This is a genomic window from Achromobacter anxifer (assembly GCF_903652925.1).
In the GTDB taxonomy this organism is placed as follows: Bacteria; Pseudomonadota; Gammaproteobacteria; order Burkholderiales; family Burkholderiaceae_B; genus Achromobacter; species Achromobacter anxifer.
Window position 1 is genome coordinate 230687 of sequence record NZ_CAHLAR010000009.1, and the last position, 53251, is coordinate 283937.

At 67.5% G+C, this 53251-nt stretch carries 64 protein-coding genes (2 of these 64 cut by a window edge); 28 read left to right on the forward strand and 36 right to left on the reverse strand.

Translation table 11 applies throughout. The annotated features are described in order from the left end of the window. Nucleotides 1-92 carry the end of an ABC transporter ATP-binding protein gene (locus HWY37_RS25555; RefSeq protein WP_176090141.1) on the forward strand. The gene continues 673 nt to the left of window position 1, outside the view, so the window shows 92 of its 765 coding nt (coding positions 674-765); the start codon falls outside the window, past its left edge; its stop codon occupies nt 90-92. Nucleotides 93-94: 2 nt separating this feature from the next. Beyond that, nucleotides 95-805: an ABC transporter ATP-binding protein gene (locus HWY37_RS25560; RefSeq protein ID WP_176090169.1), complete on the forward strand. Its 711-nt coding sequence runs from the start codon at nt 95-97 to the stop codon at nt 803-805. A gap of 53 nt (nt 806-858) precedes the next feature. Here HWY37_RS25560 and HWY37_RS25565 read toward each other — a convergent pair whose 3' ends face one another. The 7 genes from HWY37_RS25565 to HWY37_RS25595 all read right to left on the reverse strand — a co-directional run bounded on the left by HWY37_RS25565 (nt 859) and on the right by HWY37_RS25595 (nt 8085). Then, on the reverse strand, nt 859-2418 hold the full coding sequence (locus HWY37_RS25565) for an acetolactate synthase large subunit (RefSeq protein ID WP_175206622.1): 1560 nt from the start codon (nt 2416-2418) through the stop codon (nt 859-861). 161 nt (nt 2419-2579) lie between these two features. Next, nucleotides 2580-3332, reverse strand: a complete 753-nt coding sequence (locus HWY37_RS25570) for an amino acid ABC transporter ATP-binding protein (RefSeq protein WP_175206623.1) — start codon at nt 3330-3332, stop codon at nt 2580-2582. Between the two features lie 4 nt (nt 3333-3336). After that, nucleotides 3337-4029 carry an amino acid ABC transporter permease gene (locus HWY37_RS25575; RefSeq protein WP_175206624.1) on the reverse strand — a complete coding sequence of 231 codons (693 nt, stop codon included), beginning with the start codon at nt 4027-4029 and terminating at the stop codon, nt 3337-3339. A 30-nt stretch (nt 4030-4059) separates the two neighbouring features. After that, nucleotides 4060-4848: an ABC transporter substrate-binding protein gene (locus tag HWY37_RS25580; protein WP_176090142.1), complete on the reverse strand. Its 789-nt coding sequence runs from the start codon at nt 4846-4848 to the stop codon at nt 4060-4062. A gap of 42 nt (nt 4849-4890) precedes the next feature. Continuing rightward, a complete protein-coding gene (locus HWY37_RS25585; RefSeq protein WP_176090170.1) occupies nt 4891-5799 on the reverse strand; it encodes an arginase family protein in 909 nt (302 codons plus the stop codon). A gap of 279 nt (nt 5800-6078) precedes the next feature. Further along, complete coding sequence (locus tag HWY37_RS25590; RefSeq protein WP_175206626.1) at nt 6079-6942, reverse strand: IclR family transcriptional regulator; 864 nt, start codon at nt 6940-6942, stop codon at nt 6079-6081. Nucleotides 6943-7062: 120 nt separating this feature from the next. After that, the gene (locus HWY37_RS25595; RefSeq protein WP_175206627.1) at nt 7063-8085 is read right to left on the reverse strand and encodes an amino acid ABC transporter substrate-binding protein; all 1023 of its coding nucleotides are present in this window, start codon (nt 8083-8085) and stop codon (nt 7063-7065) included. 332 nt (nt 8086-8417) lie between these two features. Here HWY37_RS25595 and HWY37_RS25600 point away from each other — a divergent pair, with 332 nt between their 5' ends. The 4 genes from HWY37_RS25600 to HWY37_RS25615 are packed head-to-tail and all read left to right on the forward strand — an operon-like array spanning nt 8418 to nt 11607. Beyond that, complete coding sequence (locus tag HWY37_RS25600; RefSeq protein WP_175206628.1) at nt 8418-9416, forward strand: Bug family tripartite tricarboxylate transporter substrate binding protein; 999 nt, start codon at nt 8418-8420, stop codon at nt 9414-9416. Between the two features lie 14 nt (nt 9417-9430). Further along, entirely contained in the window at nt 9431-10111 is a 681-nt protein-coding gene (locus HWY37_RS25605; RefSeq protein WP_175206629.1) for a 3-oxoacid CoA-transferase subunit A, read from the forward strand. Between the two features lie 27 nt (nt 10112-10138). Then, on the forward strand, nt 10139-10780 hold the full coding sequence (locus tag HWY37_RS25610; protein ID WP_175206630.1) for a 3-oxoacid CoA-transferase subunit B: 642 nt from the start codon (nt 10139-10141) through the stop codon (nt 10778-10780). Beyond that, on the forward strand, nt 10780-11607 hold the full coding sequence (locus HWY37_RS25615; RefSeq protein WP_175206631.1) for an IclR family transcriptional regulator domain-containing protein: 828 nt from the start codon (nt 10780-10782) through the stop codon (nt 11605-11607). Before HWY37_RS25610 ends, HWY37_RS25615 begins: the two co-directional genes overlap by 1 nt. 175 nt (nt 11608-11782) lie before the next feature. On the opposite strand, the gene HWY37_RS25620 is transcribed toward HWY37_RS25615, so the two are convergent. The 6 genes from HWY37_RS25620 to HWY37_RS25645 form a co-directional block, all read right to left on the reverse strand. Further along, nucleotides 11783-12835, reverse strand: coding sequence for an L-threonylcarbamoyladenylate synthase (locus HWY37_RS25620; protein WP_176090143.1), 1053 nt, complete (start codon nt 12833-12835; stop codon nt 11783-11785). A gap of 15 nt (nt 12836-12850) precedes the next feature. Then, entirely contained in the window at nt 12851-14041 is a 1191-nt protein-coding gene (locus HWY37_RS25625) for a 5-(carboxyamino)imidazole ribonucleotide synthase (protein WP_176090144.1), read from the reverse strand. Between the two features lie 5 nt (nt 14042-14046). Continuing rightward, nucleotides 14047-14568 carry a 5-(carboxyamino)imidazole ribonucleotide mutase gene (gene purE, locus HWY37_RS25630; RefSeq protein WP_176090145.1) on the reverse strand — a complete coding sequence of 174 codons (522 nt, stop codon included), beginning with the start codon at nt 14566-14568 and terminating at the stop codon, nt 14047-14049. 106 nt (nt 14569-14674) lie between these two features. Next, nucleotides 14675-15247: a disulfide bond formation protein B gene (locus HWY37_RS25635; protein ID WP_176090146.1), complete on the reverse strand. Its 573-nt coding sequence runs from the start codon at nt 15245-15247 to the stop codon at nt 14675-14677. 10 nt (nt 15248-15257) lie between these two features. After that, nucleotides 15258-15416, reverse strand: coding sequence for a DUF5993 family protein (locus HWY37_RS25640; protein ID WP_013395673.1), 159 nt, complete (start codon nt 15414-15416; stop codon nt 15258-15260). Between the two features lie 815 nt (nt 15417-16231). After that, nucleotides 16232-17113, reverse strand: coding sequence for a phosphoribosylaminoimidazolesuccinocarboxamide synthase (locus HWY37_RS25645; RefSeq protein ID WP_049075485.1), 882 nt, complete (start codon nt 17111-17113; stop codon nt 16232-16234). Nucleotides 17114-17380: 267 nt separating this feature from the next. On the opposite strand from HWY37_RS25645, the gene HWY37_RS25650 reads away from it, so the two are divergent. Beyond that, nucleotides 17381-17836, forward strand: coding sequence for a GFA family protein (locus HWY37_RS25650; protein WP_175206637.1), 456 nt, complete (start codon nt 17381-17383; stop codon nt 17834-17836). 101 nt (nt 17837-17937) lie between these two features. On the opposite strand, the gene fba is transcribed toward HWY37_RS25650, so the two are convergent. Together fba and HWY37_RS25660 are read right to left on the reverse strand one after the other, a co-directional pair. Beyond that, complete coding sequence (gene fba / locus HWY37_RS25655) at nt 17938-19002, reverse strand: class II fructose-bisphosphate aldolase (RefSeq protein WP_088142262.1); 1065 nt, start codon at nt 19000-19002, stop codon at nt 17938-17940. Nucleotides 19003-19218: 216 nt separating this feature from the next. Next, nucleotides 19219-20118 (reverse strand): SMP-30/gluconolactonase/LRE family protein, encoded by a 900-nt coding sequence (locus tag HWY37_RS25660; RefSeq protein WP_176090147.1) that lies wholly within the window; start codon nt 20116-20118, stop codon nt 19219-19221. Between the two features lie 365 nt (nt 20119-20483). On the opposite strand from HWY37_RS25660, the gene HWY37_RS25665 reads away from it, so the two are divergent. Both HWY37_RS25665 and HWY37_RS25670 read left to right on the forward strand, forming a co-directional pair. After that, on the forward strand, nt 20484-21782 hold the full coding sequence (locus HWY37_RS25665) for a dicarboxylate/amino acid:cation symporter (RefSeq protein WP_217706410.1): 1299 nt from the start codon (nt 20484-20486) through the stop codon (nt 21780-21782). A 147-nt stretch (nt 21783-21929) separates the two neighbouring features. Then, a complete protein-coding gene (locus HWY37_RS25670; protein ID WP_246302404.1) occupies nt 21930-22307 on the forward strand; it encodes a hypothetical protein in 378 nt (125 codons plus the stop codon). 3 nt (nt 22308-22310) lie between these two features. Here the strand turns inward: HWY37_RS25670 and HWY37_RS25675 are convergent, their stop codons facing one another. From HWY37_RS25675 to phnG, 9 genes are all read right to left on the reverse strand, one after another. Next, nucleotides 22311-22745, reverse strand: coding sequence for a hypothetical protein (locus HWY37_RS25675; protein ID WP_175206641.1), 435 nt, complete (start codon nt 22743-22745; stop codon nt 22311-22313). A gap of 137 nt (nt 22746-22882) precedes the next feature. Next, nucleotides 22883-23425 carry an MOSC domain-containing protein gene (locus HWY37_RS25680; RefSeq protein WP_176090150.1) on the reverse strand — a complete coding sequence of 181 codons (543 nt, stop codon included), beginning with the start codon at nt 23423-23425 and terminating at the stop codon, nt 22883-22885. Nucleotides 23426-23446: 21 nt separating this feature from the next. After that, nucleotides 23447-24646 carry an alpha-D-ribose 1-methylphosphonate 5-triphosphate diphosphatase gene (locus tag HWY37_RS25685; protein WP_176090171.1) on the reverse strand — a complete coding sequence of 400 codons (1200 nt, stop codon included), beginning with the start codon at nt 24644-24646 and terminating at the stop codon, nt 23447-23449. Then, on the reverse strand, nt 24646-25368 hold the full coding sequence (gene phnL, locus HWY37_RS25690) for a phosphonate C-P lyase system protein PhnL (protein WP_176090151.1): 723 nt from the start codon (nt 25366-25368) through the stop codon (nt 24646-24648). The genes HWY37_RS25685 and phnL overlap by 1 nt, the downstream gene beginning before the upstream one ends. Nucleotides 25369-25370: 2 nt before the next feature. After that, complete coding sequence (phnK, locus tag HWY37_RS25695; protein ID WP_176090172.1) at nt 25371-26147, reverse strand: phosphonate C-P lyase system protein PhnK; 777 nt, start codon at nt 26145-26147, stop codon at nt 25371-25373. Then, nucleotides 26147-27040, reverse strand: coding sequence for an alpha-D-ribose 1-methylphosphonate 5-phosphate C-P-lyase PhnJ (locus tag HWY37_RS25700; RefSeq protein WP_175206644.1), 894 nt, complete (start codon nt 27038-27040; stop codon nt 26147-26149). The genes phnK and HWY37_RS25700 overlap by 1 nt, the downstream gene beginning before the upstream one ends. After that, nucleotides 27037-28152 (reverse strand): carbon-phosphorus lyase complex subunit, encoded by a 1116-nt coding sequence (locus tag HWY37_RS25705; RefSeq protein WP_175206645.1) that lies wholly within the window; start codon nt 28150-28152, stop codon nt 27037-27039. The genes HWY37_RS25700 and HWY37_RS25705 overlap by 4 nt, the downstream gene beginning before the upstream one ends. 1 nt (nt 28153) lies before the next feature. After that, complete coding sequence (phnH, locus tag HWY37_RS25710) at nt 28154-28771, reverse strand: phosphonate C-P lyase system protein PhnH (protein ID WP_175206646.1); 618 nt, start codon at nt 28769-28771, stop codon at nt 28154-28156. Between the two features lies 1 nt (nt 28772). Then, nucleotides 28773-29243, reverse strand: coding sequence for a phosphonate C-P lyase system protein PhnG (gene phnG, locus HWY37_RS25715; protein ID WP_175206647.1), 471 nt, complete (start codon nt 29241-29243; stop codon nt 28773-28775). 184 nt (nt 29244-29427) lie between these two features. Between phnG and phnF the strand changes: the two genes are divergently transcribed. The 4 genes from phnF (at nt 29428) to phnN (ending at nt 32782) form a co-directional block, all read left to right on the forward strand. Next, a complete protein-coding gene (phnF, locus tag HWY37_RS25720; RefSeq protein ID WP_176090152.1) occupies nt 29428-30150 on the forward strand; it encodes a phosphonate metabolism transcriptional regulator PhnF in 723 nt (240 codons plus the stop codon). Between the two features lie 111 nt (nt 30151-30261). Continuing rightward, on the forward strand, nt 30262-31461 hold the full coding sequence (locus HWY37_RS25725) for an alpha-D-ribose 1-methylphosphonate 5-triphosphate diphosphatase (protein WP_175206649.1): 1200 nt from the start codon (nt 30262-30264) through the stop codon (nt 31459-31461). Nucleotides 31462-31463: 2 nt separating this feature from the next. Next, complete coding sequence (locus HWY37_RS25730) at nt 31464-32207, forward strand: DUF1045 domain-containing protein (protein ID WP_176090153.1); 744 nt, start codon at nt 31464-31466, stop codon at nt 32205-32207. Continuing rightward, nucleotides 32204-32782, forward strand: coding sequence for a phosphonate metabolism protein/1,5-bisphosphokinase (PRPP-forming) PhnN (gene phnN / locus HWY37_RS25735; protein ID WP_176090154.1), 579 nt, complete (start codon nt 32204-32206; stop codon nt 32780-32782). The genes HWY37_RS25730 and phnN overlap by 4 nt, the downstream gene beginning before the upstream one ends. A 7-nt stretch (nt 32783-32789) precedes the next feature. On the opposite strand, the gene HWY37_RS25740 is transcribed toward phnN, so the two are convergent. Then, entirely contained in the window at nt 32790-33752 is a 963-nt protein-coding gene (locus HWY37_RS25740) for a LysR family transcriptional regulator (protein WP_176090155.1), read from the reverse strand. A gap of 105 nt (nt 33753-33857) precedes the next feature. Between HWY37_RS25740 and HWY37_RS25745 the strand changes: the two genes are divergently transcribed. Genes HWY37_RS25745 through HWY37_RS25755 form a run of 3 tightly spaced genes read left to right on the forward strand, consistent with a single transcriptional unit; the run spans nt 33858 to nt 37235 of the window. Further along, on the forward strand, nt 33858-35693 hold the full coding sequence (locus HWY37_RS25745) for a gamma-glutamyltransferase family protein (protein ID WP_176090156.1): 1836 nt from the start codon (nt 33858-33860) through the stop codon (nt 35691-35693). Nucleotides 35694-35748: 55 nt separating this feature from the next. Next, nucleotides 35749-36723, forward strand: a complete 975-nt coding sequence (locus HWY37_RS25750; RefSeq protein ID WP_175206654.1) for a Bug family tripartite tricarboxylate transporter substrate binding protein — start codon at nt 35749-35751, stop codon at nt 36721-36723. Next, nucleotides 36720-37235 carry a GAF domain-containing protein gene (locus HWY37_RS25755; RefSeq protein ID WP_175206655.1) on the forward strand — a complete coding sequence of 172 codons (516 nt, stop codon included), beginning with the start codon at nt 36720-36722 and terminating at the stop codon, nt 37233-37235. Before HWY37_RS25750 ends, HWY37_RS25755 begins: the two co-directional genes overlap by 4 nt. A gap of 30 nt (nt 37236-37265) precedes the next feature. Here the strand turns inward: HWY37_RS25755 and phnE are convergent, their stop codons facing one another. The 3 genes from phnE to phnC form a co-directional block, all read right to left on the reverse strand. Next, nucleotides 37266-38060 carry a phosphonate ABC transporter, permease protein PhnE gene (gene phnE, locus HWY37_RS25760; RefSeq protein ID WP_176090157.1) on the reverse strand — a complete coding sequence of 265 codons (795 nt, stop codon included), beginning with the start codon at nt 38058-38060 and terminating at the stop codon, nt 37266-37268. Nucleotides 38061-38145: 85 nt separating this feature from the next. Continuing rightward, the gene (phnD, locus tag HWY37_RS25765) at nt 38146-39126 is read right to left on the reverse strand and encodes a phosphonate ABC transporter substrate-binding protein (protein WP_176090158.1); all 981 of its coding nucleotides are present in this window, start codon (nt 39124-39126) and stop codon (nt 38146-38148) included. Between the two features lie 32 nt (nt 39127-39158). Beyond that, complete coding sequence (gene phnC, locus HWY37_RS25770; RefSeq protein WP_176090159.1) at nt 39159-39995, reverse strand: phosphonate ABC transporter ATP-binding protein; 837 nt, start codon at nt 39993-39995, stop codon at nt 39159-39161. Nucleotides 39996-40191: 196 nt separating this feature from the next. Here phnC and HWY37_RS25775 point away from each other — a divergent pair, with 196 nt between their 5' ends. From HWY37_RS25775 to HWY37_RS25795, 5 genes are all read left to right on the forward strand, one after another. Beyond that, nucleotides 40192-40623 carry a GFA family protein gene (locus HWY37_RS25775; RefSeq protein ID WP_175206659.1) on the forward strand — a complete coding sequence of 144 codons (432 nt, stop codon included), beginning with the start codon at nt 40192-40194 and terminating at the stop codon, nt 40621-40623. A gap of 53 nt (nt 40624-40676) precedes the next feature. Next, nucleotides 40677-41042, forward strand: a complete 366-nt coding sequence (locus tag HWY37_RS25780) for an ArsR/SmtB family transcription factor (RefSeq protein ID WP_175206660.1) — start codon at nt 40677-40679, stop codon at nt 41040-41042. Continuing rightward, entirely contained in the window at nt 41035-41574 is a 540-nt protein-coding gene (locus HWY37_RS25785) for an SRPBCC family protein (protein WP_175206661.1), read from the forward strand. Before HWY37_RS25780 ends, HWY37_RS25785 begins: the two co-directional genes overlap by 8 nt. Before the next feature lie 500 nt (nt 41575-42074). Next, nucleotides 42075-42338 carry a translation initiation factor IF-1 gene (gene infA / locus HWY37_RS25790; protein WP_042794781.1) on the forward strand — a complete coding sequence of 88 codons (264 nt, stop codon included), beginning with the start codon at nt 42075-42077 and terminating at the stop codon, nt 42336-42338. A 154-nt stretch (nt 42339-42492) separates the two neighbouring features. Further along, nucleotides 42493-42780, forward strand: a complete 288-nt coding sequence (locus HWY37_RS25795; RefSeq protein ID WP_175206662.1) for a hypothetical protein — start codon at nt 42493-42495, stop codon at nt 42778-42780. Between the two features lie 51 nt (nt 42781-42831). Here HWY37_RS25795 and HWY37_RS25800 read toward each other — a convergent pair whose 3' ends face one another. The 3 genes from HWY37_RS25800 to mog all read right to left on the reverse strand — a co-directional run bounded on the left by HWY37_RS25800 (nt 42832) and on the right by mog (nt 44737). Continuing rightward, on the reverse strand, nt 42832-43698 hold the full coding sequence (locus tag HWY37_RS25800; RefSeq protein ID WP_175206663.1) for a peptidoglycan DD-metalloendopeptidase family protein: 867 nt from the start codon (nt 43696-43698) through the stop codon (nt 42832-42834). A 5-nt stretch (nt 43699-43703) separates the two neighbouring features. Next, on the reverse strand, nt 43704-44042 hold the full coding sequence (locus HWY37_RS25805; RefSeq protein WP_175206664.1) for a hypothetical protein: 339 nt from the start codon (nt 44040-44042) through the stop codon (nt 43704-43706). Between the two features lie 62 nt (nt 44043-44104). After that, nucleotides 44105-44737 (reverse strand): molybdopterin adenylyltransferase, encoded by a 633-nt coding sequence (gene mog / locus HWY37_RS25810; RefSeq protein WP_176090160.1) that lies wholly within the window; start codon nt 44735-44737, stop codon nt 44105-44107. A gap of 289 nt (nt 44738-45026) precedes the next feature. On the opposite strand from mog, the gene HWY37_RS25815 reads away from it, so the two are divergent. The 4 genes from HWY37_RS25815 to HWY37_RS25825 all read left to right on the forward strand — a co-directional run bounded on the left by HWY37_RS25815 (nt 45027) and on the right by HWY37_RS25825 (nt 48636). Next, nucleotides 45027-46151: a D-alanyl-lipoteichoic acid biosynthesis protein DltD gene (locus HWY37_RS25815; protein WP_175206666.1), complete on the forward strand. Its 1125-nt coding sequence runs from the start codon at nt 45027-45029 to the stop codon at nt 46149-46151. A 13-nt stretch (nt 46152-46164) separates the two neighbouring features. After that, on the forward strand, nt 46165-46290 hold the full coding sequence (locus tag HWY37_RS34800) for a hypothetical protein (RefSeq protein ID WP_258130347.1): 126 nt from the start codon (nt 46165-46167) through the stop codon (nt 46288-46290). Between the two features lie 118 nt (nt 46291-46408). Then, the gene (locus tag HWY37_RS25820) at nt 46409-47884 is read left to right on the forward strand and encodes an inorganic phosphate transporter (RefSeq protein ID WP_175206667.1); all 1476 of its coding nucleotides are present in this window, start codon (nt 46409-46411) and stop codon (nt 47882-47884) included. 98 nt (nt 47885-47982) lie between these two features. Further along, nucleotides 47983-48636, forward strand: coding sequence for a DsbA family protein (locus HWY37_RS25825; RefSeq protein WP_176090161.1), 654 nt, complete (start codon nt 47983-47985; stop codon nt 48634-48636). Between the two features lie 16 nt (nt 48637-48652). Here HWY37_RS25825 and HWY37_RS25830 read toward each other — a convergent pair whose 3' ends face one another. The 5 genes from HWY37_RS25830 to HWY37_RS25850 are packed head-to-tail and all read right to left on the reverse strand — an operon-like array spanning nt 48653 to nt 51692. Then, nucleotides 48653-49267: a glutathione S-transferase family protein gene (locus HWY37_RS25830; protein ID WP_176090162.1), complete on the reverse strand. Its 615-nt coding sequence runs from the start codon at nt 49265-49267 to the stop codon at nt 48653-48655. A 43-nt stretch (nt 49268-49310) separates the two neighbouring features. Continuing rightward, complete coding sequence (locus HWY37_RS25835) at nt 49311-49658, reverse strand: AzlD domain-containing protein (protein WP_175206670.1); 348 nt, start codon at nt 49656-49658, stop codon at nt 49311-49313. Then, complete coding sequence (locus tag HWY37_RS25840) at nt 49655-50368, reverse strand: AzlC family ABC transporter permease (RefSeq protein WP_176090163.1); 714 nt, start codon at nt 50366-50368, stop codon at nt 49655-49657. The genes HWY37_RS25835 and HWY37_RS25840 overlap by 4 nt, the downstream gene beginning before the upstream one ends. Before the next feature lie 56 nt (nt 50369-50424). Continuing rightward, nucleotides 50425-50742, reverse strand: coding sequence for a chaperone modulator CbpM (locus tag HWY37_RS25845; RefSeq protein ID WP_175206672.1), 318 nt, complete (start codon nt 50740-50742; stop codon nt 50425-50427). Nucleotides 50743-50744: 2 nt separating this feature from the next. Further along, nucleotides 50745-51692 (reverse strand): DnaJ C-terminal domain-containing protein, encoded by a 948-nt coding sequence (locus HWY37_RS25850; RefSeq protein ID WP_175206673.1) that lies wholly within the window; start codon nt 51690-51692, stop codon nt 50745-50747. Between the two features lie 187 nt (nt 51693-51879). On the opposite strand from HWY37_RS25850, the gene HWY37_RS25855 reads away from it, so the two are divergent. From HWY37_RS25855 to yfcF, 3 genes are all read left to right on the forward strand, one after another. Further along, the gene (locus HWY37_RS25855) at nt 51880-52371 is read left to right on the forward strand and encodes a GNAT family N-acetyltransferase (protein ID WP_175206695.1); all 492 of its coding nucleotides are present in this window, start codon (nt 51880-51882) and stop codon (nt 52369-52371) included. A gap of 54 nt (nt 52372-52425) precedes the next feature. Continuing rightward, entirely contained in the window at nt 52426-52755 is a 330-nt protein-coding gene (locus HWY37_RS25860) for a DHCW motif cupin fold protein (RefSeq protein WP_175206674.1), read from the forward strand. 115 nt (nt 52756-52870) lie between these two features. Then, nucleotides 52871-53251, forward strand: partial view of a glutathione transferase gene (yfcF, locus tag HWY37_RS25865; protein WP_175206675.1) — the 5' portion only. 255 nt of this gene lie beyond the right edge of the window; the window shows 381 of its 636 coding nt (coding positions 1-381); it begins with the start codon at nt 52871-52873; its stop codon lies off the right edge, out of view.

Below are 53251 nucleotides of genomic sequence, written 5' to 3' on the forward strand. Positions count from 1 at the left end.
CCATCGCCAGCGGCACGCCTGCCGCCATTCGCGCCAACCCCGAGGTGCGCACCGCCTACCTGGGCGATGACGCGCATGGAGCCGCCGCATGACCATGAACGCCTTGATCGAAGCGGGCGGACTGCACGTCTATTACGGCGCCAGCCATGTGCTGCGCGGCATCGACATGCATATCGCGCCCGGAGAATCCGTCGGCCTGGTCGGCCGCAACGGCATGGGCAAGACCACGCTGATCCGCAGCCTGATGGGCCACGTCAAGAGCGCCCAGGGCAGCGTGCGCGTGGACGGGCGCGACTGCACCCGCGCCCAGCCCCATGCCATCGCCCGCATGGGCGTGGCCTACGTGCCCGAGGGACGCGGCATCTTTCCCAACCTGAATGTGCGCGAAAACCTGCAGGTAGCCGCACGCGCCGGCCGCGACGGCCGCCAGGACTGGACCTACGCGCGCGTGCTGGAAGCCTTTCCGCGCCTGCAGGAACGCCTGGGGCATGGCGGCCAGCAACTGTCGGGCGGCGAGCAGCAGATGCTGGCCATCGGCCGCGCGCTCATGACCAATCCCGAGCTGCTGATCCTGGACGAGGCCACCGAAGGCCTGGCGCCGCTGATCGTGGCCGAGATCTGGAAGATCATCCGGCAGATCCGCGCCAGCGGCATGTCCACCTTGATCGTGGACCGCAACTACCGCGCGGTGCTGGAGCACACCGACCGCTGCCTGGTGATGGAGAAAGGCCGGATCGTGCAGGACGGCGACAGCGCGTCGCTGGCCCGGCAACCGGAGCAGCTGACGCGCTACCTGGGGGTTTAGGACCCGCTCGCCCTAAAAAGGCTTGCACCGGCCCTGGGGCCGGCAAGCCGGTCTCAGATCACCGCTTCGATCAGGAACGGTCCGCGGCGCTTCAGGCCTTCCTGCAGCGCCCGCGCAAATCCTTCCACCGTATCCACGCTGACCGCCTCCACGCCCATGCCGCGCGCCAGGTGGGTCCATTCCAGGTGCGGCTCCTGCAGGTCCAGCATGCGGCGGGCGTTGCGCCCGGGATTCTGCACGCCCACGTTTTTCATTTCACCGTGCAGCGTGGCATAGGAGCGGTTGGCCAGGATCACCGTCAGGCAGTCCAGGTTCTCGCGCGCCTGCGTCCACAGCGCCTGCAAGGTGTACATGCCGCTGCCGTCGGCCTGCAGGGTGACGACCTTGCGGTCCGGGCAGGCGACAGCGGCGCCGGTCGCCAGGGGCAGGCCGATGCCGATGGCGCCGCCGGTCAGCATCAGCCAATCGTGCGGCGCGCTGCTGGCGCTGTAGATGGGAAATTCGCGGCCCTGGGTGATGGACTCGTCGCACACGATGGCCTGTTCCGGCAGGTGGTGCGCGACCAGGATGTTGACGGCGGCGCCGGTCAGCTTGCCGGACTGCGGCACGTCGTAGCTGGCACCGGGCGCGGCCAGGCGCGGCGCGTCCTGGGCGATGCCCAGCTCGTCGGCCAGCCATTCCAGCGCATGCGCCAGGTCCTGCTCGGGCGTGCCCAGCACGACCTGGTTGCAGTCGGGCGGCGCCAGCAAGCTGGGCTTGCCCGGATAGGCGAAGAAGCCGACTGGCGCCTTGGCGCCGACCAGCACCAGGTGGCGCACGTCCTTCAGTTTGGCCACCGCCAGGTCGATCGGGTACGGCAAGCGGTCGACCGGCGTGCGCGAGCCGCCGCGTTCGATGCGGCGGTTGGAGGTTTCGGACACCAAGCGCACGCCGGTGGCGCGCGCGATGCGGCCGGCGGCGTTGAGCGCGCGTTCGCGCAGCGCGCTGCCGCCCAGCATCAGGGTCGTGACTTCGCCGGAGCGGATCGCGGCGGCGGCCGCGCGCACCGCCTCGGCCGAGGTCTGCGTCAGGGCCTCGATCTTGGCCAGCACCGGCGCGCCGGCGTTGTCCGGCAGGTCGGTCCAGGCCGCGTCGGCCGGCAGGATCAAGGTGGCGATATTGCCCGGCGAACGGCGCGCCACGCCGACGGCCTCGGCCGCGTCGGCCGACAGGTCGGCGGCCTTCATGGTGCGCTTGACCCAGTGCGACATCGGCCGCGCGACGCCTTCGACGTCGCTGGTCAGGGGCGCGTCGTACTGGACGTGATAGGTGGCGTGATCGCCCACGATGTTGACCATGGGCGTGCGGGCGCGCTTGGCGTTGTGCAGGTTGGCCAGGCCGTTGCCCAACCCGGGGCCCAGGTGCAGCAAGGTGGCGGCCGGCTTGTCGGCCATGCGCGCATAGCCGTCGGCCGCGCCCGTCACCACGCCCTCGAACAGGCCCAGCACGCAGCGCATCTTCGGTTTGCGATCCAATGCCGCGACAAAGTGCATTTCCGATGTGCCGGGGTTCGCGAAGCAAACATCCACATCGTTGGCCAGCAAGGTATCGCAAAGACTATCAGCGCCGTTCATCGTTTTTTCCCTGGTCGTTTTCCGTTGGCGGTGCAAGGGCGCATGCGCGCCCGCGTGATATGCATGATAGGTAGCGTAGCCGAAACCGGCTAGAGCCATTTCAGGCCGCCGTCATGGAACCATTCCGCATGTTCCGCCAACCGGAATTTGCGCGGCCCTGCTCAGGCCAGTATCTGTCCCAGGAAGGCCTGCGCGCGTTCGGTGCGCGGCGCGCGGAAGAAATTGTCCGGCGTGTCCGATTCGACGATGCAACCCTGGTCCATGAAGACCACGCGGTCGCCGACCTCGCGCGCGAACCCCATCTCGTGCGTGACGCAGACCATGGTCATGCCATCGCGGGCCAGCGCCACCATGGTGTCCAGCACCTCCTTGACCATCTCCGGGTCCAGCGCGGATGTGGGCTCGTCGAACAGCATGATCTTGGGCCGCATGCACAGGGCCCGCGCAATCGCCACGCGCTGCTTCTGGCCGCCGGACAGCTGGCCCGGATACTTGGCCGCGTGCTGCGGAATCTTCACGCGCTCCAGGTACTCCATGGCGCGGGCCTCGGCCTCCTCGCGCGGCACGCCCTTCACCAGCATCGGCGCCAGCGTGCAGTTGTCCAGCACGGTCAGGTGCGGAAACAGGTTGAAGTGCTGGAACACCATGCCGACCTCGGCGCGGATGCGCTCGATGTTCTTCAGGTCATCGTTCAGTTCGATGCCGTCGACCACGATCCGGCCTTTCTGGTGTTCCTCCAGGCGGTTCATGAGCCGGATGGTGGTGGACTTGCCCGAGCCCGACGGTCCGCACAGGATCAGCTTTTCGCCGGGCAGCACCTCCAGCGCCAGTTCGTCCAGCACCTTGAAGTCGCCATACCACTTGCATACGCCCTGCATCGTGATGATCGGGGCCGCGTAGTTGATTCCGTCCATCGCGTCAGGCCTTGGAGATGTCATGGTTTTCGCCCGCGCCGCTCCAGTAGCCCGGCACCGTCAAGCGCTTTTCGGAACGGCGGAACACGTAGGCCAGCACGCTGCACATGGCGAAGTAGATGACCCCCACCATGGTGTAGACGGTCAGCGCCTGGAAGGTCGCGCCGGCCAGCATTTCGCCTGCCCGCATCAGCTCATAGACGCTGATGACGGCCACCAGCGAGGTTTCCTTGATGAGAACCAGCGCGTAGTTGCCCAGGGCCGGGAACACGGTGCGCAGCGCCTGCGGCAGCACGATGCGGCGCAGCCGCTGCACCTTGCCCAGGCCCAGCGCGCGCGCCGCCTCGTACTGGCCGCTATCCACCGACTGGATACCGCTACGGAACAGCTCCGCCAGATAGGCGCCGAAGTTCAAGGTCAGGCCCAGCACCCCGGCGACGAAGCCGTTGATGACCACGCCCATTTCGGGCAGGCCGTAGTAGATGTAGAACAGCTGCAGCAGCAGCGGAGTGCCCCGTATCACATCGATGTAGAAACGCGCGCCGCGGCTGAGCAGCCGCGACGGCGACAGGCGGCACAGACAGACGACCAGGCCCAACGCCACCGCCAGGAATGCCGAACAGAAAAACAGCGCCAGGGTCCAGACCGTGCCCTCGGCCAGGGGTGTCAGGTACATGCTCAGGGTCGCGAGATCCACGTCGTGCTCCTTATCCGCGCCAGTGCGGCGTCATTTGCTCATCAGGTCCGCCACGCCCCACTTCTGCCCGATGGCGGCGAGTTCGCCGTTCTGCTTCATCTGCGCGAGCGCGCCGTTGACCGCCTCCAGCAGGGCGGCGTTGCCTTTCTGCACGGCCATGCCCACCTGCCACTTGCGTTGCGGCTGATAGCCGGTATCCAGCTTCACGCCCGGGATGTTCTTGGTCTTGATCTGGTAGATGATGCTGGGCGGATCGACGATGCCCAGGTCGATGCGGCCGGCGCGCACGTCGGCCAGCAGCGTGGAGTAGTCCTGGTATGTGGAAACCTTGGTGCCGGGCATGTCCTTGATCATGTTGAACTGCACCGAATCCACCAGCACGCCGACGCGCTGGCCCTTCATGTCTTCGAACTTGGCGTATTTCTTGTCGGCCTTGTCGCTGACCACGACGCCCTCGCCCCATTCATAGACCGGCGCGGAAAAGTCGATGGCGCGGGCGCGTTCCTCGGTGATGAAGAGCGGCGCGGACATGACGTCGGCGCGGCCGGACGTCAGCGTGGGGATCAGGCCCGAGAACGGCACGTCGGACAGCTTGTCCGAGACTTTCAGGTGCTTGGCCACGCCAGCGGCCACGTCGACCATGATGCCTTCGAGCTGGTTCGACTTCGGATTCTTGAAGCCGTGCGGCGGCGCGGACGCCGTGGTGACGACGTTCAGGGTCTGGTCCGCGCGGATCTCTTCCAGCGTGCGCGCCTGCGCGCCACCCTGGGCCAGCAGGCCGGCTGCAATCAGGCCCAGCAAAATGGATTTGAGTTTCATCGTTTTCCCCTTGGATGAAATGGTTGGCGTGGCGCTGCCGGCTCAGGCCGGGCGCCCCTGCGGATACTGCTGCACCGCGACCGCCGCCAGCGCGCAGAATTCCTGCATGACAGTGGCGGCCAGGAAGGCCGTGGCCCCCTGCACGTCTTGCGGCGGCGACACGGTGTTCACGTCGAACGCCACGAAGTTCAGCCCGGCAAGCTGGCGCAGTAGCGCCAGGCCTTCCTTGGGCGAGAGCCCTCCCCACTCGGGGGTGCACACGCCCGGCGCGCACGATGGGTCGAAGATGTCCATGTCGAAGCACAGGTACACCGGACGCTGGCCGATGCGCTGCTTGATGTCGGCCAGCGCGCCCTTCTGGTCCTGGTCGAAATCGTCGTATGGCACGATCGTGTAGCCGACCTCGCGCCCGAACTCCAGCACGCCGGGCATGAAGGAGCTGCCGCGCGTGCCGACGTGGAAACTGGAGGCCACGTCCAGCAGCCCTTCTTCGGCGGCGCGCGTGAATGTGGTGGCCGTGTTGTAGCCAGGGATGGGATAAGTGTCGGTGTGCGAATCGAAATGCAGCACCACGAAGTCCGGATGGCGGCGCGCCACGGCGCGCAGCTGCGGCAGCGTGACCGCGCCGTCGCCGCCCATGGAAATCGGGATGGCGCCGGCGTCCAGGATGGCGCCGATGCCGGCCTCGATCAGCGGATAGGAGGCGTCCGGATCGCCGGGATGGCAGGCCACGTTGCCCACGTCGATGGCGCGCAGGAACTCCGGCGGATTGTCGATGCCGTGGCGGCGGAAGATGTCCACCGGCCGCAGCAGCCGGGACTGCTCGCGGATCGCGTCCGGCCCCTGGCGCGAGCCGACGCGGAACGGATGGGTGCCGCAATCGAAGGGGATGCCCACCACGCAGGCGCGCGCCGCGCCTGTACCCGCGGCCCGGACGGCCGGCAGGCCCATGAACCCGGCGACGGGATGAAAACAGACTTCGGCTGGCTGCTGCACAACTCGGCTCCTGTGTGACGACCCGCTGCCTGGGCAGCATCCGGGATCACTATTTAGATTCGATTGAATCGCTGTGCGATATGATCGTGTCGAAATAAGAGTAGCAAGCGTACAAGCATCCAGCCAATTAGGGAGTTTCCCCTAATCGGTATTTTTATATCCGATTAATTTAGTATGGATTTTGCTAGCATCGGCGCCAGCGGCCAGCGCCAGCGCAGGGCACGGCCCCGGGAATCAGGCGTCGTCGCCGGACGGCATCGCGCCGCGCAAGGCGCCGCCGGGCGGCTCCATTTCATAGAAGGGGCGCGTGCGCCCCAGCGTGCGCGACGCGCTGATGGCGTGCGCAGTTTCCACCACTTGCGGACCGAACACCGCCTGCGCCTGCTCGAAGGACCAGCGGCTGGACGGCACGGACACGTTGACCGCCCCCACCGGCGTGCCGCCGGCGTCCAGCACCGCGGCGCTGACCGTGATGTCGCCCGGGTAGAACTCGCCGTCGGAACGCGCATAGCCATGGCGCCGGGCGAACTCCAGCTCGGCCAGCAGCGCGTCCATGCCGGTGATGGTGGCGGCGGTGTAGGGCTTGCGGTCGCACTGTTCCAGCAGGCCGCGCGCGACCGCCGGGTCCAGGCGGGCCAGCACCGCGCGCCCCGCGGCCGTGCAATACAGCGGCAGGCGCATGCCCACCGGCATGTTCACGAACATTTCCTTGTGGGTGGCGAAGCGCGCCACGTAGACCATGTCCAGGCCGTCGGGCTCGGCCAGGCTGCAGGTTTCCTGGCTGTTGCGGTTGAGCGTGTGCAGGAACGGATTGCCGCCCAGCACCAGCGGGCTGGTCTGGACATACTTCATGCCCAGTTCCAGCGACCAGGGACCCAGCGAGAACTTCTTGCTCACGGGGTCCTTGCGCAGGTAGCCCAGGGTCCACAAGGTATGGGCGAAGCGCTGCACCGAGCTCTTGCTCAGGCCGGTCGCTTCGGCCAGTTCCGGCAGGGTCATGGCCGGCTGGCCTTCGCTGAAGGCGCGCAGGACGGAGACGCCGCGCGCCAGCGCGGCGATGAACAATGGGGAATCCTCGGCGTTTCGGTTCTGCGTCATGGCGCGTGGGGCGTCCAATGGAAAGCGCATAGCGTACCGTATAACGGTGCGAACGTATCGCGTGGCGATGCCATAAAAAAACGGCCCGGAAGCTCCGGGCCGTTTCGACCAGCGCAGGCCTCAGCGGATCGGCCAGGGATACATGGCGCCGCCCTTGTTCCACAACGCATTCGTGCCGCGTTGCAGGCCCAGCTTGCTGTCCTTGCCGACGTTGCGCTCGAACACTTCGCTGTAGTTGCCCACGGCCTTGATGGCGTTGTAGGCCCACTTTTCATCCAGGCCCATGTTCTTGCCGGCGCCCGGCGTCACGCCCAGAATGCGCGCGATGTTGGGGTTGTTGCTCTTGAGCATCTCGTCCACGTTCTTCTGCGTGATGCCGTATTCCTCGGCCTCCATCAGCGCGAACAGCGTCCAGCGCACGATGCCCAGCCAGTTCTCGTCGCCCTGGCGCACCATGGGGCCCAGCGGCTCCTTGGAGAAGCGTTCCGGCAGGATCTCGTAGTCGTCCGGTTTGGCGACCTGCGTGGCGCGCACCGCGGCCAACTGCGAAGCGTCGTCGGTGAAGGCGTCGCAACGGCCCGACTCGAAGGCGCGCACGACCTCGGTCACCTTGTCGATCACCACCGGCTTGAACTCGATGTTGTTGGTGCGGAACCAGTCGGCCAGGTTGAGTTCGGTGGTGGTGCCGGGCTGCACGCAGACCGTGGCGCCGTTGAGTTCCTTGGCGCTCTTCACGCCCAGCTTCTTGTTCACCAGGATGCCCTGGCCATCGTAGAAGCTGGCGGCCACGGCCGCCAGGCCCAGCGAGGTGTCGCGGGTCTGCGTCAGCGTGACGGTGCGCAGCAACACGTCCACTTCGCCCGATTGCAGCGCCGTGAAGCGCTGCTGCGTGGACAGCGGCGTGCCCTTGAATTTGGTCGGATCACCGAACACGGCCGCCGCGACCGCGCGACAGATGTCCACGTCCATGCCTTCCCATTCGCCCTTGCTGTTGGTGGCCGAAAAGCCGGATACGCCGTCGGTCAGGCCGCACTGCACGAATCCTTTTTTCTTCACGGCATCGAGGGTGGGTCCCGCCACCGCCGCCTGGGATGCGCAAGCCAGGGCCAGGGCGCCGGCTGCAAACAAGATGGACCGCTTCATGATCGCTTCTCCTGAGATGGATGCCGCGCCGGCTTGTAAGCCAGTCGCGGTTGAAACCGAGCCCTGCCTTACCGGGCCGGCCGCCAGATTAAGCGATGTCCACCGAGCGGACAACGCAACGCCGCCTAGTGGAAACCCGGAGGAAATGCCGCCTGCCCAGTGATTACAGCGATGTCCGGTGAACGAACTTTATCCGCCCACCCGACGGCGGCCCGCGCTTACCTTGCGTGCCATACTTTTTTCGCGTCCCGGGCCCGCCGCTGCCGGCGCCGCAATCTCTCAAAAAAACGGCCGCGCCTGGATCGCGGCCGGCTCATGGAGGAGACCAACCCATGGCATGTGCAAGCTTCTTGCAGTCCCGCCGCAGCACCCTCAAAACCCTGCTGTGCGCCACCCTGGCGGCGACCGGACTCGCCGCCGGCGCCGTCCACGCGGCGGATGACTGGCCCAGCAAGCCCATCAAGGTCATCGTGCCGTACACGCCCGGCGGCTCGACCGACATCGTCACCCGCATCGTGATGGACAAGCTGGGCCCGCGCCTGAAGCAGACCATCATCATCGAGAACCGCCCAGGCGCGAACAGCAGCGTGGGAGCGGGCATCGCCGCGAAAGCGGAGCCGGACGGCTACACCTTTCTGTCCATACTTCCCGCCTACATCATCAATTTCCATCTGTACAAGCTGGGCTACAAGCCCGCCGACCTGACGCCCGTGGCGCAGATGGCCGATCTGCCGCTGTTCCTGTTCGTGGCCGAAGACATACCGGTGAAGACCGTGGCCGAACTGGTCGAGTACGGCCTCAAGAATCCGGACAAGCTCACCTACGCCTCCAGCGGCAACGGCTCCAGCGCGCACCTGACCGGCGCCGATTTCGCGCTGCAAAGCAAGATCACGATGACGCACGTGGCCTACAAGGGCAGCGCCCCCATCCTGGCCGACCTGCTGGGCGGCCGGGTCTCGATGGTGTTCGACCCCATCCTGGTGCCCATGCAATACGTGAAGCAGAACCGGCTGAAGGCGCTGGCGTTCACGGGCAAGGAACGCTGGCCCACCGAACCCTCGATTCCCACCATGGAGGAAGCGGGCCTGCCCGGCTTCGTCACGGGATCCTGGGCCGGGCTGATGGCCCCGGCCGGCACGCCCGCGCCCATCATCGAACGCATGGCGCGCGAGATCAGCGAGATCGTCAAGGAACCCGACGTCAGGCAGAAGTTCCTGGATGCCGGCTTCCTGCCCGCCAGCGGCACCACCGCCCAATTCGCGGAGCTGATGAAGACGGACTCGGCGCGCTATGCCGGGATCATCAAGCAGGCGCGCATCACCGTGGATTGAGCGCGGAGGCCCTCATGATCGACAAGTTCTACGACACGCCCGAGGCGGCCGTCTCGGACATCCACGATGGCGCCACCGTGCTTATCAGCGGCTTCGGCGGAGCCGGCATGCCCACCGAGCTGATCCACGCGCTGATCGCGCAGGGCGCGCGCGATCTCACCGTGGTCAGCAACAACGCCGGCAACCACGAGACCGGCCTGGCCGCGCTGATCAAGGCCGGACGCGTGCGCAAGGTGATCTGCTCGTTTCCCAAGGCCTCGCATTCCTGGGTCTTCGACGAGCTCTACCGCCAGGGCAGGATCGAGCTGGAATGCGTGCCGCAGGGCACCATCGCCGAACGCCTGCGCGCGGCCGGCGCCGGCTTGGGCGGGTTCTACACGCCCACGGCCTACGGCACCGAACTCGCGCGCGGCAAGGAGACCCGCATGATCGATGGCCGCGGCCACGTCTTCGAGCATCCCTTGCATGGCGACTTCGCGCTGGTGAAGGCGGACCAGGCCGACCGCTGGGGCAACCTCACCTACAACAAGAGCGCGCGCAACTTCGGGCCCATCATGTGCATGGCGGCGAAAACCGCCATCGTGCAGGTGCGCGCCAAGGTCGCGTTGGGCGAGCTGTCGCCCGAGTCGGTGGTGACGCCAGGCATCTTCGTCAAGCGCGTCACCCAGGTCGCCAACGCGGCCTTCTCCAGCTAGCGCCTGTCGAACCCAAAAGGAATCCGCATGTTCCAACCCCTGACCCGCGAGGCCATGGCGCGCCGCCTGGCCCAGGACATTCCCGACGGCAGCTATGTCAATCTGGGCATCGGCATGCCCGTGCTGGTGGCGGCGCACCTGCCCGCCGGCCGCGAGATCGTGCTGCACAGCGAAAACGGCATTCTGGGCATGGGCCCGCCCCCCGCCGAGGGCGAGGTCAACCTGGACCTGATCAACGCCGGCAAGCAGCCGGTGACGCTGCTGAAAGGCGGCGCGTACTTCCATCACGCGGATTCATTCGCGATGATGCGCGGCGGCCACCTGGACATCTGCGTCATGGGCGGCATGCAGGTCGCCGCCAATGGCGACCTGGCCAACTGGTCCCTGGCCAAGCCGGGCGAAGCGCCCGCCGTGGGCGGCGCGATGGACCTGGCGGTGGGCGCGCGCAGCGTCTACATCATGATGGAACACAACAGCAAGAACGGCGAACCCAAGATCGTCGAACGCTGCTCCTACCCGCTGACAGGCGCCGGCGTGGTGGACCGCATCTACACGGACCTGGCGGTCATCGAAGTCACGCCGGACGGGCTGCTGGTTCGGGATATGATCGACGGCATGACCCTGACAGCACTCCAGGCGCGCACCGGCGCGCCGCTGCGCGCAGCCTGATGCGGCCCAATCTTCCTCCGCCCGGCTATGCCGCGCCGCTCGCGGCGGAAGACCATCCCGACCAGCTGCGCGGCGACCCGGACTACATGCTGACGCTGGCGCGCGGCCTGCACGTGATCCGCGCCTTCGGCACGCGCCGCCACCCGCAGACCGCGGCCGAACTGAGCCGCCGCGCGGGCCTGCCCCGCGCCGTGGTGCAGCGCTGCCTGCACACGCTGATCCTGCTGGGCATCGCCGAGCAGCACGGCAGGCTGTATGTGCTGACGCCGCGCATCCTGGGCCTGGGCTACGCCTACTTCTCATCCACGCCCTTCGTCTCGCTGGCGCAGCCGGTGCTGGAAGAGCTCAGCGCCACGATCAACGAAACCTGTGCGCTGGCCATCATGGAAGGCCACGAAATGCTGTATCTGGCGCGTTCCGAGGTCAACCGCCTGCTGGCCACGTCGATGGGGCTGGGCAGCAGGCTGCCTGCGTACTGCACGTCCATCGGCCGGGTGCTGCTGGCGCAACTGCCGGAACCGGCCCTGGCCCGCTACTTCGCCGCGACCGAGCTGCAGCCCTACACGGAATTCACGCTGGTGACCGAAGACAGGCTGCGCGCCGAACTCGCACGCATCCGCGAGCAGGACTACGCCGTCGTTGACCAGGAACTGGAATTGAACGTGCGCGCCATCTCGGTGCCCGTGCGCTCGGCCAGCGGCAAGGCTTGTGGCGCGGTCAACGTCAGCGTCAAGGCGGCGCGGGTGCCGCTGAACCGGTTGACGGAGGAATTCCTGCCGCCGTTGCGACAGGCGGTGGAGAGAATCGGGGAATTCCTGGCCGCGTAGGCTGGGCGAAGCGCGAGAGTTCTTGAGTAAGAACGCTGACCTCAAGCGCGCGTAACCCATGCTGCCGTGAGCAAGTAACGCCTGCGGCGGCCGGAAAACAGTCTATTGCGACAGCATGGGTTGCGCGCGTTCCACGTTGGAGTTCTTGCTTAAGAACCCTTGCGCTTCACCCCTCCTACAGATCCGTCGTATCCAGCGTGAAAGCCGCGGCGGCGCGGCCGATGCGGTCGTTGACGGCGTGCCAGTCGTCGGTGGCGGGCGGCGCCTGCACGATGATGCGCGCGTAGCCCTGCTTGTCCAGGTCGCGCAGCAGGCCGTAGAGCGCCTGGGCATAACGCGCCGGATCGGCGGGCACGGCCTGCCATTGCACCCGGGCGTCCAGCGCGGCAGGACGATCGCCGTAGGCGACCACCACCACCTTGCCTTCAGGCAGACCCTGGCCTTGCGTCACGGCCTGCAGGCGCGCGTCGGAAGCCAGCTCCAGCGCCGTGCGCGGCGCGTAGTGCGCCTTCAGCGTGCCCGAGGCGCGCGGCGCGGCCGCATCGGGCGCGAAGACCTGCACGCCCAGCACGGCTTCGATCTGCGCGGCGCTGATGTGGCCGGGACGCAGCAGCACGGGGCCGGCGCCGCGGTCCAGGCGCGACAGGTCCAGGATGGTGGACTCGATGCCCACTTCCGAAGCGCCGCCTTCCAGCACCGGCATGCCGGCCGCGACTTCCTCGGGGAATTCGCTGCGCACATGCTCGGCGCGCGTCGGCGACACCTGGCCGAACTTGTTGGCCGACGGCGCCGCGACCCCGCCCTGCCCGTTGGGCTTGCCCGCGGCAAAGGCCGCCAGCAGCGCCTGGGCCACGGGATGCGAGGGGCAGCGGATGCCGATGCTGTCCTGGCCGCCGCTCACCGTATCCGCGATGTGCGGCGCGCGCTTGAGGATCAGCGTGAGCGGACCGGGCCAGAAGGCGTCGATCAGCAGGCGTGCCTCGGCCGGCACTTCCGCCGCCCAGTACGACAGGTCGCCTTGCGGCGCGATGTGCACGATGACGGGATGGTTGGACGGCCGGCCCTTGGCCGCGTAGATCTTGGCCACGGCTTGCGGGTTTTCCGCGTCCGCGCCCAGGCCATAGACGGTCTCGGTGGGGAACGCGGCCAGCTCGCCGTCCAGCATGCGTTGCGCGGCGTAGGCGATCTCCGCGGCGCTGGCGGAGCCTGACGGGGGCAAGGAGGTCATGGACGTCGTCGCGCTTTACTCGGGAGCCTGCATGCCCAGCGCCGCCGCCACGCGGGCGGCGTCGTCGCGGGCCTGCTGCAAGGTCGGCGCCACGATCGTGATGTGGCCCATCTTGCGGCCGCGGCGCGCTTCGCGCTTGCCGTACAGGTGCAGCTTGGCGGTGGGCACCTTCAGCGCGGCGGCCCAGTCGGGCTCGCGCTGCGCCGTGGCGGTGGCCGACGGATACCAGATGTCGCCCAGGATGTTCAGCATGACGGCAGGCGCCAGCAGGTCGGAGCCGCCCAGCGGCAGGCCGGCCATGGCGCGCGCCTGCTGCTCGAACTGGCTCGTCAGGCAGGCGTCCATGGTGTAGTGGCCGCTGTTGTGCGGACGCGGCGCGATCTCGTTGACGATCAGGCTGCCGTCCTTGAGCACAAAGAACTCCACGCACAGCACGCCGTGGTAACCCAGGCCTTGCGCGATGGCCTGCGCGGCCTGCGTCGCGCAGGCCTGCCTTTCGGCATGGGCTGCGTCCTGCTGCACCGGCGCCGCCGTCGACACCGCCAGGATGCCGTCGCGGTGCACGTTGCGCGCCACCGGAAACACCACGCTCGCGCCGTCGAAGCCGCGCGCCAGAACCACGGAGATTTCGTAGTCCAGCGGCATCAGCGCTTCCAGCACGCACGCCACGCCGCCGAACTCGGCGAAGGCGGCCAGCGCTTCCTCGCGCGTATTGATGCGGGCCTGGCCCTTGCCGTCGTAACCCAGGCGGGCGACTTTCAGAATGCCGGGGAACAGAGCCTGCGACGCGGCGCGCAAATCGGCCTCGCTGCGGATGGCGGCGTGCGGCGCAACAGCAATGCCCTGCGAGGCGATGAAGGTCTTTTCGGCGATGCGGTCCTGCACGATGGCCACAGCGTCGGCCGCCGGGCTGACGCGGCAGCGCGTGGCCAGCGTGCGCAGGCTGTCGGCGGGCACGTTCTCGAATTCGGTGGTGACGGCCTGACAGGTCTGCGCCAGGCGCGCAAGGCCGTCCTCGTCGTCATAAGCCGCCTGGATGTGCAGGTCAGCCACCATGCCCGCCGGACATTCGGCAGCCGGGTCCAGCACCGCGACCTTGTAGCCCAGGCTCTGCGCCGCATGGCAGAACATGCGGCCCAATTGGCCGCCACCCAGCAAACCCAGCCAGCCGCCGGGAGCAATCATGAAAGCAGTCGATTGAGTCATTCTGATCAAGCCTCGGGCGGAACCTTCATGTCGCGCGCGCCTTGCGTCTGGCGCGCGCGGAACGCCACCAGCTTCTTGTGCAGGCCGGCATCCGTGCCCGCCAGGGTGGCGATCACATGCAGCGCCGCATTGGCGGCGCCGGCCTCGCCGATCGCGAAGGTGGCCACCGGCACGCCCTTGGGCATCTGCACGATGGACAGCAGCGAATCCTCGCCGCGCAGGTACTTGGACGGCACCGGCACGCCGAACACCGGCACTTCGGTCAGCGCGGCCATCATGCCCGGCAGGTGCGCCGCGCCGCCGGCGCCGGCGATGATGCCGCGCAGGCCGCGCGCATGCGCTTCGGCGCCGTACTCGGCCATGTCCTGCGGCATGCGGTGGGCGGAGATCACGCGCGCCTCGTAGGCAACGCCGAAGTCCTCCAGTATGGTGACTGCGTGCTTCATGACCTCCCAATCGCTGGAAGAACCCATAATCACGCCCACCACGGGGGTGGCCACTGCCGCTGCGGAAGTCTTGGCTGTCATAACCGGTGTCTAAGAGTTGAGACCGCGGCGCGCCGCCGCGGAAAGAGGCTAAGGACTGCGGCCAAATGCCGCGAAACCCGGTATTTTACCCGGCGCCGCCGCGCTGCTATCTGGCGGCGGCGGAATCCAGCCATTGATAGCTAGTGGGGTTGTCCGGGCAAGGCCCGAAACCGCACTCCAGCGTGGTGCTGCCGACGTTGGCCAGGGCCGTCAGGAAAAACAGGGCCATGACCAGCACGCCCAGCACCGACAGGGGCTTGCGCAGCATGTTGTCGCCCCACTTGCGGTCGACGGCCAGCATCACGGCGCAGAACACGATGATGGCGCTGAAGGCCACGAACGCCCAGGTGTAGAAATGCAGGCCCAGCAGCGGCGAACCATAGCCCGGATCGCCTGGCGCGATGTGCAGCAGCACCTGGCGGCCCGAGGCCAGCATGCCGCCCAACGCGGCCGCGATGCTCATCGCGTAGTGCATGGGCGAAGGCCCCAGGCGCATGTTCAGCAGGAAGCCCACGCCCGCCAGCAATAGCGCCACGCGCTGCAAGAGGCACAGCGGGCAAGGCAATTCGTCATAGGCGATCTGCCAGAAGAACGCCATGGCCAGGGCGCCGCTGACGCCCAGCAGCGCCAGGCCGTTCAGGATGCGCGAGCCGCGCGCGGGATTGCGGGAGAAGATCATCGCCGCGCCCTCAGAACGACAAGGCCAGCGGACTGGTCATGTGGTACTGGCACCAGGCGGCGAAGAGCGCCAGCGTCAGCAGCCAGAACGTCACGCAGGGGCGGCGCCTGCCCAGCATGCCGAACCACACCGCGATCAGGCCAGTCAGGAAAGGCAACATCATTACCATGCTGGGAGCTCCTTTCTGGGGTACGTCCCCATGCAAGCAGCCGGGAATTATAACGTCACAATTCGCAATAAATCCTATCGAAAGCCCTGATAACTCTTGTAGGGCAAGCGCTTTCAGGACGAAAAAATTCGCTCCATATGAAACGCCCCCCGGAAGTTGGATTTACGTCCAACTTCCGGGGGGCGGAGCGGCAGGGCTTGGAGCTTGCGGATGTCGGGGTTCTTGAGCCGCCGAGGCTGCCCTGCGCCATTCCGATGCTCGCCCCGGTGGGGCTGTGCTTCGGATGACTCCGGGGTCCTCGGCTGGCAGTCGCCTAACGCGTTGGTTTCGGACCACCTTCATGGGCAGATACCGTGAGCCGGTGGCCGGACGGAGGGATCCGAAGCGCAGCCCCACCGGGGCGAGCATCGGAATCCCGCAGTCCGGACGCCGGCGACTCAAGAACCCTGCCTCCCAAAACCGAAGTGCGGAGCGGCAAGGCTTCGAGCTTGCGGACGTCGGGGTTCTTTAGCCGCCGAGGCTGCCCTGCGTCATTCCGATGCTCGCCCCGGTGGGGCTGTGCTTCGGATGACTCCGGGGTCCTCGGCTAACAGTCGCCTAATGCGTTGGTTTCAGACCACCTTCATGGGCAGATGCCGTAAGCCGGTGGCCGGACGGAGGGATCCGAAGCGCAGCCCCACCGGGGCGAGCATCGGAATCCCGCAGTCCGGACGCCGGCGACTCAAGAACCCTGCCTCCCAAAACCGAAGTGCGGTCCGGATTTTCCTCATCCGGACGTCCTGGGAGCAGAGCGGGTTTTTCTTGGCAGGAAGCGTTCAGGCGACCAGACGATCCAGGGCTTCGCGGTACTTGGCGGCCGTCTTTTCCAGCACGTCCTGGGGCAGGCGCGGCGCGGGCGGGGTCTTGTCCCAGGTCTGGGTTTCCAGCCAGTCGCGCACGAATTGCTTGTCGAACGACGGCGGGCTGATGCCCACGCGGTAGCCGTCGGCCGGCCAGAAGCGCGAGGAATCGGGTGTCAGCACTTCGTCCATCAGGTACAGGGTGCCGTCGTCGTCCAGTCCGAATTCGAACTTGGTATCGGCGATGATGATGCCCTTGGTGGCCGCGAACTTGGCTGCCTCGGCATAGAGCTTGAGCGTCACGTCGCGGATGCGCTCGGCCATTTCCTGGCCGACTTCCTTGACCACGTGGGCGAAGTCCACGTTCTCGTCGTGCATGCCGAATTCGGCCTTGGCGGCGGGCGTGAAGATCGGTTCGGGCAGCTGGCTGGCCTGTTGCAGGCCGGCGGGCAGCTTGATGCCGCAGACGGCGCCGGTGGCCTGGTAGTCCTTCCAGCCCGAGCCTATCAGGTAGCCGCGGGCGACCGCTTCCACCAGGATGGGCTTCAAACGCTTGACCACCACGGCGCGGCCGCGCACCTGGTCGACTTCGTCCGGAGCGACCACGTCCTCGGGCTTGATGCCGGTGGAGTGGTTCGGCAGGATGTGGGCCAACTTCTGCAGCCAGAACTCGGTCAGTTCGGTCAGCACCTGACCCTTGCCGGGAATCGGGTCGTCGAGAATCACGTCGAAGGCGGAAATGCGATCCGAAGCGACGATCAGCAACTTGTCGTCGCCCACGGCGTACATATCGCGCACCTTACCGCGGCCCAGCAGCGGCAAGGACTTGATGCTGGATTGATGCAAAGCAGAAGTCACGGGAATGGCCTATGGCAATAATGAAGATTCCCGCCACGGGCAGGCGCCAGGGCGGGAAGCAGAACGGAATCCGGGAACCGCGGGCAGGGCCGGCGCGGCGCGCGGGTCCTGCAAAGCGCATAGGTTACTGCAAATGGGCCGGTTTTGCCGGAGCCGCCCTCCCCTCGACGCCGCCCGGCGGCCGGGTTAGGCTCTGGTCTCCAACATGATGCGCGCCGACCGCCGCTGGCGTCACGGCGCTGCCCCTACGCCCGGAGACAGAGTCGTATGCAGGATGCTTCCCTCAAACGCAGCGCCCACGCCGACGCGCAGGTGCACCTGACCGGCGGTTGCCAGTGCGGCGCCGTGCGCTATGCCATCACCGATGAACCGATCATGGCGGCAACCTGTCATTGCCGGGACTGCCAGTATTCCAGCGGCGGCGCCCCGGCCCATGCGCTGATCTTCCCCACCGGCTCCATCACGCTCTTGCGCGGCAGTCCCAAGGAGCACCGCTACCGCGGCGACTCCGGCCATACCGTCATGCGCAGTTTCTGTGCCGACTGCGGCACGCCGCTGTTCGGCAATTCGGCGGGCATGGGCTATGACATCGTGCGGGCCGGCTCGCTCGACGACCCCGAGGCCTTCCACGCCCGCGCCAGCCTCTGGACCGAGTCGGCGCCGTCCTGGCACCACGTGGACCGGACCGTGCCGCACTTCCCCCGCAACTCGCCCGCGTCCTAGCCGCGACGCAGCCGAAAAAAAAGCGGTCCGCATGCGCGGACCGCTTTTTCATTGCGCCCGGACGGCGGACGCACAAGCGTCCTGCGTCCGGGGACTTTTGCTTACTGCACCACTTGGGCCAGCTTGCCCGACGCGTATTGCGCGGCGATTTCGGTCAGCGGCAGCGCCTTGATCTTGCTGGCGTTGCCGGCGGTGCCGAATTCGGTGTAGCGAGCCACACAGATGGCCTTGGCGGCGGCGCGGGCCGGCTTCAGGTATTCGCGCGGGTCGAATTTTTCCGGGTTTTCGGCGAAGAAGCGGCGGATCGCGCCGGTCATGGCCAGACGGATATCGGTGTCGATATTGATCTTGCGCACGCCGTACTTGATGGCTTCCTGGATTTCCTCGACGGGCACGCCGTAGGTTTCCTTCATGTTGCCGCCGAATTCGCGGATCTCGGCCAGCAGTTCCTGCGGCACGCTGGAGCTGCCGTGCATCACCAGGTGGGTGTTGGGCAGGCGGGCGTGGATTTCCTTGATGCGGGAGATCGACAGGATGTCGCCGGTGGGCTTGCGCGTGAACTTGTAGGCGCCGTGGCTGGTGCCGATGGCGATGGCCAGGGCGTCCAGCTGCGTGCGGCGCACGAAGTCGGCGGCTTGCTCGGGGTCGGTCAGCAGCTGGTCCATGGTCAGCTTGCCGTCGGCGCCGTGGCCGTCTTCCTTGTCGCCTTCCATGGTTTCCAGGGAACCCAGGCAGCCCAGTTCGCCTTCGACCGTCACGCCCAGCTTGTGGGCGGTGTCGACGACCTTCTTGGTCACTTCGACGTTGTAGTCGTAGTCGGCGATGGTCTTGCCGTCTTCCTTGAGCGAACCGTCCATCATGACGCTGGAGAAGCCCAGGTCGATGGCGCCTTGGCAGATCTTGGGCGACTGGCCGTGGTCCTGGTGCATGACCACGGGGATGTGCGGATAGGATTCCACGGCTGCCTGGATCAGGTACTTCAGGAAGCCTTCGCCCGCGTACTTACGAGCGCCGGCCGAAGCCTGCATGATCACCGGGCTGTCGGTCTCCGCAGCGGCTTCCATGATGGCCTGGACCTGTTCCAGGTTGTTGACGTTGAAAGCGGGAATGCCGTAACCGTGCTCGGCGGCGTGGTCGAGCAACTGGCGCATGGAGACTAGGGCCATGAGTGGTCCTCCTTAGGTACTGTCTATTGAAAGATGGTTGATGTCTTGCTGAACGGGGTGATTTTACGGGGGATTCGACGAAAGGTCTTGCAACCGCCCGTATCCGGTCCATTCAGGCGAGACCAGTTGGAGCAGGCCTGGCCTGCCCTCATCCGCAAGAAGGATGAAGCCGCGGCGTCCGCAGGGCTCCGCGGACGCCGCGATCCCCCGCGCCGCCTATGGCCGGCCGGCGTGCGGCGCGTCCACCCGGGTCATCAGGATGCAGCCTTCGTGCTTGGCGCGCCGGTTGGCCTCGATGAAGTCGGGCGCGGCGGCCATGAACAAGGTCCGGCCGTCCGGCCCGCCCAGGGCGGCTGCGAAGATGCCGAATTCGCCGGTGTCGATCTGCTCCAGGATCCTGCCGCCGCGCGCCACGCGCACGATGCGCTTGCCGATGGCGTCGGCCACCCACAGGGCGCCTTCCGCGTCCAGCGCCCCGCCGTCGGGGCCGATGGCGGACGCGGCGATCAGCACGCCCAGGTCGCCGCTGGCCGGCAGCGGGCCGAAATCGGCCCAGTCGCGGCGCGGCCCCAGCCCGCCGTCGGCCAGGATGTCGAATTCGGAAATGCGGTTGCCGAACGTTTCATTGACGATCATGGTCTTGCCATCCGGCGTGATGAACGAGCCATTGGGAAAGCACAGCCCGTCGGCCACCTGGCGCGCGGATCCGTCGGGATCGACGCGCACGATGCCGGTATTGCGCACCGGCTCGCCGGCCATGAGGTCGAAACCGAAATTGCCGACATAGGCCCTGCCCTGCGCGTCCACCACCATGTCGTTGACCGGCCCGCCGGCGTAGGCCGACAGGTCGGCATGCACGGCCAAGGTGCCGTCCCGTTCCCGGCGCAGCAGCTTGCGGTCCTTCATGGACGCAATCAGCAGGCGGCCGTCCGGCAGCCAGCCCAGCCCCGAGGGCTGCTGCGGCACGCGGCAGATCTGCTCGACCTTGCCGTCCAGGTCCACGGCGATAACCTGCTCGGTATAGAAGTCGGACGCCCACAAGCGGTTCTCGTGCCAGCGCAGCCCCTCCAGATAGGTGTATCCGGACGCCAGCACGGACAGTTCGCGTTTCGGCATTGCCTGGTCTCCTTGTGCGGCCCCGCGCGGGGGCCTGTTATTCGGATTGAGCCGGCGGCGGCCTTGGGCTGCCGGCCGGGCCCATTCTGGCATGTTGCCGCGCGATAGTGCCGCCGTTCCAAACTGATACAAATCCGATATCGGCCTGGCTGTGGAGGCCGCCCGGGGCGGCGCGCTGCGCCACCTCGATCTGTCCCCGAACTGACAACTACGTGTCAGGTGTGCGGCGTTAAGATCGCGCCCCAAGGGTAAACCCGCGGCCTCGCGAACTGCCCTGGCATCCCCACTTCGGATCCTCTTGCCCGCCCCATGCCGGCGCGCCCGCCTCCGGGCCAGGCTACCGATCCCTGTTTTCCGTTTTGATCATGAACACTAAGAAGCTGACGCGTTATATCGGCATCGCCATGGTGCTGGGCATCGTGGTGGGCTATTTCTGCCACAAGTACGCGCAGGACGAGAAGGAGGCGCTGCAGATCGCCTCGTACTTCAGCCTGGTCACCGACATCTTCCTGCGCATGATCAAGATGATCATCGCGCCGCTGGTGTTCGCCACCCTGGTGACCGGCCTGGCCAGCATGAGCGACGCCAGCGCCGTGGGCCGCATCGGCATGCGCGCCATGATCTGGTTCATCGCCGCCTCGGCCCTGTCGCTGCTGCTGGGCCTGGCGCTGGTCAACATTTTCCAGCCGGGCGCCCACATGAACATGGCGCTGCCTGACGCGGGCCTGAGTTCGGGCCTGAAGACGGGCGACTTCACGCTCAAGGCCTTCCTCACGCACGTGTTCCCGCGCAGCATCGCGGAAGCCATGGCGAACAACGAGATCCTGCAGATCCTGGTGTTCTCGCTGTTCTTCGGTGCCGCGCTGTCCTACGTCCGCGGCAAAGGCCACAACACGCTCTACAACATGATCGACGAGCTGGCCAAGATCATGTTCCGCGTGACGGACTACGTCATGCGGTTCGCGCCGCTGGGCGTGTTCGCCGCCATGGCCGCCGCCATCACGACCGAGGGCCTGGGCGTGCTGGTCAGCTACGGCAAGCTGATAGGCGAGTTCTACCTGGGACTGGCGCTGCTGTGGGCGATCCTGTTCGCCGTCGGCTATCTGTTCCTGGGCAAGTCGACCTTCCGCCTGGGCGGCCTGATCAAGGAGCCCACGCTGCTGGCGTTCTCCACGGCCAGCAGCGAATCGGCCTACCCCAAGACCATCGAGGCGCTGACCCGCTTCGGCGTGCCCAAGCGCATCTCGGGCTTCGTGCTGCCGCTGGGCTATTCCTTCAACCTGGACGGCTCGATGATGTACCAGTCCTTCGCGGTGCTGTTCATCGCGCAGGCCTACAACATCCAGATGAGCTTCACGCAGCAACTGACCCTGCTGCTGGTGCTGATGGTGACCAGCAAGGGCATGGCCGGCGTGGCGCGCGCTTCCCTCGTCGTGGTTGCCGCGACGCTGCCGATGTTCCATCTGCCGGAAGCCGGCCTGCTGTTGATCATGGGCATCGACCAGTTCTTCGACATGGGCCGCACGGCCACCAACGTGGTCGGCAACAGCCTGGCCACCGCCGTGATTTCCAAGCTGGAAGGCAATCGGGAAGAGCTCACCGAAGCCGGGACCGCTGCGTCTGGCGATGAGCCATCGGCCCAACCCGCCAGCCAGGAAGCCTGAGCATCAGGCAATGAAAAACGGGCCGCATGGCCCGTTTTTTTATGGCTTGCGCATGCTTGACCGGCGCCATCGCCGGGAGCAACATATAAGCCCTTTGCTTCTTATACAGGCGCGGCGCGCATGGGCGCCACGCTCAGTCCTCATGCCATGAAACGCCTAAGCCTGCGCTGCGTACTGGCAGCCGCGGCCTTGATGTCCGCCGCCCCCGCCTCATACGCCTGGACCCGCATTTCCTGCGAGCTGGGCGGCACCGTGGCCAACCCGCCGGTCGTGATGCGGCAATTCCGCACCGACGGCACCGAAATCAAACAAGTGCTGTTCAGGCTCAAGGTCAAGGACGCGGACATCCCCGAGGGAGCCCGCGCCGATACCGACTGCACGGAATTCATCGACCGCGAGATCGACGTGGCGCTGGAGAACACCGCCGCCGACGCCGTCCGCAAGGGCAAGACCCTGAAGCTGCGCTACCGCTACGACGATTCGCTGGGACAGAGCCAGGCGACGAAGTTCGAACTGGTCCGATAGGACTCAGTCGTTGACGGAGCACGAGACCGGCTCGCCGTCCTCGAATTCCACGTCGTAGGTATGCACCGGGTCCCAGGGCAGCGTGAACCAGAGTTCATAGCCGTCACCGTCCTCGTCGAACAGCCACAGCGCGCGCAGCTCGGCCTTCTCGGCCATGGCTTCCGCGGTTTCTTCCTGCAGCAGCTGGCTGTCTTCAATGCCGAGCTTCTTGTAGTGTTCGTAGGAATAGTTGTCCAGCAGGAATTCGGCCGCGGCCAGGATGTGGTCGTCGAGCTTGTCGATGATGGCCTTGACCACCTTGGACGCGCCGCTGTCGGGCTCTTCGCCGTCGGTCTGGATCATGACGTGAATGGGCGGACGTCCCTTGCCCGCGGCGACGTTCTCGGCGGCCCACAGATCGGGTTCTTCGGGGTCCTGGGTGAAATTGAATCGTGCCATCGCGCGCTCCGGAAAAAGGGCTGGCGAACCGCGGAAAATGCGGCCACGCCGTTCCCGCCATTTAACCAGATGCGCGAGCGTCCGGCTGCGCATACCGGCGATGTTTTTGCGACAGCCCCTGCGTACGCCTGCCGTTTTCAGACCCGTTCCAGAGGCAAGTGCGGCAAGGCCGGCAGCACGACGCGTATGGCATCGCCCGCGCTCACCGCGCCGCCTTCGACGACGATGCCCATGATGCCCGCGCGGCGCATCAGGCTGCCGTCGGGATGCCGGCCCAGCACCGCGGCCGTCAAGCCCTTCTGGTAGTTGTCGAGCTGGGAGCAAGGGTTACGCAGGCCCGTTACCTCGACCACCGCGTCTGCGCCGATATGCAATAGCGCGCCGCGCGGCAGGCCCAGCAGGTCAAGGCCGCGGGTCGTGATGTTCTCGCCCATGGTGCCTTCGGCCACGTTGAATCCCGCCAGCTGCAATTCGTCGTGCAGTTCGCCGTGGATCAGGTGGACCTGCCGCAGATTGGGCTGCGTGGGGTCAGCCTTGACGCGGGAACGGTGCTTGACGGTGACGCCCATGTGGGCGTCGCCCTCCACCCCCAGCCCCTTGCGCAGCATGATCGCGGGCACCACCGCCTTGCTGAACCCATGCGCCGGGCTGCAGGCCACCGCCGTCACGATGGGACGCATCGCATTTCTCCTGGCAACGAGTCAAGCGGCCACGGCCTGCGCCTCGGGCGCAAGCTGCGGGTTCGCGCGCACAGGCGGATAGTGCGCCGAAAACACCAGCCGGCCCGCCGACCAGGTGTGGCTGATCAAGGGCTGCGTCCCGACCTGCGCCACCGCCACCAGGTCCGCGCGCAGACCCGGCGCGATGCGCCCGCGGTCGGACAAGCCGCAGGCCTGCGCCGGATTCAACGTGACCAGCGCCACCGCCTGCGGCAGGCTCAGGTCGGTCTGCGCGGCCACCGTGAAGGCAGCGGCGATCAGCGCGGACGGCTGGTAGTCCGAACACAGGCAACTGGCCACGCCCGCGCGGATGGCGTCGATGGCGCGCATGGAGCCGCTCTGGCTCTGGCCGCGCAGCACATTGGGCGCGCCCAGGATGGTGGGCAGGCCGCAAGACACCGCGGCGCGCGCGGTATCCAGCGTGATCGGAAATTCGCTCATCGCCACGCCCAGGTTGCGCATGGTGGCGATGCGGTGGATCGAATCGTCGTCGTGGCTGGCGGTGGGTATGCCCAAGCCCTGCGCATGCGACAACAGCGTCTCCACCCGCGCCACCGCGCCGTCCTTGGCGCGGGTCTTGGCCTGAGCCGCTTCCTCGGCCTGCTCGCGGCTCATGGCGTGGTTACCCATCATGTATTGCAGATAGGATTCCAGCGTCTTGAACTGGCCCTGGCCGGGCGAATGGTCCATCACCGACAGCAGGTCCACCGCGCCCTCGTCCATCAGCGCGCGCAACACGTCCACCGAGGTGGCGTCGGTGACTTCGTAACGGCAGTGGACGCGGTTGTCGACCAGGCTGTGCTGGCGGAAGGCACGCACGGTGCGCACCACTTCCGCGGCCGTCTGGTTGTTGCGCACGCCCCATTCGCTGTTGGCGAAGGACAGCGCGTGGTACGGCGTGGTGATGCCCGCCGCGGCGTTGCGGCGGTCCACCTGGGCCACCGCGAAATCCAGCGGAAACAGCACCCGCGAGCGCGGCTCGGCTTCCTTTTCGATGGCGTCGCAATGCAGGTCGATCAGCCCCGGCAACAGGGTCTGGCCGCACAGGTCGATCTCGCGGTCGGCGCGGGCGCCGGCCGGCTCGATGGCGACGATGCGGCCATCGTCGATCAGCACGGCGCTGTCTTCCAGGACGCGGTCGGGCAGCACCACGCGGGCATGGGTGAGATAGGTGCTTTGCATCATTGCTCCAGTGCGGCCGCCGCGGCCTGGGCGGGACGCAGGGCCAGGGTCTGCGTGGCGACGGCGTCGCGCACTTCGGCGTCGTGGAAGATGCCCAGCAGGCAGCGGCCCTCGGCCTTGGCCTCGCGGATCAGCTCGATCACGACCTGGCGGTTGTCGGCGTCCAGCGACGCGGTGGGTTCGTCCAGCAACAGGATGGGGTGACGCGCGATGAAGCCGCGCGCAATGTTGACGCGCTGCTGTTCGCCGCCGGAAAAGGTGGCGGGCGCCAGCCCCCACAGGCGGGCCGGCACGTTCAGGCGCTGCAGCAGCGCGGCGGCGCGGGAGAGGGCCTCGTCGGCGTCCACGCCCGCCGCGCGCAAGGGCTCGGCCACCACGTCCAGCGCCGACACGCGCGGAATCACCCGTAGGAACTGGCTGACGTAGCCGATCACTTCACGGCGCAGGGCGAGGATCAACTGCTCGGGCGCGCCGGCCAGCTCGATCCACTCATCGTTCCAGCGCACCCGGATGCTGCCTTCGGTCGCCAGATAGTTGCCATAGAGGCAGCGCAACAGCGTGCTCTTGCCGGTGCCGGACGGCCCTGCCAGCACCAGGCAGTCGCCGGCCGCCGCGTCGAAGTCGACCGACTCCAGCACCGGCAGACGCATGCCGCCCTGGTTGTGCAGGGTGAACATCTTTCCGAGGCCCCGCACCTCGATCATGGGAGTCTTTACGCGCATGGTCAGCTCTGCAAAATGGAAGACACCAGCAACTGGGTGTAGGGATGCTGCGGATCGTCGAGAATCTGGTCGGTCAGGCCGCTTTCGACGACCTCGCCGCCGCGCATGACCAGGGTGCGGTGCGCCAGCAGGCGCGCCACCGCCAGATCATGGGTCACGACGATGGCGGCCAGGCCCAGGTCGGAGACCAGTTGGCGCAGCAGGTCCAGCAGGCGCGCCTGCACCGACACGTCCAGCGAAGCGGTGGGCTCGTCCATGAACACCAGGCGCGGATGGGTCACCAGGTTGCGGGCGATCTGCAGGCGCTGCTGCATGCCGCCCGAGAACGAGGTGGGCCTGTCGTCCAGCCGGCCGACGTCGATCTCCATTTTCTGCAGCCAGTTGCCGGCGGCCTGGCGCAGGTCGCCGTAGTGCCGGTCGCCCACGGCCATCAGGCGCTCGGCGATGTTGGCGCCGGCGCTGACCTGCATGCGCAGGCCGTCGCGGGCGTTCTGCCGCACGAAGCCCCAGTCGGTGCGCGACAGCAGGCGCAAACGAGCGCCGGGCAGCGCGGCCAGGTCGGTGAAGCCCTGGTCCCGCGTGTCGTACCAGACGCTGCCGGTGTCCGGCCGGGTCTGGTACGACACGGCCGACAGCAGCGTGCTCTTGCCGGAACCGGACTCGCCGACCACGCACAGCACCTCGCCGGGATAGAGATCGAAGTTGACGTTGCGGCAGCCGTGCACGCCGTCCCAGGTGCGCGTCATGTTGCGTACCGAAAGCAAAGGTTGGGCCTGCATCATGCCGCGTTCTCCTTGTTGGCCTGTTCCGCGCCCTGCCGCGCCTGGCGGTCGTTGCAGTACTCGGTGTCCGAGCAGACGTAGCGGCGCGTGCCGGCGTCGTCCAGGATGATTTCGTCCAGATAGCTCTCGCGCGATCCGCAAAGGTCGCAGCACTCGGTCCAGGTCTCGACCCGGAACGGGTGATCCTCGAAGTCCAGGCTCTTCACCTTGGTGTAGGGCGGCACCGCGTAGACCCGCTTTTCGCGGCCCGCGCCGAACAGCATCAGCGCGGGGCTGCCGTCGAGCTTGGGATTGTCGAACTTGGGGATGGGCGAAGGCCGCATCATGTAGCGGCCATTGACGATGACCGGATAGTCGTAGGTGGTGGCGATGTGGCCGTGCTGCGCGATGTCCTCGTACAGCTTGACGTGCATGCCGCCGTACTCGGCCAGCGCGTGCATGGTGCGCGTCTCCGTTTCGCTAGGCTCCAGCCAGCGCAGGGGCTCGGGGATCGGCACCTGGAACACCATGATCTGCCCTTCCGCCAGCGGCGTCTCGGGAATGCGGTGACGGGTCTGGACGATGCTGGCCGCGGGCGTGGATTCCGTCGTCGCCACGCCTGTGACGCGGCCGAAGAAGCGGCGGATGTTGATTGCGTTGGTGGTGTCGTCCGAGCCCTGGTCGATCACCTTGAGCACGTCGCCGGGACCGATGATGGACGCGGTGACCTGGATGCCGCCCGTGCCCCAGCCGTAGGGCAGCGGCATTTCGCGGCTGCCGAACGGCACCTGGTAGCCGGGAATCGCGACCGCCTTGAGCAGGGCGCGGCGCAGCATGCGCTTGGTGGACTCGTCCAGGTAGCCGAAGTTGTAGTGGTCGTCGCGTTCGACCTTTGCGTGTTGCGTAGTCATGAGGAAACCGCCTCGTCCATCAGATCGTTGCGCGCGGCTTCGGGCGCGGCGCGTTCGGCGCGCATGCGCCGCAACAGTTCCAGGTTGGCCTGGAAGTCCACGTAGTGCGGCAGCTTCAAGTGCTGCACGAAGCCCGAGGCTTCCACGTTGTCGCTGTGGTACAGCACGAACTCGTGGTCGTTGGCCGGGGAGTCCGCGCGTTCGCCCAGGTCGCGCGCCTTCAGAGCGCGGTCCACCAGCGCCATCGACATGACCTTGCGCTCGCCATAGCCGAAGGTCAGGCCGTAGCCCCGGGTGAACTTAGGGCCTTCCTCGGCGTTGCCCGCGAACTGGCTCACCATCTGGCATTCGGTGATATCGATCTCGCCCACCGTGACGGCGAATCCCAGTTCCTCGATGTGCATTTCCACCTCCAGCGCGCCGTAGCGGATCTCGGCGGCGAAGGGATGGGTGTTGCCGTAGCCGCGCTGGGTCGAATAACCCATCGACAGCAGGAAGCCCTCGTCGGCGCGCGCCAGGTTCTGCAGGCGCGCGGGGCGCGAGGCCGGGAAATCCAGCGGCTGGCGCGTCAGGTCAAAGGGTTCGGGATCCCCTTCCGGCACCGGCTCGGCATCGATCAGGTCGTCCTGCGCCAGCAGGTCGGTGACACGCGGCATGGCGCTGTCCAGGGCTTCGCCGCCGGGCGGCAAGGCGTCGGCCTCGCGCTGCGCCTCCAGCGAAAAATCCAGCAGGCGCTGGGTGTAGTCGTAGGTCGGTCCCAGAATCTGGCCGCCGGGCACGTCCTTGAAGGTGGACGAGATGCGGCGCTGCAGACGCATGCGGCCGGTGTCGATGGGCTGGGTGTAGCCGAAGCGCGACAAGGTGGTGCGGTAGGCTCGCAGCAGGAACACCGCTTCGATCACGTCGCCTGCGGCCTGCTTGATAGCCAGCGCCGCCAGTTGCGGATCGTAGAGCGAGCCCTCGGCCATGACCCGCGACACCGCCAGCGGCATCTGTTCGCGGATCTGGTCCAGGCTCAGTTCGGGCACTTCGCGGTCGCCGCGCCGGTAGTCGTCCAGCATGCGGTAGGAATTGAGGATGGCGCGTTCGCCCCCTTTGACGGCAACGTACATGTCAGTTCTCCCTGCGCGTGCTGCGCGGCAGCGCGCAAATCCGCCGTTCCTGCGTCAGGAACACATCGACGCCCAGCGGAAACCGTTGATGATTGATGCGCCACTCGCGCCAGAAATCCTCGGACAGCCCTTGCACGTTCAGGACCTGCTGGCTTTGGATGCCGGGGCCGCTGAGGATGGCGGGCGCGCCCGCCGACAAGGATTCGACCTCGATCAGCAAGGTGGTCGACAGGTCCGGATAGGCCGGATCGCCCTGGTGGCAGGCCGACAGCGCCGGCGCCTTGCAACCCCCGGGCACCGCCGCGAAGCGCGCCAGCGCCGGCGACGGCACGATGGGGCAGGCGCAATGAAAGCGCAGGAAGGCGAGCACGTCCGCGCCCGCCGATTCCGGCAGCCACAGCGGAGTGTCCACGTCCACCAGCGTCAGTAGCATGGCGGTCATGGCGGGCGACAGGCCTTGCGGCACGCCGGTGTCGGCCAGTATCTCGTTGACGCGGCCAGGATGGGCCATCGCGTCGAGCGCGGCGCGGAAAGTGGCCTGCGCGTCGTTGACCGGGTCCGCGAAGCCCGGAAGCAGCGCCCGGCTGGACGCGGCGGCGGCTTGTATCTGTTGCTGCATGTCAGTCCTCGCCTCGCACCATCGTGAAGAATTCCACCTTGGTCTGCGCCGCCACGCGGGCCTGGCGCTCGACCCTGTCGGCATGCAGGCGCGCCAGCGGCTGGATCAGCTGCGCCTGCACCGTGTCATGCCATTCCGGCAGCTGCAACAGCGCATCGGCCACGGCGGCCTGCTCGGCATGGCGCTGCGAGCGGCCCTGCACGTAGGCCACGCCGACCACGCCCTGATCCATCGTCACCGCGCAACGTGTCACGGTCATTTCGCCCAGGTTGAAGCGGGCGCCGGTGCCGCCGCTGCGGGCGCGCACCATGGCCATGCCGGTCTGCGCCGGGCGCAGCGTCTGGTGTGCCGGCACGCCGGCCAGTGCGCAAAAGGCGCCATCCAGCGCGGCCGGATCGGCCAGCGCCAGCACGCGCATCCAGGCGGCGCGTTGCGCGCCCGCCGCATCCTGCCCTGTCTTGGGGTGATCCATTTTTTCCTCTAAACGTCTAGACGACCGGATGGAGTATGATCGCTCCGAAAAGGAAGTTCAACAGCCTGGCGTGAATTTTTGATGACAGTTGCAGCGTGCGCGCGGCGCCTTTCCGGCGGCCGCCTCATGGTGCACAATCACTGCCATTCTTCATGAAGCTGATGTGACAGCACGAGCACACCCTATGGTCGAAAGAGGTTCCGGCATCGCCGTCTGGCGGCAAATCGGCGAGGCGCTTGCGGACGATATCCGCAACAAGCTCTATGCGGCGGGCGAACAGCTGCCGTCCGAGCCCGAGCTGGCCGCCAAGTTTTCCGTCAACCGCCACACCATCCGCCGCGCGATGGGCGAACTCGAACAAAGCGGCCTGGTCCGGATCGAACAGGGCCGCGGCACCTTCGTGCATGAGCACGCGATCGACTACGCCATCGGCAAGCGCACGCGCTTTTCCGAGAACCTGCGCAGCCAGGGCATGCTGGGCCACCAGGAAGTGCTGGGCAGCCAGAGCCTGCGCGCGGCCGACATCGCCAAGCACCTGGGCCTGGCGCGCAGCGCATCGCTGCTGCGCGTGCAGATCGTCGGCAAGGCCGAGAACCGGCCCATCAGCGTCTCGGAACACTTTTTCGACGAAAAGCGCTTCCCCGACTTCGCCGAGCGGCTGGCGTCGCTGCGCTCGATCTCCAAGGTCTACGCCCACTACGGCATCGGCGACTATACGCGCAAGTGGTCGCGCATCACCGCCGCGCTGCCCACGCCCGAGATCGCCCGCCTGCTGGGCCAGCCCAAGACCCGCCCGATACTCCAGGTGGAAGCCCTGAACGTGGACCAGGAGGGCTCGCCCCTGCAATACAGCGTCGCCCGCTTCGTGGGCGACATGGTGCAACTGATGGTGACGGACGACACCTGATTCAAGGCCGCCGTCCCGCGGGCTTGCGCGCGGGACGGCGTGGAAATTTCCAGCAGGCAATTGAACTCATCTAGACATCTGGTTGTAATGCAATCCCGCTAACGTCACGCCATGAACACACACACGCACGCCCCCTCGCCCCTGGCCGGTGTCACAGGCCAACGCATCCTGACGCCGCGCGGCGTCGAACAGGCCAGCCTGAGGTTCCATGGCGGACTGATCGAAGGCGCCGCCGCCGCGGCGCCGCGGGGCGCGCCCTGGTTCGACGCCGGCAACCTGCTGGTGCTGCCCGGCATCGTGGACCTGCATGGCGACGCCTTCGAGCGCGCCGTCATGCCGCGTCCCAGCGTGACCTTTCCGTATGACAGCGCCCTGTTCGACGTCGACCGCCAGTTGCTGGCCAACGGCATCACCACCGAATTCCACGGCGTGACGCTGTCCTGGGAAGGCGGCTTGCGCGGCGAGGCCTACGCCGAACGCATGTTCGACGCGCTGGAACGGATGCGGCACATCATGGGCGCGCGGCATTACGTGCATCTGCGCTTCGAAACGCATCACGTGGGCGGCGTGGACACCGCCCAGCAGTGGATACGCGATGGCCGCGTGCGCTTCCTGGCCTTGAACGACCACCTGCCCAGCATGGCCCGCCGCCTGGGCGACGAACGCAAGCTGATGCAATACGCCCACCGCGCCGAGTGCGACCTGGACGTCTTCCAGGACCGCATCCGCGCCGCCATGTCGGCGGCCGACTCGGTGGCCGACGCCATGCGCGAACTGACCGCCTGCGCACAGGAAGCCGGCCTGAAGGTCGCCTCGCACGACGACCCGGACGCCGCCACCCGCCGCTACTACCACCAGCTGGGCTGCGGCGTGGCGGAATTCCCGCTGACCCGCGAGGCCGCGGGCGTGGCCCGCGACCTGGGCGATTCCGTGGTTTTCGGCGCGCCCAACGTGGTGCGCGGCGGCAGCCACACCGGCGCCCCCAGCGCCACCGAGATGGTCCGCGCCGGCCTGTGCGACATCCTGACCTCCGACTACTACTATCCTGCCCCGCTGGCCGCCGTGATGCGGCTGGTCGACGACGGCGTGCTGCCGCTGGCGCAAGCCTGGGACCTGGTGTCGCTCAACCCGGCGCGCGCCGCCGGCCTGAAGGACCGCGGCGCGCTGACGCCGGGCCTGATCGCCGACGCCATCGTGGTGGACGACCAGGTGCCGGGCCTGCCCCGCGTCTGCGCCGCGATCGTGGGCGGCGAGCTGCGCTACGCCACCCGCGCATTCGGCGACAGCCACAGCCAGCGCATGGCGGCCTGACCATGCCGCTCGCCCACCGCTACGCCCTGTACCTGGCGCCCACCGGCCCCTGGCGCGAACACGGCAGCCGCTGGCTGGGACGCTGCGCCGACACCGGCGAGCCGCTGCCGCCGCTACCCGGCCAGAGCGCGGATACGCGCGGCTGGACCGAGGCCCCGCGCCACTACGGCCTGCATGCCACGTTGAAGCCGCCCTTCCGGCTGAGCGCGGGCGCGAGCCCGCAACAGGTCGACGCGGCCGCCCGCCGCTTGACCGAGGGCGGAAGCCCGTTCTCGGTGGAGCTGGAATGCGAGCCGCTGCGCGGCCTCCTGGCCTGGCGCATCGCGCCCTCGGACACGCTGGGCCGGGCACGGATCCAGGCCCTGGCCGAAGCCGCCGTGCGCGACCTCGATCCCCTGCGCGCCCCGCCCACGCCCGAGGAAATCGCGCGCCGCCAACCGCATGCGCTCAGCCCGGCACAGCAGTCCATGCTGGCGCGCTGGGGCTATCCCTATGTATTCGACACCTACGTGTTCCACATCACGCTGACCGGCAAGCTGGAAGGCGCGGCGCTGGCCCAGGCGCAAGCCGATATCGCCGCCTTCGCGGAGCCCCTGCGCGGACAGGCCATGGCCGTGCCCGGCGTCAGCGTCTATGTGCAGCCGGAGCCGGGCGCGGACTTCATCGCGGCGCGGCACTACGGCTTCGACGGCTCCAGCGCCGATGCCGCGGGCGCCGGCTATCTGCAAGGACCGGCCGCGGCATGAATGCCTCCGTTCCCGCCGACGGCGCGCGCCTGATCTACCTGATGGGCGCATCGGGCAGCGGCAAGGACACGCTGCTGCGGCTATTGCGCGCCCACCTGCGGGGCGACGAGCCCGTGCTGGTCGCGCACCGCTACATCACCCGCGACAGCGGCGGCACCGAGGACGCGCTGGCCCTGACCGAAAACGAATTCGAGCGCCGCTCCGCCCTGGGCTGCTTCGCGCTGCGCTGGGCCAGCCATGGTTTGCAATACGGCATCGGCATCGAGATAGACGCCTGGCTGTCCGGCGGCGCGGCGGTCATCGTCAACGGTTCGCGCGCGCACCTGGAACAGGCGCATGCGCGCTACCCGACGCTGACGGCGGTGGAGGTCACCGTCGCCCCCGATCTGCTCGCCCGCAGGCTGGCGGGCCGCGGCCGCGAAAACGCTGAACAGATCGCGCAGCGACTGGCCCGCGCCACCCAGGCATTTCCCGTGCCGCCGCAATGCCGCCTGCTGCGGGTCAGCAACGACGCGGCGCCGGAGACGGCTGCCGACGCGCTGCTGGACATCGCGCGCGGCAAGCTGGCGACCTGAGACCGCTTCAGCGCGCCCCCTGCCCCCAGGGCGCGGCGGCGTCACCGCACAGGTCCAGCAGGATCTCCGAAAAGCAGTCCTCGGCCGCCAGCGGCTGCTCGCGCTTGCGCCGGATCAGATTGATCGGCGGCAGCTCCCAGCCGAAATCCCAAGGCACCATGCCCAGCTTGCCGCGCTGGCAAAGCTCGCGCGCGATGTCCTCGGGCACCACGGAAACAAAGGTCTGGTTCATCGTCAGCATGCCTTCGATCACGTCCGTCGAGTAGGCCTCCAGCACCGGCGACGGCGGACGCAGTTCGGCGCGGATGAAGTGCTCAACGATCAGTTGCCGGGTGGGCGTATTGGCCGCCGGCAAGACCCAGTCCATCGCCGCCACCGCGGCCCAGTCCGGCTTGCGCCGCGCCAGCCTCTGCGCCAGCCGGCCGTGCGCGATCAGGCGCGGCCGCTGGCGGTACAGCACGCGATGGATCAGGTCCTCGTGCGCCACCGTCGAAGTGGCGCGGCTGATGATGCAATCCAGCTCATGCCGGCGCAGCATCGGCACCAGGTGATCGGTGGTGGCGCGATGCAGGCTCAGCGTCACGCCGTGGCGCTGGTGCAGGCGGCTGATCGCGGCCGTCAGCAGGTCGCTGGACACGTAGGGCACCACGCCCACGTGCAGGTGCGCCGAACGGCCGGCGTGCAGCGCCTCGACCTCGCGCGCCCACAGGTCCAGGTCGCTGAGCATGTGGCGCGCCCGCACCAGCGCCAGATTGCCCAGCGGCGTGGGCTGCAGGCCGCGTCCTGTGCGCATGAAGAGCGGCGCGCCGAAGATGTCCTCGACCTCCGTTAATGCCTTGGTGACCGCGGGCTGGCTGATGCCGGCCTCGGCCGCCACGCGCGTGAGCGAACCGTGCCGGGCGATGTTGAGCAGCAGCGTCAGATGGCGGTGCTTGAGGCGGTTGGCAAGACGGGCGGCATCCCAGTTCAAGTCTTTTCCTATAACCAGTTGGTTATTCAATTATGCCAACAAAGCAAAAACCAGTTATTCCACAACCCTATACTGCAAACGTCCCCTTCTGCCTGGAACGGCCCCATGAGCGCTTCCTTCACCACCCGCCCCGAGATACGCGGCACCTTTGGCGTGGTTTCGTCCACCCATTGGCTGGCCTCGCAAGTCGCCATGAGCGTGCTGGAACGCGGCGGCAACGCCTATGACGCGGCCGTGGCGGGCGGCTTCGCCCTGCAGATCGTGGAACCGCACCTGAACGGCCCCGGCGGCGAAGTGCCCATCCTGTTCTGGAGCGAACGGGAACAACGCATGCGCGCGCTGTGCGGCCAGGGCCCGGCGCCGGCGCTGGCCACGCCGGCCTATTTCCGCGGCCTGGGTGTGGATCTGGTGCCTGGCATCGGCCTGCTGCCCGCCACGGTGCCCGGCGCGTTCGGCGCCTGGCTGACCTTGCTGCGCGACTACGGCACCTGGGAGCTGGCCGACGTGCTGCGCCCGGCGATCGACTATGCGCGCAACGGCTTTCCGCTGGTGCCGCGCATCTCACAGGCCATCCTCGCCGTGCAGGCGCTGTTCCGCGACGAATGGACCAGTTCGCGCGATGTCTGGCTGCCCGACGGCCGCGTGCCCGCGCCGGACGCGCTGTTCCGCACGCCCGCCATCGCCGCCACCTATGCGCGCATCCTGGACGAAGCGCACGCCAACGCGACCGACCGCCGCGGGCGCATCGATGCGGCGCTGGAGGTCTGGTACCGCGGCTTCGTGGCCGACGCCATTGACGACTACTACACCCATGCGGAAGTGCGCGACACCACCGGGCAACGCAACCGCGGCCTGCTGCGCAAGTCCGACCTGGCCGACTGGCGCGCCACCTACGACGAACCGCTCACCGTCCAGTACGGGCGCTACACCGTGGCCAAATGCGGGGTCTGGTCGCAAGGCCCGGTCCACCTGCAGCAGCTGGCGTTGCTGCGGCACCTGGGCGTGGACGGGCTGGACCCGGTCTCGCCGCAATTCGTGCACCGCGTGGCCGAGGCCGCCAAGCTGGCCTTTGCCGACCGCTGCGCCTGGTATGGCGACCCCGAGCACGCGCAGGTGCCGCTGGCGGCCCTGTTGAGCGACGACTATGCCCGCGCGCGCGCGGCCGGCATCGGCCCCCGCGCTTCGTCCGCATTCCAGCCCGGCAGCCCGGGGGGACTCGCGCCGCGCCTGCCCGACCTGGACGCCGCGGTCCGCACCCTGGCCGCCTCCGACACGCGCTTCGGCGTGGGCGAACCGACCTTTGCCGCGCTGCCACCGGTGGCCGAGTGGGCCGCGCGCGAGATCTTCGTGGGCGACACCTGCCAGATCGACGTCATCGACCGCGACGGCAACATGGTGGCCGCCACGCCTTCGGGCGGCTGGCTGTCTTCCAGCCCCGTCGTGCCCGGCCTGGGCTTCCCGCTGACCACGCGCCTGCAGATGACCTGGCTGGACGAGGGCGTGCCGGGCCTGCTGCAACCGGGCAAGCGGCCCTGCACCACCCTGTCGCCCGGCCTGGCCTTGCGCGACGGCCAGCCCTACATGGCTTTCGGCACACCGGGCGGCGACCAGCAGGACCAATGGACGGTGGCGTTCTTCCTGCGCCACGCCATGGGCATGAATCTGCAGGAGGCGATCGAAGCGCCCTCCTGGCACACCGATCATTTCCCGGGCTCGTTCTGGCCCCGCAGCCTGACCTTGAACCGGCTGACCGTGGAATCGCGCATGCCGGCCGCCACGCTGGACGCGCTGCGCGACGCCGGCCACGAGGTCAAGGTAGGGCCGGAATGGTCGGAAGGCCGCATCAGCGCCTGCACCCGCGAACCGGCCGCCGGCGGCGGCCTGCTGCTGCGCGCCGGGGCCAACCCGCGCGGCATGCAGGGCTATGCCGCCGGCCGCTGAACCTGTTTCATCCAACCGGCGCACAGACCGGACATTACGCAAAGGGGTAAACACCATGAAACTGCAATTCAAACGACTGCTGCGCACGTGCGCGCTGGGACTGGCGCTGACCGCGCCCGCGCTCACGCAGGCCGCCTGGCCCGAGAAGCCCATCACGCTGGTCGTGCCCTGGGCCGCGGGCGGCTCCACCGACATCCTGGCGCGCGTGCTGTCCGAGGGACTGACGCAGTCGCTGGGCCAGCCCGTCATCGTGGAAAACCGCTCGGGCGCGTCCGGCAACATCGGCACCACCTTCGTGGCCCGCGCCAAGCCCGACGGCTACACGCTGCTGGTGGGCTCGATGAGCACGCACACGATGAATCAGGCGCTGTACTCCAGCATGCCGTTCGACGGCGTGAAGGACTTCACGCCCATCGCCGAACTCGCGCTGGTCACCAACACCCTGGTGGTGAACCCGTCGGTGCCCGCGTCCAACGTGAAGGAATTCATCGCCTACCTGAAGGCCAATCCGGGCACCGTGGCCTACGCCTCCGCCGGCCAGGGCTCCACCAACCATCTCAGCGCCGCGCTGTTCGAGAAGGCCGCCGGCGTGAAGATGATGCACATCCCCTACCGCGGCGGCGCGCCGGCCGTGCTGGACACCGTGGCCGGCCGCACCCAGGTGCTGTTCAGCGCCGGCACCCAGACCCTGCCGCATGTGCAGACCAACAAGCTGAAGCTGCTGGCCGTCACCGAGGAAGCGCGCTCGCCGCTCTTGCCCGAAGTGCCCACCGTCGCCGAGACGCTGCCCGGCTATGAGCTGTCGGTCTGGTATGGCGCCTTCGGCCCGGCCGGCATGCCGCCCGAGCTGACCGCCCGCCTGAACCGCGAGATCAACCTGATCCTCAAGCGGCCTGAGGTCGTCAAGAAGATGGGCGACATGGGCGTGCTGCTGACCGAGACCACGCCGGAACAGTTCGGCCAGATCCTGGCGCGCGACGCCGACAAGTACGGCAAGCTGATCAAAGAACTGGGAATCACCGCCGAATGACCGTCAGCATCAATCCAGCTGCCCAGCCGCCGCAGGCCGGCGTGAGCGCCATCGCCCAGGCCTACGCCGCCGCGGATCCGGCCGCGGCCCTGCGCGCCATCGATGCCCACGCCCACGCGGCGCTTGGGCATGCGCTATGCACCGTCAATCGCTATGACGCGCAGGCCATGCGGGTGGTGCGGCTGTACAGCTCCAATCCCGAGGCCTATCCGCCGGGCGGCAGCAAGGACAAGAACGGCACCGCCTGGGGCCGCCACGTGCTGCTGGAGCAAAAGGTCTTCGTGGGAGAAGGCGAGGACGCGATCCGCGAGTTCTTCAACGACCACGACGCGATCCAGCGCCTGGGCCTGCGGTCCGTTATCAATGTGCCGGTGGTGTACGGCAAGGTCTGCCTGGGCACCGTCAACTTCCTGATGCCGCGCGCGGCGGTCTCGGACGCCGATGTCCAGGCCGCGCAACTGGCGGGCCTGCTGGCGCTGCCTGCGTTCCAGGCATTGCTTGCGCAGGCTTGACGCGGCGGGGCCCTGGCGGGCCCCGCAAGCTCAGATCAGCGCGCGGCGGATGCGCGCCGACGCCATGTCGATCACCACCACGAAGGCGACGATGATGATCATCACGGCGCAGGTCTCTGCGTAGCGGAAGCTGCGGATGATTTCCCACAGCACGGTGCCGATGCCGCCCGCGCCCACGATGCCGACCACCGAGGCCGAGCGCACGTTGGATTCAAAGCGGTACAGCGAATACGAGATCCACAGCGGCAGCACCTGCGGGATCACGCCATAGACGATTTCCTCCAGCGCATTGGCGCCGGTGGCGCGCACGCCTTCGACCGGGCGCGGATCGATCGCCTCGACCGCTTCCGAGAACAGCTTGGCCAACACGCCCGTGGTGTGCACCCACAGCGCCAGCACCCCGGCGAACGGGCCCAGGCCCACCGCCACGATGAACAGCATGGCGAACACCATTTCATTGATGGCGCGGCACGCGTCCATCAGCCGCCGCATCGGCTGGTACACCCAGGCCTGCACCATGTTGGACGAGCACAGCAGCCCCAGCGGCACCGCCACCACGATGGCAAGGAACGTGCCCCATACGGCGATCTGGACGGTCACGACCATCTCGTCCAGATACATGCGCCAGTCGCGGAAATTGGGCGGGAAGAAGTCCGCCGCGAACTGGGCCATGTTGCCCGAATCGCGCAGCAGGTCCAGCGGTCGCATGTCGGCGCCCTTCCAGGACATGACCAGCAGCGCCAGCACCACGGCCCACACGAGTAGAACCGGCAGCGACGAGCGCGGCGCGGCGGGAAGGCGAGAGGTCTGCATGGCTACGTTCATAAGATAAAGAGGCGATCCGCGTGGAGATTTTCAGTTGCGGGCAAGCCGGCGCGCCCCGCGGCGCGCCGGCTTGCCGCGACGGGATTTACTGCTTGGCGGCGGGTTGGCCCAGGCCGGCCAGCTTGCTTTCCAGTTCGGCCAGCTGCTTCTGCTTTTCAGCCTGGCCCAGCGTCGTGTCGGCTTCGACCTTGGCCTTCTCGCGCGCCAGCTCGATCTGGCGGATCGGCACCAGCTGCTGGTTGTCCGAGGCGCGGAAGCCCTGGTAGGTCAGCGCCTTCAGGTTCGCCATTTCACGCTCGGCATCCTTGCCCTTGCCGTAGTTGATGAAGAATTCGCGGATGCGGACCTTCAGGTCGGCCGGCAGGTCCGTGCGCATGACCAGCGGGTCCGCCGGAATCAGCGGCGACTTCCACAGCACGCGCACGCTGTCGTTGGCGTCCTTGCCCGTGTTCAGGCGGTAGCGCTCCAGCGCCTCGGTGTTGTTGACGGCGACGTCGACCTGCTTGTTGATGACCGACAGCAGGTTGGTTTCGTGGTTGCTGGCGCGCACCGTCTTGAAGAAGGTCTTGGGTTCGATCTTGTTGGCGGCCCACAGGTAGTAGCCCGGCACGGCCGTGCCCGAGGTGGAGTTGGGGTCGCCCGCGCCGTAGCTCAGCGTCTTGCCGCGCTTGAGCACGTCGTCCAGCGTCTTCAGCTCGCTGTCCTTGTTGACGATCAGCAGCGACCAGTAGCCCGGGTTGCCGTCCTTGTCGATCACGGAAGCGAACACCTCGCCCTGGGCGCGATCCACGGCTTCGATGGCGGACTTGTTGCCGAACCAGGCCATCTGCACCTTGTTGAAGCGCATGCCTTCGATGATGCCCGCGTAATCGGAGGCGAAGAAGGGCTTGACCGGCACGCCGATCGAACGGCTCAGGTCGTCGATGACGGGCTGCCACACGGACTTCAGGTTGGTCGACGATTCCGTCGAGATGATGCCGAAGTTCAGGGTCTTGGCGTCTTGCGCGTAGGCCTGGGGCGACAGGGCCGCCGCGGCGATCAAGGTCACAAAGGTTCTGCGTAGCATGGAAGGCTCCGGGGAGAAATGGGTCGGGAAAATCAGGCGGCTTGCGCCAACCGGGACAGGGGCGCCATGCCCGGCATGGCGGGCGCCTGCGGCGCATATTCGGGTAGCAGTTCGCTCAGCTCGGAGCCGTAGAGGTCGCTCAGCATGGCCGGCGTGAGCGCCGCGGAGGGGCCGTCATAGACCACCTTGCCGTGGCGCAGCGCCACCACGCGCGGGCAGTAGCGCAAGGCCACGTCCACCTGGTGCAGCGACACCACCACCGCCACCTTGCGGCTGCGGTTGATCTGGGCCAGCGTGTCCATCACGCGGCGCGACGATTCCGGGTCCAGCGAGGCGATGGGTTCGTCGGCCAGGATGACGCGGGCGTTCTGCACCAGGGTGCGGGCGATCGCCGCGCGCTGCTGCTGGCCGCCGGACAAGGTCGAGGCACGCTGAAATGCGTAGTCGTCTATACCAACCTGGGCAAGCGCTTCGAGCCCCTGGCGCACTTCGCCGCGCAGGAACCAGCGCGTCAGGCTGCGCCACAGCGGCACGCGCGGCAGCATGCCGGTCAGGACGTTGGTGATGACCGGCAGGCGGCCCACCAGATTGAATTGCTGGAACACGAAACCGATGCCGGCGCGCGCGGCGCGCACGTCGCGGCTCAGGCGGCCATTGCGCTGGATCATGCGGCCGTTGACGGCCACGCTGCCCGCGTCGCCGGCCACGAAGCCCGACAGATGGCGCAGCAGGGTCGACTTGCCCGAACCCGAGGCGCCCAGCAAGGCCACCATCTCGCCGTCGGCCACCTGCAGGTTCACGCCGTCCAGCGCCTTGGAGCCGGCCTGGAAGCTTTTGCTCAGCCCTTGTACTTCGATGGCGTAAGTCATCGTTGGATCCCCATGGATTTGTTCATTGCCGCATTCTGTTTTCGCGGCATGACAGCACGATGACCTGGGAATCGATTCATTTGCCGGAAAATGGGGCCACCGCAATGGACTGAAAGACGTTCGTCATAAAAGCCGGTTCCAGCCCCGCGCGCCGCGGGTATATTGATGTTGTCCCCCCAACAGCCGGGCGTTCATCATGATCAAAGGTTCCTGCCTGTGCGGCCGCGTCGCGTATCAGATCACTGGCCCGCTCACCGACGCGCTCAACTGCCATTGCACGATCTGCCGCAAGGCGCACGGCGCCGCGTTCCGCAGCCGAGCCACGGTCCAGGCCAATGACTTCGCCTGGACCCGGGGTGAAAACCACGTCACCTGGTACTGCTCGTCCCCAGGCAGCTACCGCGGCTTCTGCGAAGCCTGCGGCACGCCTCTGCTGACCCGCTTCGACCAGACCCCGGACATCTATGGCCTGCCGCTGGGGCCGCTGGACGACGACCCGGGCATCAAGCCGGCCGCGCACTGCCATGTCGCCAGCAAGGCGCCCTGGTTCGACATCACGGACGAACTGCCCCAGTACCCCGACGCCTACGGCGCGATGGAAGAAGACCATCCGCAGGCGGTTACATAAAAATTCAACCATATAGTTGAATTTATTCGGGAGCCCGGACTATATTCAACCCCATGGTTGAATTTACTCCCACCCCCGTCCTCGATGCCGTCTTCCGCGCGCTGGCCGACCCCACGCGCCGCGACATGCTGCGCAGCCTGGCCCAGGGTGAGCAGACCATTGGCGAGCTGGCCGCGCCGCTCAGCATGAGTTTCGCAGGCGCGTCCAAGCACGTGCAGGCCCTGGAACGCGCCGGACTGGTCCGGCGCTCCATCCGCGGCCGCACGCACGTGTGCAGCCTCAATCCCGAACCCATGGCCGAGGCCATGGAATGGCTGCGCTTCTACGAGCAATTCTGGTCCGGCAGGCTGGGCGTGCTGGAAGCCGCGCTCATCGCCAGCAAATCCCCGTCCACGTCTCCAGGAGAACAACATGAGTGATCACGGCGTCGTCCTCGACCCTACCTCCATCCGTTTCACGCGCGTGCTGCCCGCCAGCGTCGACGAGGTCTGGGCCTTCCTGACCGAATCCGAAAAGCGGGGCCGCTGGCTGGCGTCCGGCGACATGGAACTGCGCGAGGGCGGCGGCGTCACCCTGCGCTTCATGCATGCCGACCTGTCGTCGGTGGCCGAGCCGGTGCCCGAGGCCTACAAGCCCTATGAAGGCGGCGTCACCACGCAGGGCATCATCACGCGCTGTGAACCGCCGCGGCTGCTCGCGTTCACCTGGGGCGGTTCCCCCGGGCATCCTTCCGAAGTTACTTTCGAGTTGTCGCCCCAAGGCGAGCAGACGCGCCTGGTGCTGACGCACCGCAAGCTGTCCTCGCGCGACGGCATGGTGGACGTGGCCGGCGGCTGGCATGTGCACCTGGGCGTGCTCGAAGCCCGCCTGGCGGGCCGCGCCCCCGGTCCGTTCTGGTCCGTGCTGGGCCGTGTGGAGGCCGAATACCGTGACCGGATCCCGGCGCGCTAGAGTCGTTGAGCAGCAACTATCGCGGCGCGGCTACAGATAAATACTGGCTAATAATTGCGCTTTGCAGTAACATAAGTCCGTGATTTTTCCGCAAAAACCGGGCTTCGGTCACTCTGAGTGCGAACCTGTACCGCCTGCGGGCAATACGCCGGGGCAACCCAGGGCGTGCCTGGTTTTCCCGGAAAAACCCCGCCGCCGCCAGGCGCGCCTCCACATCCATAGTTGCGCGGCCTGGCAGCGCAAGCTCCACCCCGCTTCTTCCGGCGATTTGCGCAAAACACGCCGCCGCGACCAAGCCGCGCACCGCGCGCACACTGCCCTCGCGGCGCGAGTATCCGTCATTTCAGACATCCGCTCCGGATGCCGTGGCCCCTACCCGCGCTTGCCCGGACGTTTTACGTTCAAACCGCTGGATCCGCTAGTCCGGGTCCGACGCGCTTGCCGCCCTACGCGGCGCGCCATGCCGCCGGCATGGCTGCGCGTATTGATAGGAGAAAAGAATGGCTAAAGAAGAACTCATCGAACTGGACGGCATCGTTGACGAAGTGCTGCCCGATAGCCGCTACCGCGTCACGCTGGACAACGGCATCGAAGTCGGCGCCTACGCCTCCGGCCGCATCCGCAAGCACCGCATCCGCATCCTGGCCGGCGACCGCGTCACCCTGGAAATGTCCCCGTACGACCTGACCAAGGGCCGCATCAACTTCCGCCACAAGGACGAGCGCGGCCCCGCCCCGCAGCGTCCCCAGCAGTACCGCCGCTAAGCCTGGGCCTCCGGGGCCGGCCCCGCGCCGGCTCCCCTCTTTCGCGCGGGCCTTAAACCCCAGCCGCGAACTGCCGTAATGCGTGGAACGTCCGTTCATGAAAGAATGGCGCCCTCTGCCAGGCGCGACGCCGGCAGGATGAGCATGAAGCAAGATGGACCTGACACAAGAACTGCAAGCCGCCGCTGATCAGCTTGCCCTGGCGCGAAGAAAATTCGTCAAGGGCGAGGAAGGCTTGCGCCTGCTGCATCAGTCGCGCGAGGCATTCATCAACAGCCTGCGCAACACCGGCCTGACCTACGCCGACGCCAAGACCAAGTACGACAACTGCCTGGACGACCAGGAAGCCGAACAGCTATACGTGCGCCAGCAGATGGACTATGCCGAGCGCGTGCACCAGCACGTGCTGCAACAGATCGCGCTGCAGGACACGACCGTCTGAGGGCGCGCGGGCCGGACCCGCAGCGCCCCTCTCCAATTCATCAGGAACGGCTCAGGGCTTGAAGGCCCCGATGAAGATGGCCGGATCGACGCGCGCGTCGTTCAGGCTGACGTTCCAGTGCAGATGCGGACCGGTCGCGCGGCCGGTCGCCCCCACCTTGCCCACCAGTCCGCCGCGCGGCACCTCGTCGCCGACTTTCACGTCGATGGCCGACATGTGGCAGAACATGCTGACGAAGCCCTGGCCATGGTCCAGGAACACCGTCTTGCCATTGAAGAAGTAATCCCCCACCAGCACCACCACGCCGGCGGCCGGCGCCTTGATCGGCGTGCCGGCAGGCACTGCGAAGTCCAGCCCCGAATGCGGGTTGCGTTCCTCGCCGTTGAAGAAGCGCCGCAGGCCGAACGGGCTGGACAGGCGGCCGCCGTTCACCGGACGGTCCAGCAGCAGATTGCTGGGCGTCACGCCCGCGCGGTAAGCGCGGTTGGCGCCGGCCTGCTCGGCCTGCTCGCGTTCGATGCGCTTCATGTCCTCCGGGTCCGGATTGACCTGGCGCGGGTTCTTCAGCGTGATGTGCTGGGCCTTGTATTCCTTGGAGCCGACCTTGAAGGGCAGCGCGCGCTTGCCCTGTGCATCGCTGACTTCCACCTGCTGCTCGCCCGGCTTCACGCTGAGCGGGATGCCGACCACGGCAATCCACTGCTTGCCCTCTTCGCGCACGACCAGCACGCGCCGGCCCAGGAAGGTGACTTCCGGCGCCCGCTCTGCATTGCCCAGCCCCAGCACGGCGACGCCGCCGGGCACGGGCACGTTGAGCTTGCGGCTGATGAAGCCCGCCTGCTGCGCGCGGGCCGGCAGGCCCAGGCAGACGGCGGCCGCGGCCAGTCCCAGCCTCAATACGTCGCGACGTTGCAGCATGGCGCTCACAGGCACAGGTTGGCGGGTTCGATGATGGTCTGGTCGCGGCGGGCAATGCGCGTGGACAGGCGCACCTCGGTCTTGCCCTTCCAGTGCGTGGTCGTCAGCACGGCCTCCACGCCCAGGCTGTCTTCCTGGATCAGCTCAAAGCCGTTACGCACCGCCTTCTGCTGGAAATTGATGCCCATGTTCTTCCAGGAGTCCGCCACGCAGGCCGTGTAGTCCTCGGCCGTGCGCTGGGTGGAGCCGTAGAAGACCGGATCGCGGTCGCGCACGTCTTTGACGTTGGCGCAGGCTGACAGGACGGCCAGGGCAGTAAGGGACAAAACGGTGCGGACCTTCATGGCGATGGAGCTCTCTAGCGGATTGGGGGTGGATGGGGCGGCCAATATAACGCAGCGCCGCGCTAGGCCTGGGGCGCGCGGCGCGCCGATTTGGGGCGGAAAGCCGAGATGACTTCCGGCCGGGTTTCGGCGTATGGGCCGCCGATGAGATCGATGCAATAGGGAATGGCGGCGAAGATGCCCGGCACCAGCACGGCGCCATCCTCGCCCTTCAGCCCTTCCAGCGTTTCGCGGATGGATTTCGGCTGGCCGGGCAGGTTGACGATCAGCGCGGCATGATCGGCCGTCTCGCGGATGACCGCGACCTGGCGCGACAGGATGGCGGTGGGCACGAAGCGCAGGCTGATCTGGCGCATCTGCTCGCCGAAGCCGGGCATTTCCTTGGTGCCGACGGCCAGCGTCGCCTCGGGCGTGACGTCGCGGCGCGCCGGGCCGGTACCGCCGGTGGTCAGGACCAGGTCGCAGCCGCAGCCGTCCACCAGCTCGATCAGCGCCTCGGAGATGCGCTCGGGCTCGTCGGGAATCAGCCGGTCCACCGCCTGCCAGGGCGAGGTCAGCGCGCTGCCCAGCCACTCGCGCAGCGCCGGCAGCCCCAGATCCTGGTAGGCGCCGCTGGAGGCGCGGTCGGAAACGGACACCAGGCCCACGATCAGTTCGTCGGGGTGCTTGCGGGCGATACGGGTAGTGGCGGTCATGGGCTGCGGAATCTGGGTAGGAAGCATTCGGGCGCGCGGATGCGGCGGGCGGCGAGGTCAATCATGGAAATCCAGAAGAGTCCCGCCACAGCGATGCTATCGCATTCTCTCCCTGCGGGAATGGCGGCGGCGCCATCCGTCCGGGCTGCCGGCCCTGTGGCAAAAAAGCGAATCGGCCCCGGCCCCGCTTTCCCGCGCTTGTTCCGGTCATGCGCGCTCGATAACATCCGCTAACAATCCCATCCCCTGACAGGAAATAGAGGCGCCGAGCGCCTCATTGGTTCCCCCCATGTTCAAACGCACACTACGGCAGCATGCGCTGGCGGCGGCGCTGGCCCTGGCCGCGGCGGCTGCCGCCGGGTGGGGCGCCCTGCACTCCCTGGCGCTGAAGACGGAGCCGGTGCCGGCCGCCGCGCCGGGCATCTACATCCCCAACCTGGGCAATACGCTGCAGGAGCAGACGCGCAACCTGTCGCGCATGAGCCAGGCCTTGCGCACGGGCGACCGGCTGGTGATCCTGGGATCGTCGGAGCTGACCAGCAACGACCTGCGCTTCGTACCCTACCGCTACCTGGCGGACGAATTGCAGATGCCGGTGCTGGCCTACGGCCATTCCGGCTTCCAGTCCCTGGGCATGCAGCTGGTGCTGGCGGCCCTGGCCGAAGACCTGTCGCCCGCGTCGCGCGTGGTGGTGATGCTGTCGCCCGGCTGGTTCGACGGCGAAGGCGGGCTGGGCCCGGATGAATTCAAGGAGCATGCCAATCCGCTACTGCCCCGCCTCCTGCGGCAAGCCGAGGGCCGGGCGGAACTGGTGCGCTGGCTGCAGGCCAAGGGTGACACGGGCGTGGCCTGGTCGATGGCGGCCGAACAGGCCTACGTCTTCCGCCAGCGCCTGGTCGACCTGTGGTCGCCGGCCTATGCCGCGCCCGTTCCCGAACGCGAACGAGAGGGTCCGCCCGCGGCCGCCCGGGTGGTGGACTGGGACGCGCTGGCCGCGCAGGCCCAGGAGGCCGAGCAGTCCCTGATGGGCGGCAACCGCTACGCCGTGCGCGACGAGTTCTTCAATAAGTACCTGCAGTCCATTCCGGCGGGCGGCAAGACCGCCTACCAGCCCCAGCCGCTGACCGGCCGCGAAGAACTGCGCGAACTGGACGCCCTGATGGCGCTGCTGCGCCAGCGCGGCGTCACCGCCCTGTTCGTCATGCAACCGCTGCACCCCATGGTGTTCAAGGACCTGGACCGCTTCGGGCCGGTGCAGCAGCAAGTCGCCACGATGTGCCAGCGCTACGCCATGCGCTGCATGGACATGTACAGCGCGCCCTTTGAAGTGGGGATGCTGCGCGACGTGCAGCACCTGGGCGAACTGGGCTGGCTGCGCGTGAACCAGCGCATCGCCGAAGTCTTCAACCCATGAAGGACTGCCGACCATGAAAAGAACCCTGTGGCTCTGCCTGCTTTACCTGGGCGTCCTGGCCGTGATGGTGATCCAGGCGGATACCGCCGCAAATCTGGGCAAACCGATGGAAATCGAGTTCCAGTATTCCAAGTTCTGAGGACCGTTCCCGCGGGGAGGCGGGTGGCCACCGCCTGCACTTGGTAGCCGCAAGCAACCAGTGACAGGTCACAAATCTGCAATAATCGGCTCCTCTCGCCGGAACCTCCCCCGCCTCCATGTTCGACCTCTTCCACGGCCTAGACCTCTGGGTAGGCCTCAGTCTTGTGTTGGCCCTGACATTCGTCCTGGCCTTTGAATTCATCAATGGATTCCATGACACGGCGAACGCCGTGGCAACGGTCATCTACACCAAGGCCATGCCGCCGCATCTGGCGGTGGTGCTTTCCGGCATATTCAACTTCCTGGGCGTGCTGCTGGGCGGCGTGGGCGTGGCCTACGCCATCGTGCACCTGCTGCCGGTGGAACTGCTGATCAACGTGGATACCGGCCGCGGGCTGGCCATGGTGTTCGCCATGCTGGCCGCGGCCATCGCCTGGAACCTGGGCACCTGGTACTTCGGCATCCCGGCGTCCAGCTCGCACACGCTGATCGGGTCGATCCTGGGCGTGGGCCTGGCCAACGCGCTGATCACCGACCTGCCGCTGGCGGACGGCGTCAACTGGGGCAAGGCCATCGACATCGGTCTGTCCCTGGTGGTGTCGCCGGTGGCCGGCTTCCTGATCGCGGGCGGCCTGCTGCTGGCGCTCAAGCGCTGGCTGCCGCTGTCTAAGATGCACAAGACGCCGGAACAGCGCCGCGCCCTGGACAACAAGAAACACCCCCCGTTCTGGAACCGCCTGGTGCTGGTGCTGTCCGCCATGGGCGTGAGCTTCGTGCACGGCTCCAACGACGGCCAGAAGGGCATCGGCCTGATCATGCTGGTGCTGATCGGCATCGTGCCCGCCAACTTCGTGCTGGACACCAACAGCACCACCTATCAGATCGAACGCACCCGCGACGCGGCGAACCACCTGAACGTGTTCTACCAGCGTAATGAAGCCATGCTGGGCGAGTACCTGGCGCTCAAGCGCGTGGACGCGACCACCGAGCTGCCGCGCAATTTCCGCTGCGATCCCGAGCTGACCATGCCGACCATCGCCGCGCTGCAGACCGACCTGCACGGCGTGTCCAACTACGCCGACCTGTCGGCCGAGAAGCGCATCGACGTGCGCCGCTACCTGCTGTGCCTGGACGACACGGCCAAGAAGGTCGCGCGCATCGAAGGCCTGCCGGCCCGCGAACGCGCCGACCTGCAGCGCCTGCGCGCCGACCTGACGGCCACCACCGAATACGCGCCCTTCTGGGTGATCGTGGCGGTCGCCCTGGCGCTGGGCGCGGGCACCATGGTCGGCTGGCGCCGCGTGGTGCTGACGGTGGGCGAAAAGATCGGCAAGCAAGGCATGACGTATGCGCAGGGCATGTCGGCCCAGGTGACCGCCATGGGCGCCATCGGCATCGCCAACGTGTTCAGCCTGCCGGTGTCCACCACCCACGTGCTGTCCTCGGGCGTGGCCGGGACCATGATCGCCAACAAGAGCGGCCTGCAAGGCAGCACGGTGCGCAACATCCTGATGGCCTGGGTGCTGACCCTGCCGGCCTCGATGCTGCTGGCCGCCGGCCTGTTCTGGATCGGCGTGCAGATCGCCGGCTAAGGCTTTCCGGCCGTGCGGGCGATCTGCACGGCCGATGCAACACTCTGGCTACCCCGCCAGGGCTTACCTGCGGAAGGGCCCGCGTCTACCATGACGCAATGGCTACTTCAAACCCCACCCTGCATTACATCTTCGACCCCCTCTGCGGCTGGTGCTACGGCGCCGCGCCGCTGGTGGAGGCGGCCCGCGCCGTACCCGGACTGGACATCGCGCTCCATGGCGGCGGCATGATGACGGGCGGCAACCGCCAGCCGGTCACCGACCGGCTGCGCCGCTACGTCATGCCGCATGACGAGCGCATCGCCGGCCTGACCGGCCAGCCCTTCGGCGACGACTACTACAACGGCTTGCTGCGCGACGAGGGCGCGGTGTTTGACTCGGAACCGCCCACCACCGCCATTCTGGCCGCGGAAAGCCTGGGCGGGCGCGGGCTGGACCTGCTCAAGCGCATCCAGCGCGCCCATTACGTGCAAGGCCTGCGCATCGCCGATCCCGCCGTGCTGGAATCCCTGGCGGTGGACATCGGCCTGGACGCCCAGGCCTTCCGGACCGCCTATGCCGCCGCCCAGGGTGCCGATACCACCGCGCACATCGCCGCCAGCCGCAAGCTGCTGGCCCAGGTCGGCGGCAGCGGCTTCCCGACCCTGGCGCTGGAGCGCGACGGCGCCTTTACGATGCTGGAACCCAGTCGCTACCTGGGCAGCCCGGAGCAATGGCAGGCGGACCTGCGCGCGCGCGTCGAACGCGCCTGAGGTCCGAGGCGCCGCCTCAGCCCTCCTCGATGTCGCCGTCTCGCTGCAGGGCGCGGTGCATGGCCGGGCGGTTGCCCAGCCGTTCCGCATAGGCGTTGAACACGGAACTCTCGGGCATGACCTTCACCCGCATCATGTATTGCAGCGATCCGCCCAGCACGATGTCCACGGCCGAGAACTTGTCGCCCAGGAAGTAGGGACGCGCCTGCAGGACCCGGGTCAAGACCTGCTCGACCTCGTCCGCCGAGCCCCAGCCCAGCGCGCTCCCATGGTGCGGGGTCTTGAAGGCGCGCTCGACCATCGCCGGCTCGAACACACCCGTGGAATAGGCCAGCCAGGTCAGGTAAGGACCGCGCAGGGGGTCGCCCACCACGGGCCCCAGCCCAGCTTCGGGAAACAGGTCGGTCAGGTACAGGGCGATGGCGGGCGTTTCAAAGACGGGCACGCCGTCATGCACCAGGGCCGGCACCTTGCGGTGCGGATGGATGTCGATGTAGTCCGAGGGCATGTGGCCCGCGCTATCGGTGCCGCGGATGGACACCATCTCGGTATCGTAGGGCACGCCCAGTTCTTCGAGCAGCCAGAGGATCCTGAACGACCGCGAGCGCGGCGCATGGTAGAGCGTAAGCATGGTCGGCCTCCGTGGAAGTCCGACCATTTTGCCCCTGGACGTCCTACGCCGCCAAGGCCAGCAACACCCCGTATCCCGCCATGCCCAGCAACACGGCCACGCCGGCGTTGCTGACCATGCGCGCGGCCACGGCCGTCACGACCAGGCCGCCGACATAGGGGCCGATATTGGCCGCCTGGTCCCCGGCGGCCAGCAGGTCGGGCACGATCACCGCTGCCGCGATCCCTGCGAGCAGCGACGGGCCCAACGCCGCCAGCGCCGAGCCCTCGCGCGACAAGTGGCGCAGCAGGCGGCTGCGTTCGGACAGCATGAAGGGCAAGGCGCGCGTGAGATAGGTAATGACCGCCATCGCGATCACCGCGCCCCAGAAACCCAGTCCGTCGGCGTTCATGCGGCGCTCCTCAGGCGGTACGCGACGCAGCCTATGACGGCGCCGGCCAGGATGGCGAGGCTGGTGTGGCCCAGCGCCGCCACGGCGCCGGCGCCGACCACCGCGGCCACGATGGGCAAGCCCATGCCGCGCCGGGCGCCCTGGCACACCAGGGCCATGAACAGCGCGGGCAGCGCGAAGCGCATCACCTGGGACAACATGGGGTAATGGCGTTCCAGCCCGTCGCCCGCGTAGACGCCGACGGCGGTGCCGGCGATCCAGGTCAGCCAGGCGCCCAGTCTCAGCGCGATCATCCAGCGCTGGCGGCCCGCGGGCTCCACGGCCTGCAGGCGATTGAACGCGGTGGCGAAGACTTCATCGGTGAGCAGGAACGCGACCTTCAGGCGCTGGTTCAGCGCCGCGGGCAAAAAGCGCGACAGCAGCGGGCCGTACAGCAGGTGGCGGGCATTGAGCAGCGAGCACAGCGCCACCACCCACAGCCACGGCGTGCCCGCCTTGATGGAAGCGAGCAGCAGGAACTGGCTGGCGCCGGCATAGACCAGTACGGAAATCAGCACGACTTGCAAGGGTGACAGGCCGGCCGCCACTCCGGCGATGCCGAAGGTCACGGCCACCGGGAAGTAGCCGATCATGACTGGCAGGCATGACTTCAAGCCATCGATGCTGGGGCCGCCCGCAAGAGCGGGCGCGGAGGCGGGAGGGGGCTGCAAGGTATTTCGCTGGTCTCGTTGCACGACCAGCTAGTTTACCCAGCCGCCGGCCGCCGCTACTTGTCTTCCAGGCCCAGGGCGCGCAGTTGCGCCTTCAGGCGCCGGACTTCCTGGCTCAGGTCCAGGATCAGCGCCGCGGCGTCCAGGCCGGCGCCGAAATCCCGCACCAGGCGATGCGCATCCAGCGCGCGTTGCAGGTCGGTGCTGTAGAAGCGCCAATCGGCCGGCTCCTGGCCGCTGCTGCTGACGATGCCGACTTCGACCAGCTGCGCGACCCATTCGACTTCCTCGCCGCAGGCGCGGGCCAGATCGTCGGCGGAAAGCGGCCGGGACTTGCCCACGACCGTGGCGGTAGTGACGACTATTTTCTTCATGGTCATACCCCCAGGTGGCGTCGCGGGTTGAACGGCAGGTCCTGCTGCAGCTTGCGGTAGGCCGCCTTGGCCTCCTCGCTGTCAGCCGGCGGCAGCACCAGGTCCAGCACCAGGTAGAGATCCCCAGGCGGATCGCCCGGAATTCCGCGTCCGCGCAGGCGCAGCTTGCGGCCGTTGGCGGAACCCGCCGGAATCGAGACCTCGACCGTGCCGCCCGGCGTGGGCGCGTGCACGGCGGCGCCGAGCGCGGCTTCCCAGGGGGCCACCGGCAGCGTCATGTAGAGGTCGCGGCCGTCGACGCGGTAGCGGGGATGCGGCTTGAAGCGGACTTCCAGGTACAGGTCGCCGTTCTCGCCGCCGCCGTAGCCCGGCATGCCCTGCCCGGCCAGCCGGATGTACTGGCCTTCGCGCACGCCCGGGGGAATGCGCACGCTGAGCGTGCGGGTCTGCATGTGGGGACGGCCCTGCTCGTCCATCTGCATCGAGCGCAGGCTGATGTCGCGCGTGGCGCCCTTGAGCGCGTCTTCGAGATCCACCTCGATCGCGGCGTGGTGGTCCTCGCCGCGCGCGCGGAATTCCTGCTGATGCTGCTGCGCCCCGGCCCGGCGGGCGCGGCCGCCGAACAGCGACGAGAAGAACTCGCTGAACTGCGCCTCTTCGCCGGGCGCCGCGCCGCGGTGGAATTCGAAGCCCTCGTCCCAGCCCGGCGGCGGCTGGAAGCTGCCCTCGGGCGAGACGCCGGCGGCCAGGTTGTCGTAGGCCAGGCGCTTTTCCTTGTCGCGCAGCACGTCATAGGCTTCGTTGACGTCGCGCATGCGCGTCTCGGCGTCGCTTTCCTTGCTGACGTCGGGATGGTATTTGCGGGCGAGCTTGCGGTAGGCGCGCCGGATGTCGTCTTCGGAGGCGTCCCGCTCCACGCCCAGTGTGCTGTAGTAGTCCTTGAACTCCATGTGCAGCCCTTGGCAAGCGTTGCGGCCGCCTCCGGTTCGCCGGATCCGGCCAGGGATATCAAGAAGATAGGGGTTATGGAGCGATTTTTCAATGCGCCTTGTCAGGCTTGCCGCAACGCGCATAATGTCCGGTTGCCGGCGCCCCGTGGCGCCGCTTTCGACCATGGCAAGCCCACAGGAAAAGAACGTGCTGGAAATCATCGACGTCGACTTCAACAACCCCGAACACGGCCGCCAGGTGCTGGCCATGCTGAACGAGTACGCCAGCGGCCCCATGGGCGGCAACGCTCCCCTGCCCGCCCACGCGCAGCAGAACCTGATCGCCGAGCTGGCCCGCCGTCCTACCGCGCGCGCCCTGCTGGCCCGCATCGACGGCGAAGCCGCCGGCGTGGCGATCTACCTGGAAGGCTTTTCCACCTTCGCCTGCCGTCCGCTGCTCAACCTGCACGATCTGGGCGTGGCGGAGAAATTCCAGGGCCGCGGCGTGGGCAAGGCGCTGCTGAACGCGCTGGAAGAACGCGCGCGCGACCTGGGCTGCTGCAAGATCACCCTGGAAGTGCTGGAAGGCAATGCGGTGGCCCAAGGGCTGTACCGCAAGCTGGGCTTCGAGGGATACGCCCTGGACGAAACCACCGGCCGCGCCATGTTCTGGCAGAAGAAGCTGCCCGCGCTGGCGTAGTATCTGTTTTCCCGCCGGACCCGTCCCGGTCCGGCCCACGACGCAGGATTCGATATGAAGATGAGCAACATCCCCTTCGGCACCACTGACTGGTCCGAGGTGGAACGCACCGAACACGCCGGCGAAACCGGCATGGCCTACTGGCGGACCCGGCAGTTCGGCGATCTGAGGGTGCGCATGGTGGAGTACACGCCGGGCTACATGGCCGACCACTGGTGCAGCAAAGGCCACATCCTGTTCTGCCTGGAAGGCGAACTGCACACCGAACTTGAAGACGGCCGGCAGTTCGTGCTGACACCCGGCATGAGCTACCAGGTCGCTGACCAGGCCGAACCGCACCGTTCGTCCACCGCCACCGGCGCCAAGCTCTTCATCGTCGATTGAGGCCCCGGCGCGACAGGCCGGCCCCAGTTGCGTTACGCTTTGTGGTTCCCGCGGCCTTGCGCCGCGGCGCATGCCAGGGCGGCATGCCACACCCCCGTCAGACCGGAGACTAGATTTGGGCGCCCCGCTTACGCTATACGTCGATTCCCTGTTCCTCAGCCCCTACGCCATGTCGGCCTATGTGGCGCTGACTGAAAAACAGCTGCCGTTCGAGGTGCGCCCCATCGATCTGGAAGCGGGCGAACAACGCATGCAGCCCTATCAGAGCCGCGCGCTGACCTCGCGCGTGCCGGCGTTGACGCATGCCGACTTCTGCCTGACCGAATCCAGCGCCATCACCGAATACCTGGAAGACGTCTTTCCCGCCCCCGCGCACGCCGCCCTGTATCCCCGCGATGCGCGCCAACGCGCCCGCGCCCGCCAGCTGCAGGCCTGGCTGCGCAGCGACCTGGCGCCGTTGCGCCAGGAACGCCCTACCGAAACCGTCTTCTACGGC

Excerpts from the sequence above, each read along its gene's own strand:
- HWY37_RS25595 (WP_175206627.1), bottom strand. The coding sequence starts at position 8,085 with ATGAAGCGGTCCATCTTGTTTGCAGCCGGCGCCCTGGCCCTGGCTTGC.
- HWY37_RS25845 (WP_175206672.1), bottom strand. The coding sequence starts at position 50,742 with ATGAAGAAAATAGTCGTCACTACCGCCACGGTCGTGGGCAAGTCCCGG.
- HWY37_RS25725 (WP_175206649.1), top strand. The coding sequence starts at position 30,262 with ATGAACACACACACGCACGCCCCCTCGCCCCTGGCCGGTGTCACAGGC.
- HWY37_RS25825 (WP_176090161.1), top strand. The coding sequence starts at position 47,983 with ATGGCTACTTCAAACCCCACCCTGCATTACATCTTCGACCCCCTCTGC.
- HWY37_RS25685 (WP_176090171.1), bottom strand. The coding sequence starts at position 24,646 with ATGCAAAGCACCTATCTCACCCATGCCCGCGTGGTGCTGCCCGACCGC.
- HWY37_RS25675 (WP_175206641.1), bottom strand. The coding sequence starts at position 22,745 with ATGGCACGATTCAATTTCACCCAGGACCCCGAAGAACCCGATCTGTGG.
- HWY37_RS25835 (WP_175206670.1), bottom strand. The coding sequence starts at position 49,658 with ATGAACGCCGACGGACTGGGTTTCTGGGGCGCGGTGATCGCGATGGCG.
- HWY37_RS25635 (WP_176090146.1), bottom strand. The coding sequence starts at position 15,247 with ATGATCTTCTCCCGCAATCCCGCGCGCGGCTCGCGCATCCTGAACGGC.
- purE (WP_176090145.1), bottom strand. The coding sequence starts at position 14,568 with ATGACAGCCAAGACTTCCGCAGCGGCAGTGGCCACCCCCGTGGTGGGC.
- HWY37_RS25620 (WP_176090143.1), bottom strand. The coding sequence starts at position 12,835 with ATGACCTCCTTGCCCCCGTCAGGCTCCGCCAGCGCCGCGGAGATCGCC.
- HWY37_RS25640 (WP_013395673.1), bottom strand. The coding sequence starts at position 15,416 with ATGGTAATGATGTTGCCTTTCCTGACTGGCCTGATCGCGGTGTGGTTC.
- HWY37_RS25560 (WP_176090169.1), top strand. The coding sequence starts at position 95 with ATGAACGCCTTGATCGAAGCGGGCGGACTGCACGTCTATTACGGCGCC.
- HWY37_RS25820 (WP_175206667.1), top strand. The coding sequence starts at position 46,409 with ATGTTCGACCTCTTCCACGGCCTAGACCTCTGGGTAGGCCTCAGTCTT.
- phnN (WP_176090154.1), top strand. The coding sequence starts at position 32,204 with ATGAATGCCTCCGTTCCCGCCGACGGCGCGCGCCTGATCTACCTGATG.
- HWY37_RS25680 (WP_176090150.1), bottom strand. The coding sequence starts at position 23,425 with ATGCGTCCCATCGTGACGGCGGTGGCCTGCAGCCCGGCGCATGGGTTC.
- HWY37_RS25830 (WP_176090162.1), bottom strand. The coding sequence starts at position 49,267 with ATGCTTACGCTCTACCATGCGCCGCGCTCGCGGTCGTTCAGGATCCTC.
- HWY37_RS25625 (WP_176090144.1), bottom strand. The coding sequence starts at position 14,041 with ATGACTCAATCGACTGCTTTCATGATTGCTCCCGGCGGCTGGCTGGGT.
- HWY37_RS25785 (WP_175206661.1), top strand. The coding sequence starts at position 41,035 with ATGAGTGATCACGGCGTCGTCCTCGACCCTACCTCCATCCGTTTCACG.
- HWY37_RS25850 (WP_175206673.1), bottom strand. The coding sequence starts at position 51,692 with ATGGAGTTCAAGGACTACTACAGCACACTGGGCGTGGAGCGGGACGCC.
- mog (WP_176090160.1), bottom strand. The coding sequence starts at position 44,737 with ATGACCGCCACTACCCGTATCGCCCGCAAGCACCCCGACGAACTGATC.
- HWY37_RS25755 (WP_175206655.1), top strand. The coding sequence starts at position 36,720 with ATGACCGTCAGCATCAATCCAGCTGCCCAGCCGCCGCAGGCCGGCGTG.
- HWY37_RS25665 (WP_217706410.1), top strand. The coding sequence starts at position 20,484 with ATGAACACTAAGAAGCTGACGCGTTATATCGGCATCGCCATGGTGCTG.
- HWY37_RS25585 (WP_176090170.1), bottom strand. The coding sequence starts at position 5,799 with ATGGGCCTGCCGGCCGTCCGGGCCGCGGGTACAGGCGCGGCGCGCGCC.
- phnH (WP_175206646.1), bottom strand. The coding sequence starts at position 28,771 with ATGCAGCAACAGATACAAGCCGCCGCCGCGTCCAGCCGGGCGCTGCTT.
- HWY37_RS25650 (WP_175206637.1), top strand. The coding sequence starts at position 17,381 with ATGCAGGATGCTTCCCTCAAACGCAGCGCCCACGCCGACGCGCAGGTG.
- HWY37_RS25700 (WP_175206644.1), bottom strand. The coding sequence starts at position 27,040 with ATGACTACGCAACACGCAAAGGTCGAACGCGACGACCACTACAACTTC.
- HWY37_RS25615 (WP_175206631.1), top strand. The coding sequence starts at position 10,780 with ATGCGGCCCAATCTTCCTCCGCCCGGCTATGCCGCGCCGCTCGCGGCG.
- HWY37_RS25590 (WP_175206626.1), bottom strand. The coding sequence starts at position 6,942 with ATGACGCAGAACCGAAACGCCGAGGATTCCCCATTGTTCATCGCCGCG.
- HWY37_RS25565 (WP_175206622.1), bottom strand. The coding sequence starts at position 2,418 with ATGAACGGCGCTGATAGTCTTTGCGATACCTTGCTGGCCAACGATGTG.
- HWY37_RS25795 (WP_175206662.1), top strand. The coding sequence starts at position 42,493 with ATGGACCTGACACAAGAACTGCAAGCCGCCGCTGATCAGCTTGCCCTG.
- HWY37_RS25780 (WP_175206660.1), top strand. The coding sequence starts at position 40,677 with ATGGTTGAATTTACTCCCACCCCCGTCCTCGATGCCGTCTTCCGCGCG.
- HWY37_RS25570 (WP_175206623.1), bottom strand. The coding sequence starts at position 3,332 with ATGGACGGAATCAACTACGCGGCCCCGATCATCACGATGCAGGGCGTA.
- HWY37_RS25805 (WP_175206664.1), bottom strand. The coding sequence starts at position 44,042 with ATGAAGGTCCGCACCGTTTTGTCCCTTACTGCCCTGGCCGTCCTGTCA.
- HWY37_RS25745 (WP_176090156.1), top strand. The coding sequence starts at position 33,858 with ATGAGCGCTTCCTTCACCACCCGCCCCGAGATACGCGGCACCTTTGGC.
- HWY37_RS25730 (WP_176090153.1), top strand. The coding sequence starts at position 31,464 with ATGCCGCTCGCCCACCGCTACGCCCTGTACCTGGCGCCCACCGGCCCC.
- phnC (WP_176090159.1), bottom strand. The coding sequence starts at position 39,995 with ATGACTTACGCCATCGAAGTACAAGGGCTGAGCAAAAGCTTCCAGGCC.
- HWY37_RS25750 (WP_175206654.1), top strand. The coding sequence starts at position 35,749 with ATGAAACTGCAATTCAAACGACTGCTGCGCACGTGCGCGCTGGGACTG.
- HWY37_RS34800 (WP_258130347.1), top strand. The coding sequence starts at position 46,165 with ATGAAAAGAACCCTGTGGCTCTGCCTGCTTTACCTGGGCGTCCTGGCC.
- HWY37_RS25580 (WP_176090142.1), bottom strand. The coding sequence starts at position 4,848 with ATGAAACTCAAATCCATTTTGCTGGGCCTGATTGCAGCCGGCCTGCTG.
- HWY37_RS25600 (WP_175206628.1), top strand. The coding sequence starts at position 8,418 with ATGGCATGTGCAAGCTTCTTGCAGTCCCGCCGCAGCACCCTCAAAACC.
- HWY37_RS25670 (WP_246302404.1), top strand. The coding sequence starts at position 21,930 with ATGAAACGCCTAAGCCTGCGCTGCGTACTGGCAGCCGCGGCCTTGATG.
- phnF (WP_176090152.1), top strand. The coding sequence starts at position 29,428 with ATGGTCGAAAGAGGTTCCGGCATCGCCGTCTGGCGGCAAATCGGCGAG.
- phnD (WP_176090158.1), bottom strand. The coding sequence starts at position 39,126 with ATGCTACGCAGAACCTTTGTGACCTTGATCGCCGCGGCGGCCCTGTCG.
- phnL (WP_176090151.1), bottom strand. The coding sequence starts at position 25,368 with ATGCGCGTAAAGACTCCCATGATCGAGGTGCGGGGCCTCGGAAAGATG.
- HWY37_RS25775 (WP_175206659.1), top strand. The coding sequence starts at position 40,192 with ATGATCAAAGGTTCCTGCCTGTGCGGCCGCGTCGCGTATCAGATCACT.
- fba (WP_088142262.1), bottom strand. The coding sequence starts at position 19,002 with ATGGCCCTAGTCTCCATGCGCCAGTTGCTCGACCACGCCGCCGAGCAC.
- HWY37_RS25610 (WP_175206630.1), top strand. The coding sequence starts at position 10,139 with ATGTTCCAACCCCTGACCCGCGAGGCCATGGCGCGCCGCCTGGCCCAG.
- HWY37_RS25860 (WP_175206674.1), top strand. The coding sequence starts at position 52,426 with ATGAAGATGAGCAACATCCCCTTCGGCACCACTGACTGGTCCGAGGTG.
- HWY37_RS25815 (WP_175206666.1), top strand. The coding sequence starts at position 45,027 with ATGTTCAAACGCACACTACGGCAGCATGCGCTGGCGGCGGCGCTGGCC.
- HWY37_RS25705 (WP_175206645.1), bottom strand. The coding sequence starts at position 28,152 with ATGTACGTTGCCGTCAAAGGGGGCGAACGCGCCATCCTCAATTCCTAC.
- phnK (WP_176090172.1), bottom strand. The coding sequence starts at position 26,147 with ATGCAGGCCCAACCTTTGCTTTCGGTACGCAACATGACGCGCACCTGG.
- HWY37_RS25605 (WP_175206629.1), top strand. The coding sequence starts at position 9,431 with ATGATCGACAAGTTCTACGACACGCCCGAGGCGGCCGTCTCGGACATC.
- HWY37_RS25800 (WP_175206663.1), bottom strand. The coding sequence starts at position 43,698 with ATGCTGCAACGTCGCGACGTATTGAGGCTGGGACTGGCCGCGGCCGCC.
- HWY37_RS25660 (WP_176090147.1), bottom strand. The coding sequence starts at position 20,118 with ATGCCGAAACGCGAACTGTCCGTGCTGGCGTCCGGATACACCTATCTG.
- infA (WP_042794781.1), top strand. The coding sequence starts at position 42,075 with ATGGCTAAAGAAGAACTCATCGAACTGGACGGCATCGTTGACGAAGTG.
- phnE (WP_176090157.1), bottom strand. The coding sequence starts at position 38,060 with ATGAACGTAGCCATGCAGACCTCTCGCCTTCCCGCCGCGCCGCGCTCG.
- phnG (WP_175206647.1), bottom strand. The coding sequence starts at position 29,243 with ATGGATCACCCCAAGACAGGGCAGGATGCGGCGGGCGCGCAACGCGCC.